Below are 54,272 nucleotides of genomic sequence, written 5' to 3' on the forward strand. Positions count from 1 at the left end.
ACAAGCAGCAGTTACTGGCAGCCGTCGAGGCACTGCGCAGCCACAACGTCGGGGTAGTGCTGGACGTGGTGCTTAACCATAAAATGGGTGCCGATGAAAAAGAACAGATCAGCATCAACCGCGTCAATCCGGACAATCGCGACGAAATTTATGACGACGTGGTCGAATGCGAAGCCTGGACTAAATTCACCTTTCCGGTGCGCAACGGAAAATATTCAAAATTCGTCTGGGACCACAAATGCTTTAGCGGCGTAGACCATATTGAAAACCCGGATGAAAACGGCGTCTTCAAAATCATTAACGATTACACCGCCGAAGGCTGGAACGATCAGGTCGATAATGAGCTGGGCAACTTCGACTATCTGATGGGTGCGAACATCGATTTCCGCAACAAGGCGGTGAGCGAAGAGCTGAAGTACTGGGCGCGTTGGGTGATGGAACAGGTGCCATGCACCGGCTTCCGGCTTGATGCGGTGAAACACATTCCGGCCTGGTTCTATAAAGACTGGATCGATCACATTCAGGAAGTGGCTGAAGAGCCGATGTTTATCGTCGCTGAATACTGGTCGTTCGAAACCGATAAGCTGCAGGAGTATGTGCATCAGGTGGAAGGCAAAACCATGCTGTTTGATGCCCCACTGCACATGAACTTCCATCAGGCCTCCACCGCCGGCAGCGCTTACGATCTGAGCCAGATCTTTGCTAATTCGCTGGTGGTCGCCGATCCGTGGCATGCGGTAACGATCGTCGCCAACCACGACACGCAACCGCTGCAGTCGCTGGAAGCGCCGGTAGAAGCCTGGTTTAAACCGCTGGCCTACGCGCTGATTCTGCTGCGTGAACAAGGCGTGCCAACCATTTTCTATCCCGATCTGTTCGGTGCCAGTTATGAAGATACCGGCGGCGACGGCGAGAAACATAAGATTGAGATGCCGGTGATCCCGGAGCTGGAAGGGTTGATCCGCGCGCGCCAGCAGTATGGCTGGGGCGCACAGACCGACTATTTCGACCATCCCAACTGTGTCGCCTTTAGCCGCAGCGGCACCGAAACCCAGCCGGGCTGTGTGGTTATCATGTCGAATGGCGATGCAGGCGAGAAAAGCGTGGCGATGGGCGAAGGCTATGCCGGTAAGGTGTGGCGTGATTATCTGGCGAACCGCGAAGAAACCATTACCGCCGATGATCAGGGTAATGCGGTGTTTGTCTGTAACGCGGGCAGCGTCAGCGTCTGGGTGGTCGCAGAGTAAGAGTAACAGAAGCTCTGGCAGGGCCAATGCCCTGCCAGCATCATTTATTGCGCTACTGCCGCCGCATTGTTTTCTGTGATGCGGGTGTGCAACAGCTGGGGCTCAATATTCTGTATCACACTGGCCTTCGGTTGCTTCGCCACTTCGTCCAGCGCCTGCTGGCACTCTACGGTTGGACGTGCCACTTTACGCAGCGTCAGCCCGTCATAGTTCAGTTCACCGTTATCAACCACCAGCGGCATTACCCGAACCTGACGCGTGACGTTGACATAATCGCCGCTCAGCAAGGTCAGTTTGCCCGGTTTGGCGATAACCCGCTGCCATTGACGGCAATCCAGTGTGCTGCCATCCGCATTGATAATCAGGCTGCCTATCGCCTGACCGCTAATCAGGCCACGCTGCGGACCGACCGTTTGCCAGTTGCCCTGCAGATTAGCCGGTGCCGGCGTTTGTACCGCACTGTCATAGTCGTTGATTTGTGCACATCCGCTCAGCGCCAGCGCGGCAATCAGCATCCACTTTTTCATGTTTAATCCCTAAGATCGCATCAATGGCGGCTACGTTATAATTTTTCCCCTGAGGTGCGCAAGGTATCTGGCTGATCCAACCGCGCCCGGCGCGGTTTTTTTAGCGCTGCCGCGCAACTCAGGCAAACTCAGCCGATGCTAAGCGACATTTATCCGCTAACGCGCCAGTCTGCTTGCGCGCGTCCTGACAAGTCAGGCACAACCCGCTACACTGACGCGCTGCAACTGACTTTCAGGAACCTGGCTATGAAAACTCCAGAAGCGTATTACGCGCAGGCGCGCGAAATGTTCTTTACCGCCCATCCCGATTTCCAGGCGGCGCTTGATGAGCTGACCGAAAGCGATGCCCGCGCTGCCAATCTTTCCCTGCGCCAGCTGCGTGAATGGCACGCTGAACGCATCTATGCGGCCTTTTTACGTCAGAAGAATCTGGATGGAATGATTTTTTCGATTCAACTGGCTGAACCAGACAAAGCCGTGGCGGCTGAGGCAATCGAGACCTATCTCAAATCACATGCTGAATCGCTGGGGATGAGCTGGGAAGAGTTTTGCATCAAAAACGAACTCTGATCGGGCGGGACGGGAAGGTGTATTTTTTATACACCTCCAACCAGTGGTTTAACCACCGATAAAGTTGTACAAGTACGAGGAAAGTGTATAACTTCATCGTACGACTTCGGTCGTGATTGTCCTTGAACGAATAGTGCTTTTGCACTGCCTCTGGAGGTGTTGCTGGATTTCCACCTCCAGAGGCGAATTTTTTTCCCGTCGCTACTCTTCTTCTGCCATCTTTCCTTTAACTTCCACATACTGTGCCACCGCCAGCAGACGATTAATGTGCGTCAGCAGCAGGTCAACGTCGGACTGCAAAAACTCGGTCGATGAACGTGAAGCCGTGACAATCGCATCATGTACCGTCTCGGTGATGGTCAGCGTATTGTCCTGTTTTGCCTGCACCAGCAACGCAGCAACCAGCAGCGATTGCGCTTCGAGCTGAGCGGTCAGCTCTTTCGCGTCGACGTCCATTTTTGCCAGTTTTAGCAGAATATCAATGACCAGTTGTCGCATCGCACTTCTCCTGATGTATGGAGTGCCATTATGTCGCGATGATGCCGCAATAAGCCAGACCAGGATGCAGTCCGGCATAACATAAAAAAAATTAGCCGTAATCGGGCGCATCGCCTTGCCACTGTTTTTATTTACAGTATTATATCTCTGCGATTTTGCCCTGAATGGATTGCCATCATGTTTGTTGAGTTGATTTATGACAAGCGAAACGTAGCCGGTTTGCCGGGTGCTCGCGAGATGATTCTCGAAGAGCTGGAAAAACGGGTGCATCGGGTGTTTCCTGACATTGAAGTTAAGGTCAAGCCGATGGAACGTAACGCGATTGATACTGATTTGAGTAAGAACGATAAAGCGACGATTGCGCGGATAGTTGAAGAGATGTTCGACGAAGCGGAAATGTGGCTGGTGGCCGATTAATCCTTTAACGGCCACCGCATCAGTTAGCGGGAGGTCAATTAACTCTCCTGCTCACTGTGATTAATTTCGATCTCGATGTCCTGAATGGCGGCATCCAGATCTTCCAGCATCTTACCCTGCTTGTTGAGTAGTGCATCGATACGATCGGCGTTCACCTTATCTTTGTATTCACCCGCATCGAAGGCTAACCAATGAGTTGAAAGGGTCTCGGTGTTGGTTTGCGCGTAGTGTCGCATCTCTTTTAGCTGAGAGGTCACGTCACGCAGATAATCGTTTTTGGTCTTGGTTTCTGTTGAATCGCTCATGCTAAATGTCCTTCTGGTCAGTTATCCAAAGTGATTTGGCGTAGCGGTTCATCAACCGGCCAACCTGCGGGCGCCTTTCCTGCGAAAATCTCGAAAGAAAATGTCGCCCGGAGATTTAAATCTAGTCGATAATAGCGAAGCCGCTCTAAGAATAATCGGAAGTTACGGTTTACGGCCGGAATGTGTTGCAGGCCCCTCACTTTCAATCACCACTTCCTTCACCTTATCGACCGTTTTGATCGCGGTGCGGTCCGGTATCGCATCGAGCTTATGCTGTAGCGCACTCACCTGATTGGTTAGCAAATCCACCCGCGCATCTCGTTTTGCGGCGACATTGCGGTAATCCTTGCGAATCTCCTCCACCCGCTTGTTGGCGGCATTATTGACGTAAAGAAACAGAATGGTCATCAGCACGCAGATCATCGAACAGCCGAGCATCACGCCGCCGAGAATAACCTTGCGTTTGAGGAGCATGGGTGTAACCGGACTATTTATCGTAACCATCGCTGCGATCCTCCAGAGTTGAGATAAGGCGATCGACTTCGTTGCGGAACTTATCGCTATGATCGGTCTCGGTCATGGCCAGCAAAATACCTAATGCATTTTTGATCAGCCGAAGATCGGTCTCGAGCATGGAGATACGCCGCAAATTTTTGTCGTGTCGTTCGCGTAGTTCATCGTTCTCTTCACGTATCAGTACGTTGCTCTCCTTCAGCAACACCACCTGCTCTTTGTAACTGGTTATAATTTCACCGCCGGCCCGATTACTGGTTACGATTGACGCAATGCCCGCCAATAACGGTTTCCAGAACAGTGCCGCCGCGCCCCCACCCAAAACCAACGCACCCATACTGGTAATTAAACTACTTTCCATGCCGCACCCCTCTACCCGGTAAGGTCACTGGAACACCACGGCGTGCTACAACAGGCACGTCCCCTGCCTGAAATTTAAGATTGCTTAAATACCAGGGTTAAGTATACTTAAGTCATTCTTAACCTGAATGTCAAGCAGATGAAAAACGAAACGCTGGGCGACCGTATTCGCCACCGAAGAAAAAACCTGGGGTTAACGCAAAAGCAGTTGGCGGAGCAGGTAAAAGTGTCCCATGTGGCGATCTCACAGTGGGAAAAAGAAGAGACGTTACCGCGCGGTGAGAATCTGTTGCGGCTGGCGGAATCGCTGGGCTGCGCACCGGCCTATCTGATAGATGGCGATGGTCCTGTTTTCAGCGAAAGTGGATTTGCCGGGCTGCATCAGATTCCCTTACTGAATCAGCGCGACGTGGTACCGTGGCTGAAGGATGCCGGTACGGTGAAATGCGATTTTCTGATGCATAACGATATGGCACTTTCTCAGCGCAGTTTTGCCGTGCGGGTTGGGGAGCTGGCGATGGCGCCTGCCATTTTGCGTGATGATGTGGTGATCATTGATCCGGCGGTATCACCGCTGCCAGGTGACAGCGTACTGGCGCTGCAGCAGAACGTTGCGCTGCTGCGCACTTACCGGCTGCGCGAGCCGGAAAACGGCATTACGCAGTTTGAACTGGCACCGGTTAACGTCGATTTTCCTTTGATGCACTCTGGTCGCGATGGCCTCAGGCTGGCCGGCACGCTGGTCGAACTGCGTCGTTACCGTCAGCACTGAATAAAAAAACCCGCTGCGATGCGGGTTAATTACTTCAAATTACACACTTTACTACGGCAAATGACGACAAAGGTCAGGCAACTTACAATGCGTCAGTCAGCTTATCCACCACCACATTACCGTGCAGATCGGTCTGCGTGATGCGATAGCCGACACACCATGAGCGGCGGGTGCTCAGTTTGTCGAACAGGGTCACGCCGCCTTTTTTGACACCGTGCGGGTTAACGATGGTCCATTCGGTCACGTCTTCCTGTCCGCGATTTTTCAGGCTCACGGTGCCGTTTTTAATCAGCTGATCATCAGCTTCAATCTTTAAATAGTCTCGTAACATAATTTCAATCTCCTAGTAACGCTGGTCACTATATGCTTTTTACTAATCCGTTCAATCGAATTTATTAATCGATTAATTTGTGACCTGCCGCACGTGAGATAACAGATTTGTCCATTCACGCGTCTGCCTGGCACGGTTAGCATGGTCCCGCTGCACACAGACACGCAACGAATAATGCCGTGCACCACACGAGAGAAAACTCCGATTCAGCCCGCCTCGCGCGGGCTTTTTTTATTTCAGACCGCTCCGTCCCGTCAGGTTGACGACGGCTGGTCTAGACTTAAGACACTGAACAAAAGGAGTTAGCCATGTTTAAACATAAAACCAATGAAGAACGTAAACACGAAGGTGAAGTGAGCAAGAGCCTGCCGGAAGCGGCACCGCACGTAGGCAATGCGTATGAAGAAGACGATCATCCTGCTACTGACGCGCCGAAAGATCACGGCGAAGTACCACGCAAGAATGATGACAGTCAGGATGATAAAAAAGATCCGTATAAAGCAAGTTGATACGCCGCAACGCGCCCCGTTCAGGGGCGCACCGCTATTGTGACCACGTTAGAGCTTATCGAGATAATTTTCCGGGAATGGCACGCCAGAATGTTCCAGTCGCGACAGCTTCTGCGTGATGTCGTTTCTTATCGTCTCATCGCCGTCCTGCCAGTACGACTTTACTACCGCTAACACCCGTTCAGCGGTTTGCTCAGTGAATCCGGACGGTTCGTCAGCCTGCAGCACCTGATGAATTTTCTCATTCATCTCTCGAAGATTGATCATTTCGCCCTCCTGTCAGAAAAAAGATAAGTATAGTTCAGACCACCCTGAGCGGGATTCGCACAGTGGCGGGCAAAACAATTTTCACGCCGCACGCTGCTTGCGGATCGTCCTGTAAAGGGCAGCGAGATGAAGGCAAAAGTGACGGGATTTGAACCGATGAAGAAAATAATATTGCTGCTCATGTTGAGCATTACTGCTGGCTGCGTCGATACCGGCCGGGTCGGCTTACATCCGCATCTGCAAACCGCCTATTTTAATGCGCATCCTTATCAGGTGCAGTCCTGCCTGTTTTCAGCCGCGATTAATCAGCATCTTTCGCTTGAACGGGATGATCCCCTGCCCGGCGGCGCGCAACGCTATAACCTTGAACAAGGTGATGGAACCGTTATTGCCTGGATCGAAACAGACAAATTTAATCACAGCGAAACCAGCGTGAATTTTTTTTATGACGCCCAGGCGGCAGATATCCGCGCTGCGGTAGCGACGATGATTGCTGAGTGTAAAAGCGCCGATTAAATTCTGTCTGCCCTCATTTCCCTGGCGTGAGGTTCAGGTGGCTGTTTGCAACCTATCATGAAATACCGCTATCCTGGCCGCTTTGACGAGAAAACAATCATCGCTCGCGCCTTACGCACACTGGCCGTTACCGCAGGCGGCAAGACTGAATCTTTGCCGCCCTGTCGCCCCGTTATTTCTTTTCGCAGTCGTAGCTACCGCGGATCCTTATCTGACTCTGACTGGTGCGGACAATCTCTGCATCCAGTAATGATTTCCCCTCACGGGTTACCAGATCCATATCGATCATGCCCGGAGCTTTGGCGTTTTTGACCCGCCAGTGCAACTTCACGTTATCGTAATCGTCTTTAGCCTTGAGAAAAGTGGTGCTGTTAATCTCCGCACTGTTGCCGTTAACTGTAACCGCCCCCTTCTGGTCGGCTTTCAGGTCGAACGGTCCGCATTGCAGTGCAGTAAATGCCGAAGCAGAAAGAGAGGTCAGTGGAAGTAACCAGATGAGCTTTTTTATCATTGTCGCGGCGACCTGCTGATGGCTGATGAAATCTGAACGGTAGGAAGCAGCGGGCAGTGGGTTTGTGCACACTGTCGACGCGATCCTCGTCAGCCAGCAGTATAACTGATGAATGTTATTATGGATGGCGCGGTTACAGATATTACCGCCCTACTATAGGTTCAGATGCCGCTAAGTCCGCCAGCGGTTTGAACGCGGCAATAGCTGTGAGCAGGTCAGCGCGCTTAGCGCCCTGACAGTGGATTTTTTCCGCCAGTCTTCAACAGTGCGTTACGTCGGATTCAATCAGTCCTGCTAATCCTGCATATGTATTGTGCGTTGGTGGGGACTCAAGAGTTGATTAAGGGATAGCTCAGATCGCGTACCACCTGAACATTGCTGCATTTGCTTACTGGTCAGTTGCCGCTGATTAAGGAAGGTTGCGGCACTTGTTTTTCCATAGATGCACCAATGACCGCTTTCAGATTGTCTGAATGTATGGCTAATAAACAGCCAGCACTTCCGTCTTCACCTTCCCGGGCACCACTGTCCCATTAAGCCCCTGACCGTCGATCGTCGCGCCGCCCTGAGTGATGCCGCCGCTCGGGAAAAGTTTCCCAAACTGCGGATAATCCTCAAGCTGATAAGCAACTGTGTCGCCAGGGCTGGGCGTTATAGAACGATCAACAGCACAAATCCTTCCGGCGTTTCGATGCGTATCGTGTTGGCCGGGTTCGGCATCAGAATATCGTTCAGGTTAAGCCGCTGCTCAACATGGTCCTGCGCAGGAGATAGAAAGCCCATAGTTACCTCACATATCCCATGTTAATCAGTGCGTAAGCGCGGTTTTCATCGCCATCAGTTACCAGCTCTTTGAACATGTTCTGTTCGCGCCGTATCCACTAATTGCACTATTACAGCGTCCATATGTGGTTGAACGCCTCAAGTTTTCGCTGGAATGTTCCGGTGGTGGCCACTCGCCGGCCCATGCCGACTCTGATTATGGCCTGAAAAAAGGCACCTTTGATTGCGTAGTCGTGTGGCATGATGCCCCCTGATGAATACTGTATGGATAAACAGTAATATCGATCGGTGCTTTTGATTAAAACGGACCAGCTCAAAGATTTGTAAAGGCCCTGAGTCGAAAGGGGTTTTTATCGGACAGGCGCTGCGATAAGAGACTAACCTCAAATGACCTACACCGCGACCTGCTTAGAAAGGAGCGGTCAGTTCTGCCCCGTCGCCGGTTTTTTTTCACTAAATTTGCTTTGCAAATCCTTGCTATAACACAGACGGAGTGACAAAATCCGGATCTTGCAATTTTAGGATAATACTGATGTTAAAGCTGTTCGCTCGCTACACCTCGATTGGAGCCATAAACACTCTGATTCACTGGATAATCTTTGCGGCGCTTTACTCGATAGGATTTACTCAGTCAATGTCTAACTTTGCGGCTTTCTGCTGCGCAGTCACCTTTTCGTTTTTTGCAAATGCCAAATGGACTTTTGACGCCAAGATCACTAAGTTTCGCTACACTATTTATCTTATCTTTATGGGCGGTATGGCCACAGCCGTTGGCATGTATGCTGATCAATCACATGCCAGCCCTATTATTACGCTCGTCACTTTCTCTACCATCAGCTTGGTATGTGGCTTTATTTATTCAAAGCACATTGTTTTCAAGGATTGAGGATGAAGATATCCCTTGTCGTTCCAGTATTTAACGAAGAAGACGCTATTACGATTTTTTATAGTGAGATCCGATCTTTTCAGCCCTTCCAAGGGCGCGATGTGGAGATTGTTTTTGTTGATGACGGGAGCACTGACTTCACTGCTGTCCTCATGAAGGATATCGCGCAGAAAGATATTCTCGTAAAAAATGTATTCTTCACTCGTAACTTCGGTAAAGAGGCTGCATTATTCGCCGGGTTAGAAAAGGCCAGCGGCGAAGTTGTCATCCCGATCGACGTGGACCTCCAAGACCCGTTAGATATCATTCCGCTTATGCTTGATAAGTGGCACGAAGGTGCTGATGTCGTTCTGGCGAAGCGCATGGATAGATCTTCCGATAGTCATCTGAAGAGAAAAAGCGCCGAATGGTTTTATCATCTTCACAACCTCATCAGTAAACCTCAGATCGAGGAGAATGTAGGTGATTTTCGCCTGATGTCTCGCGAGGTCGTGGAAAACATCAAATTACTGCCAGAAAGAAACCTTTTTATGAAAGGAATACTTTCATGGGTTGGCGGCAAAACGGATGTTGTTGAATATGTAAGGGCAAAACGGGTTGCAGGTCAAAGTAAGTTTAATGGGTGGAAACTCTGGAATCTGGCGCTAGAGGGTATAACCAGTTTTTCAACGTTCCCATTAAGAATATGGACGTATATCGGGCTTTTCGTTGCAGGATGCTCCTTTTTCTATGGCACTTATATGTGTATTGACACTCTTTTCTTCGGGAACCCCGTTAAGGGGTATACCTCAATAATGGTATCGATGCTATTCCTTGGCGGCGTTCAGCTGATAGGAATTGGAGTGCTAGGTGAGTACATTGGCCGAATTTATATCGAAACAAAGAACAGACCAAGATATCTTACAAAATCAAAGGAATGATATCAAAATGATTTCACTTTTCAAAAATCAACCACGAACATTTTCCTGTGTTTTATTTTCTTTTTTTATAGTGCTTTATGTGCTGCCTATAATACTAACAGGAAGGCTCTACATTGATGATTTAGGGAGAACATTGTATGGTTATTCTGGTTGGGGATTGAACGGCAGACCACTAAGTGATGCGATAATGCAGACGATGAGCTTAGGCGGTGAGTTGCTCGACCTGTCACCTCTCAATCAGATACTGAGTGTTTTACTACTGTGTATTACACTATATTATTATACCGAAAAAGTTTTTAGTGGAATTAACTTTTCTGGCTTACTGATTTTATGTTTCCTGTTCATCTCGAATCCCTTCTACATTGAGAACCTGTCTTATAGGTTTGATTCTCTGACAATGGCTCTAAGTATGGTATTGCTTATACTCCCATACACAATTTCTGGCAGAAGATACATAATCGACCTGTTTTCGGTTTTGCTGATTATAGCTTCACTTTCTCTTTATCAGGCATCTATAGGTTTATTTGCTATCTTAGCAGTGATAGAAGTTGTCACAAATTGTACAGACAAAAGCAACAAAGATGTTGCATTAATTATCATAAAAAGAGTACTACAATTAATCATATCATTTGCAATATACAAGACATTTATATCTGCTCACTTCGTTAAGGACTATTATAACATTACTCACTCAGAGGTTATTAAGCTAAACTCTGACTCATTACCGGTGCTGATTGACAATATCAAAAATTTTTCCTGGTTTTTAAAGAGCTACTTTCAAAGCATACCTTTAATCATTAGAGTTATGATTGTTCTTGCAATTATATACTCAGTTCTTAAAATCTCGCATGAGCTTTGTAGGGATGGATTAAAAAATAACTTCATTTCTATTTTAGTCCTGCTAACTTCTCCTTTGCTTGTATTGGCTTTTTCAATAATTCCAATGGCGATGCTCAAAAGCCCTGTCTTCGCACCAAGAGTCCTGCTATCATTATCTGGTGCAATCATGTTTTACGGTTTTTTGATACTAAGAAACATCAAAAGCCCAGTTATTTTGACTGTCATTTTTGTTCCATTAATTTGGCTTAGCTTTGCATATAGCTATTCCTTCTCTACAGCGTCCAAAAGTCAAGCCGAAATTGACGAAATAATCGCAACATCCGTATTCCAAGATGTTTCACATTCTGGAGTTGCCCCCAGATATGTAAGTGTATCGGGACAAATGCCTAAATCAAGACAATTGCTTATCGCAGAAAATAAACTCCCACTTATGTCGAAGCTGATTCCTATTTATTTAAATTATGACTGGGTATGGGGGGCAGAACTTCTTAATCACCATGGTATGAATTTAGAATTCAAAAACTTAGGGCATGAAAAAGCTGGCCTGATATGCAAAGGGAATTTAATCTCTAAAGGTAGTCTTTATTCACTTTATTCATTTAATGATATTGTGATTATCGACTTTCTCAAAACTAAGTGCTGATAATGCCCCGGCGAACGCCAGGGTGAAGGTCATACATCTGACCCGTCAATGTAAGGTGCTTTTGATGGATTTACCCTGCTCAAAAGCACGCAATTTTTCTTCCATGCTGTTAGCTCGGTTTCTTCATCTTCCGTGCCATGTCCAGATCCACTGCGTCTTGATGTATAGAAATCGTCTGGCTAGCCTCTGAAATTAGGCTGGCTTTTTTCTTCTCAGCCTGAACTACACTGAGCTATAAGGATATCTTTGGGCACTTCTGGTGCAGAAGGCGGTGTAAAAACTCCATCTTGGTAATTACCTCCGATGCTACATAAAATGGCTCAACATTTAACTGCCTTAACGTCTTGAGCATGAGTTCATCCTGTAATGCCATCCCATGCGACAATGCTGCTAATTGTTCCGTCAGATTCAACAATCGCATAGTTTTCGTGAGTCATTATGCATACTCCATAATCATGATTGCACCATCGTTACCTGGAAGACAATCCTGAGCGGCCTTCTTTAGATCATAAAGTTTTGCCGGTTGCTGCTGAAAAATCATGGCACTAAGCGCAGTGCTTTCCAATACGAAAACGTGCTACGTGCTGGTTAGTCCGCGTCAGCGGGCTTGTTTTAAGGCGATGCTGCTCACAGCTTCAAGTTTAAATCCTTAGTTATACAATTTCATCTCGACACCCTGACATAACTTTGGCTAAGATGTTAAGTAAAACTTAAGGGGCTTATGAAATGATCAGCCATATCGACCGCTTTGAGAACTTAGGCGACAATTGTGAGTTTGCCTTCTACTTAAGATCATCTGGGGTAGATGAGGGGAGTCTTTTCCGCTGGACTCTAGTAAAAAATTACTGGTCTCTTTTGAATCTGCTTCAGTCTGATTTCCAAGGTCTATTCGAATTAGAAAACTTGAAACCTTCATGGCATGATATGGTATTAGATACAAAGTACGATATGTGTTTCCACACTAAAATGTATAGTGAGAATCAAGATGGGAAATGGTCATGGAATCAGGACGCAAAATCGTTAAAAGATATATACCTCAAAGAAAAAAACAAAATATCTTACTTAGTGTCAAAATTTAAGACAAGCCTTGCTAATAAAGACAGGATTTTTGTAATAAAGAACAATGCAAATAACCTTGATAACTTGACCATCGATCTCGCCAAAGAAATAAGCAAGCATGGCGATGCGAAAATATTGTACATTAAGAGCGATGAGTTTGAATATTGTAATAATAAAGAAAAAATAGAAAAAATAATGAATAATTTGTATGTAACTTATATAGACAAATTTGCGGAATATAATAAAGCCGATAACTTATCAAAATATGGCTGGGATAATGTTGTCCGTAATGCACTCCTTACAATGTAAAACTAAGCAGCGCTAAGCGCTGCTTGATTTTTTTAATTTTTAATAAAAACTGTCTTAGGATAATGATTTAGCAATGAATAATTATAGACAGCTTCATTTTTATAATAAGAGTTAGGATGGAAAACCACCTCTTTTCCAAGTAGCGATGCTAGAATTGCAACATGTAATCTATCTGTATTGACTATATTATATTCTTCCAAAAAGTTTATCATGCACCTAGTAGAGTTCCTGGCAAGATAAACATTGTCCCAATAATCACCATTCCATGTCAGCGAGATATCATGATTGTTATCTCTCCATTCACCTGTTAAAGACTCTGAGTCTGTTCTAAAACAACTTGCGATATTTTTTGTAGGCTCGACGAACGACATGTAACTGCTTAGATTTAGATAGAATGCCATGTCATCAGTTAGTAAAACATTTCTTCCTTTTTCATAGCCGAGCGATTGAATGTATTCAAAACTGATAACCTCTCGGCATAATATAATTAGTTTATCTATATTCTTCCTGAAAAAGTCTTCATACCCTTTAATTGTCGAGGGCATTATAATAATTCGATGAAAATTATTGACATTTCTTTCAATAAACTCCTTGCCTTCACTATAGAGCCCCTCAATCAGATTACCTCCCCCGCCAAAGACAAGCAGATGAGCTTGAGATGAATATTCATTATCATTTCTATATTGAGAGTATGGCAATTCATTCCTTTCGAAAAAATCATAGGTAGCTGATGCAATCACACCATCCCCCGCATTTCCGGGGTTAGCTTTATAGACAATCTTACATTTTGAATGGTAAAATTCTAGTAAAGATTTTATATTTGTATCGTTATCGCTCATGCCATCCACCTAGCCTAGTGAAGTAAATTTGCCATTATCTTTATAACCACTATGTTATATTCTATGTTACTAAGGAAGAATTATAATGAAGAAAGTTCTCATAATCACTCCGGACGTTGAAGGTCCAGTTAGGAATGGCGGGATAGGAACGGCATTCACAGCTCTTGCAACATCTTTGGCCACTAAAAATATTGAAGTGGATATACTTTATACTAGTGGGAATTACTCTGAATCGTCAGAGTCTTTCTCTGACTGGTGTCAACTCTACAGTACATTTGGCGTTAACTTATTAAAGTTAGATCTAAATCTTGAATTTAGCATTGATGCACCTTATTTCAGAAGAAAAAGTTACGCGCTATTCACATGGCTACTTGAGAATCAAGTATATGATACTGTTATTGCTTGCGAATGGCAGGCGGATTTGTATTACTCTTTGCTGAGTAAAAATAACGGAACTAACTTTGAGAAAATAAAGTTTATCGTAAACACTCATGGCTCAACGTTGTGGGCTGATGAGGGTAATTATCAGCTCCCAGAAGATCAAAACCACTTAGAATTATATTATATGGAGAAGTCTGTTATTGAGATGGCTGATGAAGTAGTTAGTCCATCCCAATATCTTCTAAATTGGATGGAGGGCAAAGGGTGGCAACTACCTGACAATAATAAAGTAATTTTAAACTGCGCTCCCTTCAATGGTTTCAAAGCTAAAACACCTCAAGCTTTTACAATTAAAAGTGAATTTCCAAATGGCATCGAGCTTGTTTTTTTTGGTCGGCTGGAGACAAGAAAAGGATTAGATATTTTCCTTAGAGCAATAAATAATCTTGACGAGACAGACTTAAGAAAATTAAGTGGAATAACTTTCCTAGGTAAAGATGTAAATTTGTCAGGTGTTAATTCTAACAGCCTAATTAAAAGCAGAACAAGTTCCATCAACCTGCCTGTAAATATTATAAATGATCTTGATAGAACAAGCGCGAACGCTTATTTAAAAAGAGACAATGTATTAGCAGTAATACCATCTTTAGTTGAAAATTCTCCTTACACTGTTTATGAGTGCCTCATAAATAACATTAATTTCATTTCTGCCAATATTGGCGGCATCCCTGAGTTGATCCCAAAAGAAAAACATATTGATATACTCTTCACACCTAACCCTGTTGATTTACATGGAAAAATCCATCATCGCCTTAACAATATTAATTGTCGGCCTGGCTTGGTTTCCGGCCAAGACCCGATCATTACGTCATGGGTAAATTCTGTAGAAGCTCATCCTACCTATAATTTTAAGAAATTTAAAGACATTGAACAACCTTTAGTCAGTGTTTGTCTAGTTCATCATGACAGACATCATTTATTACAACAAGCCATTGCATCCTTGAAAACTCAGAGTTATAAAAACTTTGAAGTGATCCTTGTGGATGATGGTAGTTCTAAAGAAGATTCCCAACGTTATCTTGATTTAATTGAGCATGATTTTTCAGTAAGAAACTGGAAAGTAATTAAAAGCTCTAACAACTATCTTGGGGCAGCAAGGAATCTGGCTGCAAGACATGCTAATGGCGAATATCTAATTTTCATGGACGATGACAATGTAGCAAAACCTTTTGAAATCGAGACATTTGTCACTGCTGCTTTAAACTCAGGTTCTGATATACTCACAACGCCAAGTGATCTTATTTTTGGTGATGAATTCCCTTCCCCATTCAGAAAAATGACTAACTGCTGGCTTCCGTTAGGTGCAGATTTAAATATTGCTGGCTTTAATAATTGTTTTGGCGATGCTAATGCAATGGTCAAAAAAGAAGTTTTTGATAAAATTGGCGGATTCACTGAAGACTACGGACTTGGCCATGAAGACTGGGAGTTTTTCTTAAAGGCATCATTAGCCGGGTATAAATTGCAAGTAGTTCCAGAATCACTCTTCTGGTATAGAGTCGCTAATACCGGAATGCTTTTGAGTGGTAACAAGAAAAAAAATAATTATAGAAGCTTGCGTCCGTTCTTAGCTGAACACGTCAAATATAATTACAGCATAAGTTTAATACCTTCATTTATTGATAAAATTCAATCACTTGAACAAGAAAACCAGCATTTAAGAAGTGCTAACGGCATTGGTTCAGTTAGCTATCAACTAAACAGCGTTAACAGTAAGATAGATTTGTTGATTTCTCAGCAAAAGGACGGTTGGGCTCATGATAGGTTTAATGCTCTATCAAGCCAGATGCAGCACTTAACTTCACAGCAAAGAGATGGTTGGGCACATGATCGGTTCCAAGCTCTTTATAACAAAATAGATAGTTTGCATGAAGAAAAAGGAAATAGATATTTAAGACGCATAATTAATAAAATAAAAAAAATTATTTAACTTATTTTAAATTGCGGGCTATTAAAAGGCCCGCCTCTTATATTATAACTTATTTTTCACATTTCAATCTCAACCTGCCCCACCTAAAAAGTGTGACGCAAATTCTGTCCAGGATCGTGATATCGTGCCGTCGCCAGTAGAAAGCGTCATATTAATGAATAATGCATCATCTGCCAGCACGCTTACATCAGTGTTCCGGCCGTCAGCAAGAAGTGTTGTGGTGTACGGAGGGATAATCTGGTAACAGACATCTTAATTGGCAACACCAGCCCTCACCCTGACCAAGCTCAGGCTAGCAGTAGCTCCTGCAGTCATTCCTTTAATATGTATTTTCGCTCTGACACCGACCCGACCAGCGATCCTACATGACCTGCCCCAGTCTTAGATACAACGATTAGTTAGTAATGTCGGTTTGATTAACTTCTAATTTTCTATTTCTCCTGCCCGCTGCAAATTCAGATGGTGTCTGGTAATTCAGCGACGAATGTGGACGGCACTCGTTATAATCCAGCCGCCAGTCATTAATGATTTTCCTGGCGTGAACAATATCGCTGAACCAGTGCTCATTCAGGCATTCATCACGAAAGCGTCCGTTAAAAATCTCAATAAATCCGTTCTGTGTCGGCCTGCCCGGCTGGATAAGCCGCAGCTCTACGCCATGTTCAAAGGCCCATTGATCGAGCGCGCGGCAGGTAATTCCGTGCCCTGATCAGTTCTTATCGTCCCCGGATAGCCGCGAAACAGCGCAATGTTGTCCAGAATATGCGTGACCTGCACGCCTGAAATCCCAAAGGCAACAGTGACCGTCAGGCATTCCTTCGTGATGTCGTCCACACAGGTAAGGCAGTTAATCCTGCGGCCGGTGGCCAGTGCGTCCCTGACAAAATCCATCGACCAGGTCAGATTGGGCGCCATCGGGCGGAGCAGCGGCAGACGTTCTGTTGCCAGCCCTTTACGACTTCGTCTACGTTTTACACTCAGGCCATTAAGTTGACAGATGCGGTAAACCCGCTTGTGGTTAACGCAAAGACCTTCACGTCGCAGAAGCTGCCAGATACGCCGGTAACCAAAACGGCGGCGTTCAAGTGCCAGCTCTGTGATGCGTAGAGACAGCTACGCGTCAGCAGCCGGACGCTGAGCCGAATAACGGCAGGTTGATAGGGACACACCTGCCAGCCTGCAGGCACGACGTTGCGACAGACCTTTAGTCCCGCACATGACTTCCACGGCTTCCCGCTTCTGGTCTGTTGTCAGTACTTTCGCCCAGGAGCTACCTGAAGCGCCTCCTTATCCAGCATGGCTTCAGCAGGCAGCTTCCTGAGTCTGATGTTCTCTTCCTCAAGCGACTTCAGGCGCTTAATATCAGGCACCTCCATACCGCCATACTTCTTACACCATGTGTAAAATGTGGCATCTGAAATGGCGTGTTTACGGCAGAGCTCACGGGCAGAAACGCCAGCTTCGGCCTCGCGGAGAATACGGATGATCTGTGCGTCGGAAAAACGCTTCTTCACGGGGATGTCCTCATGTGGCTTATGAAGACATTACTAACATCGCGGTGTGTTAATCAACGGGGAGCAGTTCAGACCCGAATGTACCCTCAGACCCCTTCACTTTTCATACCAGGGAATATGGTGAGCGAATTGAGGAGCCGAAGACGTTCGTGTTCAATCCCAGCGTGAACGCAAATCAACGGCCGATCGGGAGCATATTACTCAACAGAGTCACTCGGACAGAAATGGACCGGCGCACAGAGGCGGGCAGGACTTCATTACCGGAAAGCCTATCAGTCCCGTCATACGTTCGCATGCTGGGCACTCTCAGCAGGCGCAAACCCGAACTACGTCGCTTCGCAAATGGGTCACTCCGATGCGCAGATGGTGTACCGGGTTTATGGCGCCTGGATGTCAGAGAACAACACGGACCAGCTATCACTCATCAACACGAAAATGAGCGATCTTGTGCTACATACGTGCTCCACCAAAGTGGCAGTATGATAAACCTCAACAGCTTCAGACAGTTACCAGCCTAAACCTGCATATTCATAATATCGCTATACGCCGACACCAGCTTGTTCCTGACCTGAATCCCCATCTGCATAGAAATAGACGATTTCTGCAGATCGACCATCACATCGTTCAGCGCGATACCGGGTTTCCCCATCTCAAAATCCTGCGCCTGGCTACGGGCGGTGGTTTGCGTCTCGCTGATCTTATCCAGCGCAGCTTTCATGGTGGCGCCAAAATCGATCTGGTTAGGGGCTTCGCTGCTGCGGTTGCTCGCCTGCAGCGAGGTGACCTGAAGCTGTTGCAGTACGCCGTCGATTGCCTGAATGGACATTAACGATACCTCATATAAAAGAGTGGGGTTTTTCTGTGTTCAAAAATCTAACACGTTGTCAATGAGACAAAGGCGCTAAATGACAGCAAAAAACCCGGCTTATCCAGCCATCGAATTTTTGGTTTCAACAAATAATGCCTGGCATTGAAGTGGAAATTTTATCTACGCAGGTCAGGGAGTCTGTTTTGCCATCTCAACTAACCCGGTCAATTACGTCAGGCAGGAATCGGTCATGAATGCGAGTGCAGCCGCCACACAAGATCAAGAAAAGAAAGGCTTCGGTGACCTTCTCGCTCGCCTGCGCGCAAATCCGCGTATTCCTTTAGTCGTCGCCGCCGCCGCCGTTATCGCTATCGTGATTGCGATGGTGCTGTGGGCCAAAGCGCCCAGCTACAGCGTTCTCTATAACAATCTGTCGAATGAAGATGGCGGTGAAATCGTCACGCAGCTGACGCAGATGAATATCCCCTATCGCTTCGCCGAAAATGGTGGTGCGCTGATGGTGCCGGATGAGAAGGTGCATGAGCTGCGTCTGCGTCTGGCACAGCAGGGTCTGCCGAAAGGCGGCTCAGTTGGTTTCGAACTGCTGGATAAAGAGAAGTTCGGTATCAGCCAGTTCAGCGAGCAGGTCAACTATCAGCGCGCGCTGGAAGGCGAGCTGGCTCGCACCATCGAATCGCTGGGTCCGGTAAAAACCGCCCGCGTCCATCTGGCGATGCCTAAACCCACCTTATTTGTCCGTGAGCAGAAAGCACCGTCGGCATCAGTCACCTTAACCCTGCAGCCTGGCCGTGCACTGGATGAAGGTCAGATTCAGGCCATCGCCCACATGGTTTCCAGCAGCGTGGCGGGTTTACCGCCGGGTAACGTTACCGTGGTCGATCAGACCGGTCGCCTGCTGACCCGTTCCGATAGCGTCGGCCGCGATCTGAATGATGCTCAGCTGAAGTATGCCTCTGATGTTGAAACGCGTTATCAGCAACGTATCGAAGCGATCCTGAATCCGATTCTGGGCCAGGGCAACGTGCATGCGCAGGTTACCGCGCAGATCAACTTCGACACCAGCGAGCAGACGGATGAGAAATATCAGCCTAATGCGAATCCATCTGCTACCGCGATTCGCTCGCGTCAGACCAGCACCAGCGATCAATCAGGCAGCCCTTATCCGGGCGGCGTACCGGGCGCATTGTCCAACCAGCCTGCGCCAGCCAACACCGCGCCGGTCAATGCACCCGCAGCTAACGGCCAGAATGCCAACGGTCAGAACGCCAATGGTCAGAATGCTAACGGACAGAATAATGCCGGCCAGACCACCAGCACCGCCGCGGCCAGCAGCACGCCGACCAACTCACGCCGGGATGACACGGTTAACTATGAGCTGGACCGCACTATTCGTCATACCAAGCTTAACGTCGGCGATGTCCAGCGTCTGTCGGTGGCGGTGGTGGTCAACTATCGCGAAGACGATAAAGGGAAAGCGGTTGCGCTGAACGAACAGCAACTGAAGCAGATTGAAGACCTGACCCGTGAAGCGATGGGCTACTCCCAGACCCGCGGCGACAGCGTGAACGTGGTGAACTCGCAGTTCAATACCACCGAACCGACGACCGGTGATCTGCCCTTCTGGCAGCAGCAAGCGTTCTTTGATCAGCTGATGAATGCCGGTAAATGGCTGTTGGTTGCTCTGGTTGCCTTCATTCTGTATCGCAAGCTGGTCCGTCCGCATCTGGTGCGTAAGCAGGCTGCGGAGAAAGCCGCTGCAGAAGCTGCTGCTGCCCGTGCCGCTGAACCGGCAGAAGAAGAAGCCTATAGCGTTCAGCTCAGCAAAGATGAGCTGGATCAGGAACGTAAGTCTAACAACCGCATGAGCGCAGAGGTGATGAGTCAACGCATCCGCGACATGTCTGAAAACGATCCGCGCGTTGTTGCGCTGGTGATTCGCGAATGGATGAGTAAAGAGCTATGAGTCTGACCGGAACCGAAAAAAGCGCCATCCTGATGATGACTATCGGCGAAGAGCGCGCAGCGGAAGTTTTCAAACACCTGAACCAGCGTGAAGTGCAGCACCTGAGCGCCGCGATGGCCAATATGCGTCAGGTCTCGCACAAGCAGCTGACGGAAGTGTTACGCGAGTTTGAAGCCGATGCCGAGCAGTTTGCGGCGCTGAGCCTTAACTCCAACGATTATCTGCGTTCGGTGCTGATCAAAGCACTGGGCGAAGAGCGCGCCTCCAGCCTGCTGGAAGATATTCTCGAAACCCGCGAAACCACCAGCGGGATGGAGACGCTCAACTTTATGGAGCCGCAGGCGGCTGCCGACCTGATCCGCGACGAGCATCCACAGATCATCGCCACCATCCTGGTCCACCTCAAGCGTGGTCAGGCGGCGGATATTCTGGCGCTGTTCGACGAGCGTCTGCGTCACGATGTGATGCTGCGTATCGCCACCTTCGGCGGTGTCCAGCCAGCGGCGCTGGCCGAACTGACCGAAGTGCTCAACGGTCTGCTGGACGGTACCAACCTCAAGCGCGCGAAGATGGGCGGCGTGAGAACCGCAGCCGAGATCATCAACCTGATGAAGACGCAGCAGGAAGAAGCGGTTATCGAAGCAGTACGCGACTTCGACGGCGAACTGGCTCAGAAAATTATCGACGAGATGTTCCTGTTCGAAAACCTGGTGGAAGTGGACGACCGCAGTATCCAGCGCCTGTTGCAGGAAGTGGAGTCCGAGCAGCTGCTGGTTGCACTGAAAGGTGCCGAACAGCCGCTGCGCGAAAAATTCCTCAAAAACATGTCAGCCCGTGCGGCCGATATCCTGCGCGACGATCTGGCCAACCGGGGCCCGGTGCGGATGTCGGCGGTGGAAAACGAGCAGAAAGCAATCCTGCTGGTGGTGCGCCGCTTAGCCGAATCGGGCGAGATGGTGATTGGTGGTGGCGAGGAAACCTATGTCTGATGCATTTTCTGCCCGCCCATGGCAACTGTGGCAGCCGGCCGATCTAGGCCGCTTCGACCAGCCTGAACCGGAGCCGCTGCCCGAGATCACCGAATTTGATTCCGGGGTTGATGAGCAGCAGCAGCTGCTCGAACGCCAGCAACAGCAGATGCGTAAAGAGGCGCAGGCTCAGGGCTACAACGAAGGTCAGCAGCAGGGTTTTGCCGAAGGTCAGAAAAGCGGTTATGAAGCCGGTTTTCAGCAGGGTCTGGCAGATGCTCAGCAGCAGCACGCGCCGTTACAGGCGCGGATGCAGCAGCTGGTCACCGAGTTCCAGAACACGCTGGAGTCGCTGGACAGCGTCATCGCCTCGCGCCTGATGCAGCTGGCACTTGAAGCCGCCCGCTCGGTAATTGGCCAGGCGACTGCGGTCGATGGCAGCGCCCTGCTGCGTCAGATTCAGGGATTACTGCAGCAGGAACCGATGTTCAACGGCAAGCCGCAGTTGCGGGTGCACCCGGACGATCTGCAACGTATCGAGCAGACGCTCGGCCCGACGCTCGACCTGCACGGCTGGCGTTTACTGGCGGACAGTACCCTGCATCCAGGCGGCTGTAAACTCAGCGCCGAAGATGGCGATCTGGATGCCAGCGTGGCGACGCGCTGGCAGGAACTGTGCCGCCTTGCCGCGCCAGGAGAAGTGTAATGACCACTCGGCTCAATCGCTGGCTGGGCGCGCTCGACGCGTTCGAAAAGCGAATTGCTCAGGTTCAGCCGGTTCGCCGTTACGGGCGACTGACCCGTGCCACCGGCCTGGTGCTGGAAGCGACTGGCCTGCAGTTACCGCTCGGCGCGACCTGCATCATTGAACGTAATGATGGCAAAACCATCAGCGAGATCGAAAGCGAAGTGGTGGGATTCAACGGACAAAAACTGTTGATGATGCCGCTGGAAGAAGTGGATGGCATTTTACCGGGTGCGCGGGTGTACGCACTGCAGAACGGTGAAAACCCGCAGGCCGGTAAGCAAATGCTGCTGGGTCCGCAGCTGCTGGGCCGGGTGCTGGACGGCAGCGGACGCCCGCTGGATGGCCTGCCGTCACCGGATACCGGTTACCGCGCGCCGCTGATCACCCCGCCGTTCAACCCGCTGCAGCGTACCCCGATTACCGATGTGCTGGACACCGGCGTTCGCGCCATTAACGCCCTGCTGACGGTAGGACGCGGCCAGCGTATGGGCCTGTTCGCCGGTTCGGGCGTCGGTAAAAGCGTACTGCTCGGCATGATGGCGCGCTACACCGAAGCCGACGTGATTGTGGTCGGGCTAATCGGCGAACGTGGCCGCGAAGTAAAAGATTTTATCGAGAATATTCTCGGTGCCGAAGGCCGCGCGCGTTCGGTGGTGATCGCCGCGCCGGCTGACGTTTCGCCGCTGCTGCGTATGCAGGGTGCCGCCTACGCCACCCGCATCGCCGAAGATTTTCGCGATCGCGGCAAACATGTGCTGCTGATCATGGATTCCCTGACCCGCTACGCCATGGCGCAGCGTGAGATCGCGCTGGCGATCGGTGAACCTCCGGCCACCAAAGGCTATCCACCGTCGGTGTTCGCCAAGCTGCCGGCGCTGGTGGAACGCGCCGGTAACGGCATCGACGGCGGCGGCTCGATTACCGCCTTCTATACCGTGCTGACCGAAGGCGACGATCAGCAGGACCCGATTGCTGACTCGGCGCGCGCTATCCTCGACGGTCACATCGTACTGTCGCGGCGGCTGGCAGAAGCCGGTCACTATCCGGCGATCGATATTGAAGCCTCAATCAGCCGTGCGATGACCTCGCTGATTGATGAAAACCACTATGCGCGCGTACGCCAGTTCAAGCAGTTGCTGTCCAGTTTCCAGCGTAACCGCGATCTGGTCAGCGTGGGCGCCTATGCCGCAGGCAGCGACCCGATGCTGGATAAAGCGATCAAACTCTATCCGCAGATGGAAGCCTTTTTGCAACAGGGCATTTTCGAACGCAGCGATTATGACGACGCCTGCCTGCATCTGCATGCGCTGTTCGGCTAATCGACGCGATTAACGCGAGGTAACGGCAATGAAAACTGCAAATGCCATCGACACGCTACGCGATTTAGCGGAACAGGATCTGGAACGCGCCGCCATCTATCTCGGCGATATTCGTCGCGGTCAGCAGGCTGCCAATGAGCAGCTGACCATGCTGCTCGACTACCAGGACGAATATCGCAACAAGCTGAATGACGATATGTCGACCGGGATTGCCAGCACCCGCTGGACCAACTACCACCAGTTTATTCAGACGCTGGAAAAAGCGATCGATCAGCACCGCAACCAGCTCAATAACTGGAACCAGCGTCTTGAGCAGGCGCTGATCAACTGGCGTGAGAAACAGCAGCGGCTGAACGCCTATCAGACGCTGATCACCCGGGCAGCGGAAAATGCATTACGACAGGAAAACCGTCTCGACCAGAAACGGATGGATGAATTTGCCCAACGGGCCGCTTTGAGGAGAGGCGAATGATTACGCTGCCAAACATTGCCATGAAAGCGGCGGTGAAAACCGACGCGGATACATCAGTTTCAACCGATGCAGCTGCCGGCACCGATGCCCTGCCGCACGACTTTCTGACCGCGCTGGGAAACCAGTTGCTGAGCCTGGCGAAACAGCAGGGAAAAGCGGCGCAATCGGCTGATCTCAAAACAGAAAGCGACACCGATGCGCAGCCTGGCGCACCACTGAATGCCCTGATCGCCGCACTGGATAATCCGGCGGCGCTAAGCGCACTGTTTAAGCCGGAAAATATTAAAGCCGGCACAAAATCAGCCGATGATAAAGACAAGTCAGAAGCCGCGCCCTTAAGTGCCAGCGATATGCAAAATGTGCAGGCGCTGTTCGCCATGTTACCGACCACGCCGGCCGCCACCAGCGCAGCCGTCAGCCCGGTCAGTGAGGCGCAGGGTGAACTGGCTGTCCAGAACGACAGCGCGCGCAAAAGCCTGACGTCATTGGCACAGATGCTCACCGGCAGCGATCAGGCGAGCAAAGAACCCGGCGCGGAGAGTTCGCCTGGGGTTAAAACCGCCGCGCTGAATGCGCCCGCGGTGAGTAGCACAGCCAGCCAGAGCAGCACGGCTGCGGTGAACAGTAACAGCCTCAGCCCCGCGCAGACGCTGGATAGCAGTTTTCAGCAGGTGCTGAGCAATTTAACCCGACAGGACGATCAGGCCGCCATCAAAGCCAGTGCCAGCGATAATTCGCTGATCGCCAGCACGCCGATCTCCAGCGCCAGCAGCCTGGCGCCGCCGGTAATGGCGTCGTCGACCACCAGCACGCCCTCGACCCCGATGCTGAATGCGCAGCTGGGCAGCGATGAGTGGCAGCAGGCGTTAAGCCAGCAAATTGTAATGTTCAGCCGCAACGGTCAGCAAAACGCCGAATTGCGCTTACATCCGGCAGACCTGGGCGCCATCCAGATCAGCCTGAAACTGGATAACGACCAGGCACAAATTAATCTGGTTTCCGGCCATAGCCACGTCAGAGCGGCGCTGGAAGCCGCGATTCCGCAGCTGCGCAGTGCGCTGGCAGAGAGCGGAATCCACCTGGGTGAGAGTCAGGTCAGCAGTGACAGTTCCGCGCAAGGCCAGAACTTCCAGCAACAGCAGGAGGCGCGCCGCGATGGACAGCATGGCCGCTTCTCTCTCGCTCAGGATAGTGACACCGACATCACGCCGATTGCCGTTCCCGCCGCTCTTCAGGCACGGGTAAACGGTAATGGCGCGGTCGACACTTTTGCCTGATAGCGACAAACGCTGAAGGTAAGCGTAAAACCCGCGTCTTTTCTTCCCATTGTTTGACTTAAGACGCGGGATAATCTGTCCAGGTGAGCCGAGAGGCTTGCCCATAATTCACAGGAAGTAACTGCAAACATGTCTGATAACGCGAAAGCTAAAGGCCGCAAACGTAAACTCTTAATTCCGGTGTTGCTCATTGTGACGCTGGCCGCTTGCAGCGTGGCAGGCTATGCAGTCTGGCGAATGATGAATAAACATGAGGGCGATAAGCCGGAGGTGGCGAAAGTCGAACCGCCTCCCGCCCCGGTCTTTTTTGCACTTGATACATTTACGGTTAACCTGGTCAATCCCGACAACGATCCTGACCGCGTGCTGTACGTAGGCTTTACCCTGCGTCTGGCCGATGAGGATACACGGCGTCGGTTAAATGACTATCTGCCTGAGGTGCGCAGTCGTCTGCTGCTGCTGCTCTCGCGTCAGAGCGCTGCGGCGCTGGCGACGGAGCAAGGAAAGCAAGCGCTTGTTGAACAAATCAAACAGGCGCTGGCACCACCACTGGTAAAAGGTCAACCTCCGCAGGCCGTGAACGATGTGCTGTTTACTGCCTTCATTTTGAGGTGAATCAATGGGCGATAGCATTCTCTCCCAGGCTGAAATTGACGCCCTATTAAACGGCGACAGTGGCAGCGCGGAAGAAGAAAAGAAACAAAACGGGCCGGAAGGCGATATTCGTCCTTACGACCCGAATACCCAGCGCCGCGTGGTGCGCGAGCGTTTACAGGCGCTGGAGATTATTAACGAGCGTTTTGCCCGTAGTTTCCGTATGGCGCTGTTTAACCTGCTGCGTCGTAGCCCGGATATCAGCGTCGGCGCGATCAAGATTCAGCCGTATCACGAGTTTGCCCGCAACCTGCCGGTGCCGACCAACCTGAACCTGATCCACCTGAAGCCGCTGCGCGGTACGGCGCTGGTAGTGTTTTCACCCAGTCTGGTGTTTATCGCGGTTGATAACCTGTTCGGTGGCGATGGTCGCTTCCCGACCAAAGTAGAAGGTCGCGAGTTTACCCATACTGAGCAGCGCGTTATTCGTCGCATGCTGAAGCTGGCGCTGGACGGTTACAGCGACGCATGGAAAGCCATTTATCCACTGGACGTCGAGTATGTGCGTTCAGAGATGCAGGTGAAATTCACCAACATCACCACTTCACCGAACGACATCGTGGTTAACACGCCGTTCCAGGTGGAGATTGGTAACCTGGTGGGTGAATTTAATATCTGCATTCCGTTTTCAATGATTGAGCCGCTGCGCGAGCTGCTGGTGAATCCGCCGCTCGAGAACTCCCGCCAGGAAGATAACCACTGGCGTGACAACCTGGTAAAACAGGTGCAGCACTCAGAGCTGGAACTGATTGCACACTTTGCCGAAACCTCGCTGCGTCTGTCACGGATTTTGCAGCTGAAACCCGGCGACGTGCTGCCGATTGAGAAACCGGAACGCATTATCGCCCATGTCGATGGCGTGCCGGTCTTAACCAGCCAATATGGCACGATGAATGGCCAGTATGCCCTGCGTGTCGAACACCTGATTAACCCGATTTTGAATTCGCTGAACGAGGAACAGCCCCATGAGTGACAGTAATAAGCCGTCTGACGATATCTCTGCGGACGATCTGTGGGCTGAGGCAATGAATGAGCAGGTCGGCAGCAGCAGCGCCCCGCAAACCGATGACGTGTTTAAGTCATTCGAGAGCGGTAACGTTTCTGGCTCACTGCAGGATATCGATCTGATCATGGATATCCCGGTCAAACTGACCGTGGAACTGGGCCGTACCAAGATGACCATCAAAGAGCTGCTGCGTCTGGCGCAGGGTTCAGTGGTGTCGCTCGACGGCCTGGCAGGCGAACCGCTGGATATTCTGATCAACGGTTACCTGATTGCTCAGGGTGAAGTGGTGGTGGTCAACGACAAATATGGCGTGCGCATCACTGACATTATTACTCCGTCCGAACGTATGCGTCGTCTGAGTCGCTGAGAATGACTAGCCAGAATCAAAGTCTGCAACCTGCTGCGCCACACGCTCAGCCGATTTCCACCGGCTCAATGGTGGTGCAGGTCAGCAGCATGTTAGCGGTGATTATTTTATTGATTCTGGCCTGCGCCTGGCTGGCACGCCGCTTTGGCTTCGCGCCGAAGAAGGTGAGCGGCCAGGAGCTTAAACTGACCGCCAGCGTGCAGGTCGGCCAGCGTGAGCGGGTGGTGATTGTCAATACCGCCGATGCCCGTCTGGTGCTTGGCGTGACCGCACAGCAGATTACCCATCTGCATACGCTACCGCCGGGTGCGCCGCTGGAGAATACGCCAGCGCAGGCTGCCCCACAGGATTTTCGTCAGCTGTTACAGAATCTGGTTAAACGTCCCGGAAAACCCCAATGATGCGTCGACTGCTTCCTTTATTGCCACTGCTGTTGCTGGCACCGGTTGCCCATGCCCAGCTTCCGGGCCTGGTGAGTCATGCGCTGCCAAACGGCGGCCAGAGCTGGTCGCTGCCGGTGCAGACGCTGGTGTTTATCACCGCCCTGACCTTTATTCCGGCGGTGCTGCTGATGATGACCAGCTTTACCCGCATCATCATTGTGTTTGGTTTGCTGCGTAACGCATTGGGTACGCCCTCTGCACCGCCGAACCAGGTTCTGCTGGGGCTGTCGCTGTTTCTGACCTTCTTTATTATGGCGCCGACCTTCGACAAGATTTATCAGGACGCCTACCTGCCGTTCAGCCAGGACAAAATCAGCATGGATGTGGCGATCGAGAAAGGCGCCCAGCCGCTGCGTGAGTTTATGCTGCGTCAGACCCGTGAAGCGGATCTGGCCCTGTTCGCTCGCCTGGCGAATACCGCGCCGATTGCCGGCCCGGAAGCGGTGCCGATGCGCATCCTGCTGCCCGCTTACGTGACCAGCGAGCTGAAGACCGCTTTCCAGATTGGTTTTACCGTGTTTATCCCGTTTCTGATTATTGACCTGGTGGTGGCCAGCGTGCTGATGGCGCTGGGGATGATGATGGTGCCACCGGCGACAATCTCACTGCCGTTTAAGCTGATGCTGTTTGTGCTGGTCGATGGCTGGCAACTGCTGGTCGGCTCACTGGCGCAAAGCTTCTACTCCTGATCCCCCTATTCCCGGAGCACAACATGACACCCGAATCAGTAATGGTAATGGGCCAGGAAGCGATGCGCGTCGCGCTGATGCTGGCCGCCCCGATGCTGCTGGCCGCGCTGGTCAGTGGATTGCTTATCAGCCTGTTGCAGGCCGCCACTCAGGTCAATGAACAGACCCTGTCGTTCATTCCGAAAATTCTGGCGGTGGCGACCACCGGCATTATTGCCGGCCCGTGGATGCTGAATCTGCTGCTCGACTATATCCGCACCGTCTTTTCCAACCTGCCTTACATCATCGGCTGATGATTACTCTCGACAGCAGCCAGCTGGTACATTGGGTGAGCCAGTTTTTCTGGCCACTGGTGCGTATTCTGGCGCTGCTGGCCTCTGCGCCGCTGCTTAATGAACGATCTATCAGTCACCGGGTCAAAATTGGTCTGGCAGTGATGATCACCTGGCTGTTAATGCCGCTGCTGCCGCCGGTTAACGTGACGCTGTTTTCGCCGGCCGGCTTCTGGCTGCTGATCCAGCAGATGCTGATTGGCATTGCGCTCGGCTTTACCATGCAGTTTGCTTTTGCTGCGGTGCGGACCGCCGGGGAAGTGATTGGCTTACAGATGGGCCTGTCGTTCGCCACCTTTTTTGATCCCGGCAGCCGCCTCAACATGCCGGTACTGGCGCGTTTTTTAGACATGCTGGCGATGTTACTGTTCCTGACCTTCAACGGACACCTGTGGCTGATCTCGTTGCTGGCGGACAGTTTTCATACGTTGCCGATTGGCGGACATCCACTGAATGCCAATGCGTTTATGGCGCTGGTGAAGTCGGGCGGATTAATTTTCCTTAATGGCATGATGTTAGCGCTACCCTTAATCGTTTTGCTCCTCATGCTAAATCTGGTACTAGGTTTGTTAAACCGTGTTTCACCACAGTTATCAATCTTCGCAATTGGCTTCCCGATCACCTTATCAGTAGGCATTTTGACTATCAGTATGCTGATGCCACTGCTCGCCCCGTTCTGTGAGCATTTGTTCGGTGAAGTGTTTGATTTACTCGCCCTGTTCCTGACAGAACTATCCCGTCCCTGAACATTAAGTTTCTAACTATCTTTGCTTACTGATACTTAAGTAACGCAAAACCATCCGTGCATTTTTCAAACCATATTTTCCAGAATGCAACTAAGGAAATTCTGATAAATGTGCTGAGAGTCTGAAAATAATTCTTATTAAACCGGGCTTCGCGTATTTTAGTTGGGCGGTTCACAGCAGCGGTTAGACTGTGAATTTGTTGATAAAAACGGCAATTCATTGAATTTGAACAAAAAAAATTCTTTAGTGATTTTTCTTGTTAAAAAATGTTTTTTCCGGCATTGTCAACACACGCTGAGACATCACACTTTCGTAAAACAAATGTTTTTAAGATTTGTCCTATCAGAAAACTCCGGGTTTTCAGCGATAGTGACAGCGCTCCCAAAAACAGAGTCTTACTTAACCTCCGGTTTTTCACTGGCATTCCCCGCCATAACCGGAGAATGTGTGACGTCAAAGCAGCACAATATTTTTGCAGAACGGGTCAGGGATGAAGACTTTTACAGGCGTTTGCCTGTTACCACACTGCACGAGCAGAATAAAAAAGTGCCTTAGAAATCTCTCTCGTACCGCAACGCGTAATTCATCGTTGATTTAAACGGATAACAAATTGGTGAGGGTCGCTATTATGCCAACGATTATTATGGATTCCTGCAACTACACACGCCTGGGATTATCGGACTACATGTCTTTTAAAGGAGTTAAGAAGAAAAATATCACTTCTGCCTCCGATATTGAGCAACTACAGCAAAAATGTGAACAATTAAAACCTGGTGTCGTCTTTATTAATGAAGACTGCTTTATTCATGAACCCGACTCCAGCGAACGTATCCGCAGCATTATTACGCAGCACCCTGATACGCTGTTCTTTATATTCATGGCGATAAGCAATATCCATTTTGAGGAATACCTCTACGTTCGTAAGAACCTGATTATTACGTCAAAATCGATAAAGACATCGACTCTGGATTCGTTACTTAGCACCTATTTGCAGAAAAAACTCAATCAGTCTGCGCGTATCTCTTCAGGAATGGATGTTCATCCATTAACGCTGAGCCAGACCGAGTCAAATATGCTGAAGATGTGGATGTCAGGTCATGACACCATTCAGATCTCAGATAAAATGCAAATAAAGGCGAAAACTGTTTCGTCACATAAAGGTAATATTAAACGCAAAATCAAAACCCATAATAAGCAGGTTATTTATCATGTGGTGCGTTTAACTGATAACGTCACGTCGGGTATCTACGTTAACGTAAGATAACGACCCGCAATGAAAACCGGCCAGGATGGCCGGTTTTTTTTTGCCTCAAACTGGGAGCCAGATCTCACTCCTGCCGCTAAGCCTTTCCGCTCTTTTGCCGATGTTAAGCCTTATAACAACAGCCTCAAGAGAGCAAGGATATGAACACTGCATTGGTTAATGATGGACAGAACACCTCGGGTATATGGCAGAACCTCCGCCTTGTCCCGCTGTTTAGCCTGATCTTCGGCGGCATTCTGCTGCTGTTCGCACTCTGTATTGGTGTCGCCAGTTACTTTCTTATTTCAGGTAATCACTCGCTCAGTGACGCCACTGACGAAATTCAGGTGCGGATGGGTATCTCGAACAGTTCAAACCACTTACGTACTGCCCGTCTGACGGTTATTCAGGCCGGCGCCGCGGCGCGTATCGGTGAGATGGATGAGTTTCGCGCTAATCTCGCGTCGGCAGAGAAACGTATTCAGCAGGCTAAAGACGGGTTTAAAGTCTACGCCGACCGCAAGGTGAAGTCGCCCGAGGATGTCGCGCTGGATGCCACGCTGCAGGCACGCTTTAACGACTATATTGAGAAAGGCCTGATACCGATGATTAACGCCGGTAAGCAAGGCAGCTTCGAAGGCATTATCGCGCAGGAAACCGACGTTACCCGCAAACTGGACGCCGACTACAATGCGGTGCTGCTGAAGGCGATCAAAATCCGTACCGACCGCGCCAATGCGATCACCGCCGAAGCCAACCATCAGTCGCGTATTGGCTTTATTGCGATGGCGGTGGCCTTTGGCGCTGCGCTGCTGCTGGTGCTGCTGACCTTTGTCTTCCTGCGTCGGGTGGTGATTAATCCGCTGCGTCAGTCGGTGTCACGCATTGAGCGTATCGCACAGGGCGACCTGACGGCACCACCGCTGCCACATGGTCGCAGCGAAATAGGCACCCTGATCCACAATCTGCAGTTAATGCAGCAGTCGCTGGTGAAAACCGTCGGCACGGTGCGTGAAGGTGCCGTCGCCATTTATCAGGGCTCCAGCGAAATCTCTGCTGGCAATACCGACCTCTCCTCGCGTACTGAACAGCAGGCGGCAGCACTGGAACAGACGGCCGCCAGCATGGAACAGCTCACCGCCACGGTGAAGCAGAACGCCGAAAATGCCCATCACGCCAGCCAGCTGGCCGCCGATGCCTCCGGTAAAGCCCGCAGTGGCGGCGACCTGGTCAGCGGCGTTGTAAAAACCATGACCAACATTTCCGGTAGCTCGAAAAAGATTGCCGAGATCACCAACGTCATCAACAGCATCGCCTTTCAGACCAACATTCTGGCACTGAACGCGGCGGTCGAAGCCGCTCGTGCCGGTGAACAGGGTCGGGGATTTGCGGTGGTCGCGAGTGAGGTCCGTAATCTGGCACAGCGCAGTGCGCAGGCAGCAAAAGAGATTGAGTCGCTGATTGCCGAGTCGGTCACGCTGATTAAAGATGGTTCGCAGCAGGTCGGCGCTGCCGGTAACACTATGGGCGAGATTGTCGAAGCGGTACGTCGGGTCACCGATATCATGGCAGAGATTGCCGCCGCCTCTGACGAACAGAGCCGTGGGATTCAGCAGGTCAGCCAGGCCGTTACCGAAATGGATAATGTCACCCAGCAGAACGCCTCGCTGGTCGAAGAAGCCTCTGCGGCGGCTGCATCGCTGGAAGATCAGGCCGGTAAACTGACTCAGGCGGTATCGGCTTTCCGCCTGCAGGATACGCCGGTGCTGGCTGGCACCGCCAGCCGCGCCACCGCGCCGGTGAAAACCCCTGCCCTTGCGCCTCGTCCGGCACTGGCAAGCGGTAATGATAACTGGGAAACGTTTTAAGCGCAGTTGGAGTGCCGACAGGGAAGTGCAGAATTAATAGAGCAGTGATGCCGTCGGGTCAGTGACGGCGGTCTGGCTTTGCCTCCTCCCCGCCACGGGGAGGAGGATCGCATCAGCAGTGGCGCGACGTGCCGGCCGGTTTATTCTGTGCTGTAAGGCTCAACAAAAATCCCCTCCGGATGACCATCCTCGTTAAAAAACCAGATGCCTAACGGGTAATCTTCCAGCGCCACCAGAAACATGGTGCCTTCATTAAACGGCTCCATGGCCAGAATAGTTCCGACGCGGCGCGGGCCACCATCGGTTTTAACGCTGACGCGGTCATTCACCTTCATTTCGGTTCTCCTGATTATTTCCTGTTGCACAGTCTAAACGAAGAACCGCAGTGATGCCGAGCGTTAGCGACGGGCAATCACCCATACAGCGTGCACGATACCCGGAATGTAGCCACACAGCGTCAGCAGGATGTTCAGCCAGAAGGCACCACCGAAACCAACCTGCATAAAGACGCCAAGTGGCGGTAACAGGATCGCGATAATAATTCTTAAGATGTCCATAACCATTCCTTTAGGTATTGATAAAAATCAACTTTATCACGAACTATAGCCGATTCTGCTCTCAATGAGCGAAAAGTCAGGTAAATCTGAGTAAGCCTGCGTTTTTTCAATTCCTTAACACTTCGCCGCAAGACTTCTGACGCGCGCCCGCCTTACACTCTCCCTACTGCGCCAACCCCATAGGGGCAGTCAACCTAAAAGTAACAAGGATTTTGCCCGCGCAGCGCGGGCTTTTTTTTGCTGTGATCGCCCCCTCACCTCTTTCTGCACCAGCCACTATACTGATCATTCTGTCCGCGCGCGGGAGTCAGAAAATGACAGGCGAAAAACAGCATACCGAACCGTCTCAGTCAGCGATGAATGTTGATGTTGATCGTTTGCTGGAGGCGTTACAGGCCGGGAATGCCGCTGAGATGCACGAATCTATGGCGCAGCCGCCAGTGGCTGATGAGCGACCAGCACCGCAGCTGTTGCAGCGCGGAACTGAACTGGCCGACGCCTTTGAAATGGATATCTGTGACTGTCGTTCCTGTGAGGCAAACCGCTGAAAACGATTTCAAAAAAATACCCGGCGGGATGGCCGGGTAAAAATTTCAATTCGTTACACCAGGGAATTCTTAACACCCTTGCAGACTACGCCTTCCCTTTTTTAAGACAAGTCTCTGCTATGCACATTTCTGCAACGAAACGGTGAATAAGGCGGCATATGTTACCGAAAACACCGCAGCAGACAGCGACTTAGCCGCTGCACACTTCATGCATCCCGCCGATCCACAACGTTTCGATTTAAGATTATTCCTGGATTTATCCGGCGGGCGCTTAAGAAAAAAGTGTGAGCCATATTCAACTATAATATTGAAAAATCGCCGCTTTAGCCGTGCTGACAGGAGCTGACCGATGCCCGATCTTCAACAGCCGTTAATGATTATTACCGATCTCGATGGTTCGCTGCTCGACCACCACAGCTATCGCTGGGATGCCGCCACGCCGTGGCTGACCACCCTGAAACAACATAACGTCCCGCTGGTGATCTGTTCCAGCAAAACGGCAGCCGAAATTATCCCGCTACAGAAGAGGCTCGGCATTGCCGGTGCGCCGTTTATTGCGGAAAACGGCGCAGTGGTCCAGAGCGGGGAGCAGCGAACTCATCTGCCCGACAATAGCCTGACCTATGAGGCGATCTGTAGCCGGCTGGCGGCGCTGCAGACGCAGTATCGGTTTACCGGCTTTCATGACTTTACCGATCAGGCGGTCTCATCGATGACCGGCCTGAGTGAAGCGGATGCCGCCCTGTCACGCCAGCGCGATGCTTCTGAAGTGGTGGTCTGGCGCGACAGTGACGAGGCTTTTGACCGTTTCCGCGCCGCGCTGACCGCTGAAGGACTGGCGCTGGCCCAGGGCGGCCGGTTCTGGCACGTCATGCCAGCCGGCAGCGGCAAAGGCGAGGCGGTGCGCTGGCTACTGGCACAACAGTCTGGTTCCGCCTTTACCACTATCGGACTGGGCGACGGGCCTAACGACGCGCCGATGCTGGACGCGGTCGACTACGCCGTCGTGATTAAAGGCTACAGTAAAACACCGGTCACCCTCAGCCGGACCGATCAGCAGCAGGTCTACCATACGGCGCACTATGGCCCTGAAGGCTGGCGTGAAGGGCTGGACTACTTTTTGACTCAACCTCTGTAAGCTGCCCACGGGCATTAAAAGGATGGTGCGATGAGTGATTTTTTTCAGAACGGCGTTATTACCAATTTTCATAATCTCACCCACCGCAGCGTGGAATCACTGGAAAAGGAGATGGTGCGCTTTGCCCGCAAACGCAAGATGGGGCTGATCCTGCCCTCGCTGTTTTCTGAACTGGAAGGACCGGCGCTGACTAAGATTGTCGATGAGCTGGCGAAGGTGCCGTACCTTGATGAGATCGTGATTGGCCTCGATCGCGCTGACCGCGATCAGTTTCTGTTTGCCCGCGAGTTTTTCTCACGCCTGCCGCAGCGGCACCGCATTCTGTGGAATGACGGCCCACGTCTCAAGGCGATTGATGCCGAGCTGGATAAAGAAGGCTTATCGCCTACTAATCCAGGCAAGGGACGCAACGTCTGGTTCTGCACCGGCTATACGCTGGCTTCTGACCGCACCAGCTGCGTCGCGCTGCATGACTGCGATATCGTCACCTATGAGCGCGGCATGCTGGCTCGCCTGCTCTATCCGGTGGCTAATCCGGCGTTTCAGTATGAATTCTGCAAGGGCTTCTATGCCCGCGTCGCCGACGGGAAGCTGAACGGCCGCGTCGGGCGTCTGCTGGTCGGTCCGCTGCTGCGTTCGCTGCAAAAAGTCTATGGCCATTCGGAATACCTCGATTATCTCTCCAGCTTCCGTTATCCACTGTCGGGTGAGTTTGCGATGCGCACGCACGTGCTGAACGGCATCAAAATTCCGGGCGACTGGGGTCTGGAAATTGGCGTGCTTTCAGAGATCTATCGCAACTACACCACCCGTCAGTCCTGTCAGGTGGAAATTGCCGATAACTATGACCACAAGCATCAGCCGCTGGCGGAGGAGGATGGTACCGGCGGCCTGAAACGCATGAGTAGCGACATCGTGCAGTCGCTGCTGCGCAAGCTGGCCACCATGGGCGTGCCGCTGACCAGCGACTCGTTCCGGGTGCTGAAAGCCACCTACTACCGTAATGCGCTGGATATGATGGAGATCTACAACCACGAGGCGGCGATGAACGGGCTGAAGTTTGATCAGCACGTCGAGGAAGCCGCGGTGGAAATGTTTACCCAGTCGATTCTGGAAGCCGGTCAGGCATTTATTGAACGACCAAACGATAAGCCGTTTATTCCGAGCTGGAGTCGGGTGCAGTCAGCTTTCCCGGATATTCTGCAGCGCATTTATCAGGCGGTAGAAGAGGATAACGACGGCAACGTCTGAGGAGAACCAGGCACAGGGAGTGTGCCGGAAAAGGTAAAGGGAATGCGGTAAAGCGGGGCCTGTCAGATCTCGCGACCTACAGGCCTGATCGCAGGCCGCTTAACTGGCAAGCTGTCGGGCGGGATTTGAGGCGCTAAGCTCTTCGCTGCGAAATGCTTCACGACGTACCGCGTAGCCATCATACCAGCGACACTCGACCATTCCGCTGGCGTAGCCGGTCACCACCATCGTCTGTCCGTCTTTCTTGTGCTGAACTTCTTCACTGATTGCAAAAACCATGTTGCGCCCTCCTCATTGACCCTGTGGTTTGATTATTTTCTTTATAGCAGTCAAAAAAGGTTTCTGCCTGTTAAGGCACGCAAATAAGCGGCAAATTCAGAATTAAGCAGTTGGATATGTTGAAAATAAAAAAAGCGGATAATAATTATTATCCGCTTTGAATGGGGTTCAGGCTGGAATCAGATTTTGCAGCCTTCGCAATCCGCTTCGTCGCTCAGATCGTCCGGCACTTCGCTGGCCTTTTTCTCTGCTTTCGCTTCAGCCTGCTCAAGTTGCGCGTCGATATCAAATTCAAACATGTCGTCGTTCATCGTCATTCTCCTGACCGTAATTACAGTGCGCTTTATACCGATTTCCCGCGCAGTTTGGCAATAAGGTTCACCACCAACAGCACGATCGACCCAATGATAAAACCGAGCACCAGATTGGCGCCGTTGCTCAGCAGCATGGCGATCCAGCCGCTGAAACCGCTGCTGACTTCTTCAATCAGATGATGCAGCGGCGCAATGCCATGTACCACAATGCCGCCGCCGACCAGGAACATCGCAATGGTGCCAACCACGGACAGAATCTTCATCAGCCACGGTGCCGCTGCCAGCAACACGCTGCCGATGCCCTGAGCGATAGGTGAGGACTTCTCGCGCAGCCAGAAGCCGAGGTCGTCGATTTTAACAATCGCCGCCACAATGCCGTAAACGCCAATGGTGACCAGAATGGCGATGCCCGCCAGAATAATCACCTGATTGAGCAGCGGCGATTCCGACACGATCCCCAGGGTGATGGCCACAATCTCTGCTGACAGAATAAAGTCGGTGCGCACCGCGCCTTTAATCTTCTTCTTTTCAAACTCCGCCGCATCCTGCTTTGCCAGCGACTCGAGGCGCTGCTGACGCGCTTCCGGCGATTTATGCTGCTTGTCGTGTTGCAGACTGTGCATCACTTTTTCCACGCCTTCGTAGCAGAGATAAGCGCCGCCGATCATCAGCAGCGGCGTAATCAGCCACGGTGCGAAAGCGGAAATAATCAGCGCCAGCGGCACCAGGATCAGTTTGTTCAGAAACGATCCTTTGGCGACGCCCCACACCACCGGCAGTTCGCGGTTGGCTTTTACGCCGGTCACCTGCTGGGCATTCAGCGACAGATCGTCACCCAGTACACCAGCGGTTTTTTTCGCCGCCACTTTCCCCATGACGGAAATATCGTCCAGAAGTGTTGCAATATCATCAAGTAAAGTCAGTAAGCTGGTTCCCGCCAAAATCGTATCCTTAGTCTGGTTCGTTATGTTGACAACATGGGCAGCGCTCGATTTCCGTCACCGTCATCTCGGCGATGCCCTCACAATCCCACTCTACCCGCACCGCTTCACCCGCCGCGCCTTCAGCATGTAAATACTTACTGACCGGGCTTTCTGTCATGCCGGTGATCTCTTCCGTGGCGATCAGCCTGTCGCCGAGGTAAACGCGCGCGGTCGCTTTGGTGTTCACCATGCGCTCGTCGCGCAGCTGGTAGAGGCGTTTAACCGTCAGTTTAATGCTGCTCATGTCAGGCTCCTGGCCACGGAGAAAGCGCAGATCTAACCAATTATGTTGCTGATTAGCAAGGCTCACTCTTCGCGATAATGATGAATACCCTGATGGTCAATCTCGGCACTCTGCGTCATTGCCAGCAGCCACTCTTCCAGCCGCTCCAGCAGATCGCCATCCGCCAGCCGCAGTTTGCCGCGCAGGGCGCACTCCCAGATGATCAGGACCTTCCAGCCGCTCTCCTGTAGCTGACGCACATAACGCCGGTCACGTTCGACATTGCTGTTGATCTTGCCGGTCCAGAATTCGGTACGGGTGGCCGGCAGTTTGAAAAGATAGCAGTGATGCCGATGCCAGAAGCAGCCGTGCACAAAAATAATTGCCTGCTGCTCCAGCAGTACAAAATCGGGTCGGCCCGGTAGATTTTTATCCTGTACCCGATAGCTGAATCCGCGATCCTTCAGCAACAGCGCCACACGCTGCTCAATAGCAGTATCCTGCGCGCGAACAGCACGCATATTTTTGCTGCGTGTTTCGCTGGAGTGAACGTCAGCCATAAATTCTCCTTTTTTGCTGGTCCTTCAACTTTAGCCTGCGCCACGAAAAGCGAAAGCAGCAGAGGCTCGCTATCAGATTGCTGCCGTAAAAAATGTCCCTCCGGCCAATCGGTCCGGTGGCACACGCCGCCAATTTCCTCGCTGCGTCAGGAGTGATAGCATAGGCGGCTCACTGTTAAGGAAAAACGCATGCACCCCGCCGCCATTGCTGAACCACTCTCTGCTGCTCTTTCACCGTCTGATGCGTCTCAACTGTTACAGCAAGTGCTCGACATCTATTCGGTCCGGGATGTGACCACCCGACTGCACCAGGCCGGCTTTCTCAACTGGACGCCTGCGTTGCTCAACCGGGTGCGCCAGGGCAAAAGCGCGCTGCCGCCGCTGTGTGACGCTGAACTGGCGCTGCTGCAGGACCTGCTGCCAAGCCGGCCGGCTCATTATGACGCGCCTGAGTTTCGCTTTATCGATCTGTTCGCCGGTATTGGCGGCATTCGTAAAGGCTTTGAGGCCATCGGCGGCAAATGCGTATTCACCAGCGAGTGGAATAAAGAAGCGGTCCGCACCTATAAGGCCAATCACTATAGCGATCCGCTCGAACATCACTTCAACACCGATATCCGCCAGGTAACGCAGCCAGAAGGCCTCAGCGATGACGCCGACATTTACCGCGCGATTGATGCGGCGATCCCCGATCATCAGGTGCTGCTGGCCGGTTTCCCCTGCCAGCCATTTTCGCTGGCCGGCGTCAGCAAGAAAAATGCGCTGGGCCGCGCGCACGGCTTTGAGTGCCAGGTTCAGGGCACGCTCTTTTTCGATGTCGCCCGCATTCTGGCGGCGAAAAAGCCACCGTTCTTCGTGCTGGAAAATGTGAAAAACCTCAAGAGCCACGATAAGGGCCGGACCTTCGCCATTATCATGGAGACGCTGGATGAGCTGGGCTATGAAGTGGCCGATGCCGCCGCCAGCGGCCCGGATGCGAAGGTCATTGATGCGCGCCATTTTCTGCCGCAGCACCGCGAACGCATCGTGCTGGTTGGCATCCGCCGCGATATCAAAGGCTGTCAGGATTTCACCCTGCGCGATATCAAAAAGTTCTTCCCGCCGCAGGTGCCGAGCCTGCAAAGCCTGCTGGAACCGCAGCCAGATGAGAAATATATTCTGTCACCGGTGCTGTGGCGCTATCTCTACCAGTACGCCAAAAAGCACAAGGCTAAAGGCAACGGCTTCGGCTTCGGGCTTAACGATCCGCGTAATCCCGACTGCTGCGTGCGTACTCTGTCGGCACGTTACTACAAGGATGGTTCGGAAATTCTGATCGATCGCGGCTGGGATAGCGCACTGGGCGAAGCAGAGTTTCATCATCCGGCCAATATGGCGCGCCGTCCGCGCCGACTCTCACCGCGCGAGTGCGCCCGCCTGATGGGCTTCGACGTACCGGGCAGTGAACCGTTCCGTATCCCGGTGTCGGACACCCAGGCTTATAAGCAATTTGGTAACTCGGTGGTGGTGCCGGTATTTGCGGCGGTCGCTCAGCTTTTGCTGCCCCATATTCGTCAGTTACGCGCTGATTAAGGTGCGCGGTTTCCGTTAAGAAAACCGATTCTGCTGTTCTGCCGTCATCCGACCGGATTGTCACAAAGATGTCACGTAACCCCTTAATACTGCGCTTTTTCTTATTTCGGGTTGCGTGATGTCACTGCTTACTTTATTGCCGCTGCGCGGTCGTAATCGCCGGTTTTCCCTTACGCTGCCGGGCTGGCTGACCAGCCTGCGTGGCCATTTCATTCTGTTCGTGGTGCTGTTCTGCCTGCTGCAATCGGCCGGTATTGTGCTGCTGACCGCCCAGGTTAGCCAGGCGCAGCGCAGCCTGGCGCAGACCCATGATCTGCGCGAGCGGCTGGCTCTGCTCGATCGCGCCCGCATCGAACTGCTGACCGCCAGTGATAACAGTCATCGGGCGGGAATTTATCTGATGCAGGACCAGCAGAGCGGATCGGTCGACAGCTGGAAAAGCCTGGCGGAGAGTGCGAACGCCTCGCTGAGCGAGGCCGAACGGCTGTTCAGCCGCTACCAGGCTGCGCCTGACAGTGCGCTGCAACAGAGCTTTATTCTGCTGAGCCAGGGACTAACCGAGCAGCTTAAGGGGCTGGCCGCCAGCAGCACCGACGCCTTTTTTATGGTGCCAATGCAAGCCTACCAGCAGCAGTTTAACGATGCCTGGTTCGGCGAGATCAGCCAGGCGAATCGCCAGCTGGCCGCCGTCAATCGCAGTTCGCTGGCGAGCTTAACCGGCACCCGCAATGTGTCGCTGCTGGTGACCGGGCTGCTGTCCGGACTGCTGGTGGCGGGCGGCGTGCTGCTGCTGCGCGGGGTGATTACGCCATTGCAGCAGGCCAGTCGCCAGCTACAGGCTATCGCCACCGGCGATCTGCTGGCGCCTGCCGCCCCACTCCGCAGGCAGTCGCGTGAGACGTTACAGCTGTTCAATGCGATGGATGAGATGCGCCAGGGCCTGCGCCACATCATTCATGAGATTGACGTAGTGGCCGTCAGCGTGACCGCCGCTGCGGGCGAGATGCAGCACGCTAACCAGCAGGCGCGCAAGCAACATCAGGCGCAGAATGCCAGCTTCAGTCATCTGTCACAGCGTCTGCATCGGGTCTCTGAAGAGGTGGAGAACAGCACCCGCTTCTCGCTGCAGGCCACCGATCAGGCGCAATCCGCCGACCGCTTAATGCAGCAGTGCGCCGGTCAGGTCGATCAGATGGAAAGTCAGATGCGGCACATCGTGCAGGCTTCGGGTGACATTGCCGGCATAGTCGATTTGCTGGATAGCCTGTCGCTGCAGACCCGCCTGCTGGCCCTGAACGCCGCCATTGAATCGGCGCACGCTGGCATCTATGGCCGCAGCTTCTCGGTGGTGGCAAAAGAGATTGGCTTACTTTCGACCAAAAGCGGTCACTCGACGCGCCAGATTGATCAGCTAATCCAGCATACCCGACACCATGTTGATAGTGGCTTCAGCAAAGTGAAGTCGCTGGAAACGCTGTTCGGGCAGATCGGGCAGGCGGTCAGCGCAGTAGTGACGCGACTGAATGAGCTGCAACACAACGCCAGCGCGCAAAGCGCCCGGGTGTCGCACATTGCCGCCGAGGTGGAGGCGCTCAATCAGCAGTTACAGGCCAGTGAAGGATTAAGTGTGCAGCAGAGCAACGCGGCAGATGCGCTGCACCAGCAGGCCAGCCGGCTGGCGCAGACGGTGCAGCAGTTTCGCCACGGCGGTGAGGCGGGATAAAATAAAAAACCCGTCAGGCGACGGGTTTGCATTTACTTCTTCTTCTTGCCCTGCTTCTTCAGCAGCAGGCGAATCTGTTTCACTTCCGCACTGGTCAGCCCGTCGGGGGACGCTTCGGTCAGATCCTGATTATCAATCGCCGGATGCGGATGCGTTTCCAGACTGGCCTGCAAACGCTGCACAATTTCCTGGCTCATCGAAATCTGGTTCTCCAGCGCCAACTGTTTAATATTTTCTTTCAGTGCGGGATCAATTTTAATCGTCAAATTAACGGTTTCGGTCATCGTGCTGCTCCTTTTTGTTATTGCTTCCACGCTACCGGATGACCGTTTCGATTAACATACTGTCACAAAAATTTAATATTCGGTCCGTAATGGCGTAAAGTCCCGCAGCACGCCTTCGTCCATCCCGGTCAGATTGCCCTGCAACTCCGCATACAGCTTGGCCATATAGCGCACCAGGAAGTCAGCATTATGTTCCGCCAGCATCCGCCCGGTCTCGGTGTGCATGGTTTCCGGCAGCCGCAGCAGCTTCTTCTGGAAGTGATCCAGCGTCCATTTCACATCATTCAGCTCGCGATCTTTTCCCAGCGGATCGGCACTGTCGAACAGCGGACGATTCAATGCCCCGGCGGTATAGAATACCCGCGCCAGACCAATGGCGCCGAGCGACTCCAGCCGGTCGGCATCCTGAACGATTTTGGCTTCCAGCGTCTGCGGCGGGATGCCGGCGCTGAAACTGTGGGTTTTAACGGCGTGCATCACCGCCTCAATCAGCTCTGCCGGGAAGTCGGTAAAATCCTGTTGCAGAATACGCTGCGTTTCCGTGGCGGCGTAGGTCGAAGCCAGATGGCGTTCAGGGTGATTTTTCGGCAGGTTGACCACATCGTGAAAATAGCAGGCGGTTAACACCACCAGCGGATTGGCGGCGCTGCCTGCCATGATCCGTTGTGCGCTCATCCATACGCGGCGTAAGAGCGCAATATCATGGGCGCCGTCATCGTGGATCCAGTTGGCCTGAAACCAGCTTTCATAGCGAGATTGCCAGAGTGTGAGTGACATAAATTATCTCCCTGTAGTATTCAATCGCAAAACTGCGTCGCGATCGGTGCGCAAACGGCAAGCCATCATAGCGACTGGCTAATGACACTTTTCTTTCAGTGCTGAGGAAAAGAGCGGCGCTGCCAGGGTTTTCCGGCAGGAAAATGAGATCTGGATCATTTTTATAGCATCTCTTATACAAAATAACCGCAATTTCAGCGCTTTTCGGGCTTTCCTTAACTGATCGTCGCTAAGCGAATTAGTTTAATGGGTGTAATGTTTGTTCCAGCAGAAAAAAATCTGGCTGGCCGCATTGCGCGCGATCAAATTCCTTAAATAACGGAAAAACTGTCAATAATCACAGGTGAACAATTCCGAAAAGGTTCCTATTTTTACCGTTATAACGTACTGTATCCGGGCTATTCAGCGCTTTATGGACGTTGCATGATAAGCTTTGGTGCGGTTTTTGCATTTTGAGGTTTTTTAACACCAAAAGCGGCCATTGTCGCCTGAAGACCCATCGACAAATTATTAAGCAAAATGATTTATACCCTTTATGATAATCCTCTGAAGTGCAGCAAGGGGATGTTTACAGCAGTAACCGGGTTCTACTAATAAAAAGAGGTAATCCATGAAAGAACGGCCGATTCTTTTTTCCGAACAGCGTGTTCGTGCCCTGTTGGTTGGCCAGCAAACGCAAACCCGGCGCATTATGAAAACTCAGGCTTTCGGCCCGGGACAGGATCATCACGAAGGTGTGCATGCTTTCGATGTGAGTGCTAACCATCTGCATGGCTACAAAATGATGTCGATGACGGATATCAGTTATCACTGTCCGTATGGCAAACCCGGCGATGTGCTGTGGGTGCGTGAAACCTGGCGTGGTCCGCTGGTGCCCGAAGATGCGCTGGCAGAGTATGAGCGCGATCCGACGCCATTCCGCCAGCCGGCTTATTGCCAGTATCGCGCGGACAGTAACGAGCTGGGACAGCATATAATGAGCAGTCCGGAAGCCGAGCAGTTTGGCTGGCAGACCGCCATCCACATGCCGCGCTGGGCCAGCCGCATTAACCTGGAAATTACCGGGGTGCGGGCCGAGAAGATTCAGGACATCAGTGAAGATGACATTATGGCCGAAGGGGTGCAGACCGATTCGCACTTCCTCAACAATTTCTTCACTATGAACGTTAATTCGGAATCGCCTAAAGAGGCGTACCGTAAAGCCTGGCAAAAGCAGTACGGTGCCACCAGCTGGGAAGTAAACCCGTGGGTCTGGGTGATTGAGTTCCAGCGCATTGAGCGTAAGTAACACCTCAGGCCTGCGCTTTGCGGGCTGAATCACAGACAACGGCTGCGCTAACGGGTTGAATAGACAGCCTTATGCCCTGCAGCCAGATCGATGGTGCCAGCATGCTGTTTTCGATGCTGGCATTTTTATATCTGGCGCGCCAGGATAGCGAGATAGTCCGGTTCTGTGCGGGAGTGACGATGTTTAAATGGCCGTGGAAAACGCATAACGACCCTGCACTGGCCGCGCTGCCGTGGCAGCCTGGTCTGGCGCAGCCGATTTTTACGCTGCTCAGTGAAGAGGAGCAGCAGGCGCTGGTGCACCTGGCGCAACGTTTCCTGCAACAGAAAAAGCTGGTGCCGCTCGGAGGGGTTCAGCTGGATGAGTTGCGCAGCGTGCGCATCGCCCTGCTGTTCTGTCTGCCGGTGCTGAAACTGGGGCTGGAGTGGCTGGACGGCTTTCACGATGTGCTGATCTATCCGGAGCCGTTTGAAGTTGACGATCTCTGGCAGGACGAAGCGGGTCTGGTGCACAGCGCGCCCGCGGTGCATGCCGGTCAGAGCTGGACCCAGGGTCCGGTGGTACTGAACTGGCTCGATATTCAGGACTCGTTTGATCTTTCCGGCTACAACCTGGTGATCCACGAAGTGGCGCATAAACTGGATGCCCGCGGCGGCGGTTATACCAGCGGGATTCCGGTGATACCGCTGCGTGAGGTGGCGCTGTGGGAGAAAGATCTGCGGGCGGCGATGGCGGCGATTGAAAGCGAAGTTGATCTGGTGGGCGAACAGGCGGCGAGCATCGATCCCTATGCCGCCAGCGACCCGGCCGAGTGCTTTGCCGTGTTGTCGGAATATTTCTTTACCGCGCCGGATCTGCTGGCCGAGCGCTTCCCGGCGATGTACCAGCATCTGCGCCACTTTTATCAGCAGGACCCGCTGACGAGAATCGTCGCCTTGTCAGCGCAAACTGCTTAAATCACGATCGCTTTGCGCTAAAGCTAGCCAGTTGAATGATAATGTATTTTTTGCTGTTGACACCTTCGGGCGACGCCGTTAATATTCGCCTCGTTCAAACGATTCCTCTGTAGTTCAGTCGGTAGAACGGCGGACTGTTAATCCGTATGTCACTGGTTCGAGTCCAGTCAGAGGAGCCAAATTTAGAGAAGCCCGCTCAGAGAAATCTGAGCGGGCTTTTTGCATTTTATCTGGCGGTTCTTTTTTCTCAGACGTCCACTCTCCTGCAACAAACGCTCTTCGGGACCATCGCCTTCTGCTGACAAAAGGCGGGTCATGCCATTTCAATGGAACTTTATTGCTCCACGGGAGATGCCGTTATCCAGCTACTGATACCAGGAAAATGCCAATCCCCTTGATAAGCAATACAAGCTGACCGATGGCTACGATAAACAGCACCGCCCTTTGCCGACCAGTCACAGTAATACCGTCATACTCTGATCTCAGCCGTTCATGGCATCATACAGGCATTGAGTATTGATCGGCTGCTGTTAGCTGCCGCGACGTTAAGAATAAGACTGACACAAAATAGGCGCTGATTTTTGAAAAAGGATATTCAGATAGACGGGATGATAAAGATCGAGGTTACTAACAAATTAAGGCTCCCATGAAGCGCGCAGCCGCGACTACCGGAATGACGTGCCGCCTGCCGGCAGCACGTCTCATCTGCATCCTCAGAAGAAACCCAGTGGCTCAATGCTGTAACTGATCAGCAGGTTTTTGGTTTGCTGATAGTGATCGAGCATCATCTTGTGGGTTTCACGTCCGATACCCGATTTTTTATAGCCGCCAAAAGCGGCATGCGCCGGATAGAGGTGATAGCAGTTGGTCCAGACTCGCCCGGCTTTGATCGCCCGGCCCACGCGGTAAGCGCGGTTGATATCGCGCGTCCAGACGCCAGCACCCAGGCCGTAAATCGAATCATTGGCGATGCTGACCGCTTCGGCTTCATCTTTGAAGGTGGTAATGCCAATCACCGGGCCAAAAATCTCTTCCTGGAACACCCGCATGCTGTTGTTACCTTTCAGTAAGGTCGGCTGGATGTAGTAACCACTGGCGAGCGCGTCGTCCAGCTTCTCAACCCCCCCGCCCACCAGCACCTCTGCGCCTTCCTGCTGGGCAATCTCCAGATAAGAGAGAATCTTATCGAACTGCTGCTGTGATGCCTGCGCCCCGACCATCGTCTCGGTATCGAGCGGATCGCCCCGCTTGATGGTTTTGACGCGTTTCATCACCGCCGCCATGAACGGCTCGTAAATGGACTCCTGCACCAGCGCCCGCGAGGGGCAGGTACAGACTTCGCCCTGGTTAAGGAAGCCCAGCACCACGCCTTCAGCCGCTTTCTCAATAAAACTCTCTTCCGCCTGCATGATGTCTTCAAAGAAGATGTTGGGGGATTTGCCGCCCAGTTCGACCGTTGAAGGGATCAGGCTTTTCGCTGCCAGCTCCAGAATATGGCCGCCGGTGGCGGTTGATCCGGTAAAGGCGACCTTGGCGATGCCCGGATGGGACGCCAGCGCTTCGCCCGCCTCTTTGCCGAAACCGTGCACCACATTCAGTACACCGGGCGGCAGTAAATCTTTAATCAGATCGACAAACAGGGTGATCGACAACGGCGTCTGCTCCGCCGGTTTCAGCACCACGCAGTTTCCGGCACCTAACGCCGGTGCCAGCTTCCATGCGGCCATCAGCAGCGGGAAGTTCCACGGAATGATTTGCGCCACCACCCCCAGCGGCTCATGGAAATGGTAGGCCGCGGTAAATTCATCAATCTCTGCTGCGCTGCCCTCCTGCGCCCGCACGCAGCCGGCAAAATAACGGAAATGATCGACCGCCAGCGGCATATCGGCGGCCAGGGTTTCCCGCACCGGCTTGCCGTTATCCCAGGTCTCGTTTACCGCCATGTATTCCAGATTCTGCTCCAGCCGGTCAGCGATTTTCAGTAGCAGCAATGAACGCTGTTGCGGTGACGTTTTACCCCAGGCATCGGCCGCTGCCGCTGCGGCGGCGACCGCATTATCCACATCCGCGCGGTCAGAACGCGGAAACTCACCTGCCGCTGAACCGTTTACCGGTGAAGTGTTGGTGAAGTAGTTGCCATTCACCGGCGCGACGAATTCACCATTAATAAAGTTGCCATAATTCTTTTGTAGCGTGATCAGAGAACCCTGTTCTCCGGGGGCGGCGTAACGCATGGTCATTCTCCTTACAGGTGACGAGATGCAACAATGATGAAACTTATTATTAACATGAAGGATCATTGCCAGCCTGTCAGATCTGTTGCCCGGAAACTGTGACCGCCCCGAAGGAAAAGCCGCATCGGCTGCCGCTACAGATAATTCCGACTTTTCCCGGTTGCGCTTATAAATAAGAAACTTGTCAGCAGGATGGGGTCAATATGAGGAAGAATTCATACTGGAGGTAAGCATGCTGGCTTCGGCTTTCACCTTAATGCGCGCCAAGGCAAACTTCGTGCATCAGTTCATCCGCAATCCGCGCAAGATGGGCAGTATTACGCCCTCATCCGATGCGCTGTGCCGCACCATGATCGAGTCGGTGGAATGGAATAATCAGCTGCGTATCGCCGAGCTTGGCGCAGGAGACGGTGTGTTGACCCGTCGGTTACTGGAACGAATGGCACCGGAAGCCACGCTGGATGTGTTCGAAATCAGCAGTATGCTGGCGGAGAAGCTTAATGCGTTAGACGATCACCGTATGACGGTACGCACCTGCTCCGCGGAGTATCTCAACGGCCAATATGATGCGATCTTCTCCGGCCTGCCGTTGTTGTCGCTGCCGCCTGCACTGCGTGAGGCGATTCTGCGCGCGGTCTACGCTGCGCTGGGCCCGAACGGAGTGTTTGTGCAATTTCAGTACACTTCGCTGACCCAGCCTGACCTGTCACGCTATTTTACCTGGGAGCGGCAACGGGTACTGAAAAACGTGCCGCCCGCCTGGGTTTATCGCTGTACCCGCCACTACGCTCCCTGAGCCTGCTCAATTGACGGGCGCGTCTGTTGCCAGAAGGTGGTTAACAGTTCACGCGCCCAGTCTTTTCCTTCCATCACACCAGCCACCTCACCACTGCCGTCCGGCAGACAGGCGCGCATGATGGTTGACGAGAATTCGGGATGAAACTGCACTGACAGCGCCTGCGGTGAATAACGAATAATCTGGCAACCATCGCGCTCAGAGGCGGCTAATACCTGTGCCTGCGACGGCGGCATCAGCACCGACTGTCGGTGCGACAGCCAGGCGCTGAAGGTCGGCGGCAGTTTCCGTAACAGCGGGTCGCGCTGCGCCTGGGCACCGCAGGTGACCGGCAGCAGACCGCGTTCCCAGCCATTCGGGTTATCTGCCACCTCGCCACCCAGCGCATACGCCATCAGCTGATGGCCGTAGCAGACGCCCAGTAACGGCAACGACGCGTCGATGGCCGCTCTGATCCACGCGGCGCTGCGTTCGCTCCAGTCGGCATGGTCAGTGACCATCGCCCACGATCCGCTGAGGATCGCCGCAGAAATCTGGTCGAAGGCCGGCAACGCCTCGCCCAGATGCGGACGGACGATCAGATACTCATCAGGTTGTAACTCTAACGCGTCAATGAACCAGCGTGGTTGTTCACCAATCTGCGCGACGACGTTAGCGGGCGGGACTTCAAGCTGAATCAATGCAATGGGCAAGGCGGGCGTGTGGGTCATACCGAATCGGGTCCTGTTCAAGAGGCGTTTCGGAAAATCAGTCTGACAGCAACGCGCAAAAAAGTCTTATGATTTTATTTTTCTCAGCGCGACAGAAAATTTCTAACCGCTGCTGCCTGAAATGCCCTGGTTCGTGCCATCATTAGCCAGCTAAGCAAAAAAAGTTAAGGATATTATTGTGGCGGTGCGGCATTTTTTTCTGGTTCTGATGGTGGTGTGTATCTGGGCCTTCAACAACGTGGCGGTGAAATGGGGCTTACTTGAGCTTCCGCCGCTGTTTCTGACTTTTATGCGTTTTGTGGTGGTCGCCATTGTGCTGGTGCCGTTCTGCCGCATCACCCGACAGCAGCTACCCTGGCTGTTGCTGCTGGCCTTTACCTTCGGCTTTATGCACTTCTCGCTGCTGTTTGCCGGTATGCGGTACACCGATGCCGGGACCGGCGCAATCGTGGTTCAGCTCGGTACGCCGATTGCCATGCTGCTGGCGATGGTGGTGTTAAAAGAAAAGCTGAAGCTGGTGCAACTGGCCGGCATTATGATCTCGCTGAGCGGCGTGGTAGTGCTCTCCGGCAGCCCGACCATTCCTACGTGGTGGGTGCTGTGCCTGCTGTTGTGCAGCGCAACCGGCTGGGCGGTCAGCAACCTGATTGTCAAAAAATCACCGTCAATTAAACCGCTGACCATGACCGGCTGGATCGCCTTCCTCGCCATCCCGATTGTCGGTGTTGCCAGCCTGGTGATGGAGTCGCATCAGCTCTACGCCCTGCGTCATGCGGGCTGGCACGGCTGGTTTGCCATCCTCTACAGTGCCATCGCCTCATCGATTGTCGCCTATACGCTGTGGTATATGCTGCTGAAGAAATACAACGTTAACCTGATCATGCCCTACTCGCTGCTGACGCCGGTGCTGTCAGTGCTGATGGGGATTGTGGTGCTGGGTGACAGCCTTAACAGCTTCAAAATTATTGGTGCCTCGCTGGTGATCCTCGGCACGGCGATTGCGGTGATCAATCTGCGTAATCTGCGAATGCATGCCCGCTTCCCGCGTCTGCGGCGACGTTAATCACGCGTGCTATGCTTGAGTGATTGTCACTCGTCAGGAGCACAGCACATGGACCATCAGCTCGCCACGTCCCTCTGGCAGCAGATGTGGCAGGGATTGCGTGGCAACGCCGCAGCGCATCCGTTACCCACCTTTGTCGATAACGCCAGTTTCCCCGCCGCCTTTGCCGTCAGTGAACTGGCGGCCACCAGCATCGGCCTCGCCACGCAGGCCACAGCCGCCCTGATCAATACCAGTCGCCCGGTTGAGGTGAATGTCCGGCTGGCGTCGCGCTGGTTTCAGCACAGTTTTATGCCGCTTAATCGCCCTGCACCCGCGATGTGGGATGCCTTTGCCGGCGATTACGCCAGCCGCGATGGCTGGATCCGCCTGCATACCAACGCCGCCCATCATCGGCAGGCGATGGAGCGGGTGCTGGGCCAGCACGCTGACCGTCGCTCGCTGGCGCGTGAGGTGCAGCGCTGGTCCGCCGGTGAGCTGGAGCAGGCGATCGTTGATGCGGGCGGCTGCGCCGCGGAGATGCGCAGCACTGCCGCCTGGCAGCAGCATCCGCAGGGCCAGGCCGTGGCTCAGGAGCCGCTGTTCGCCTGGCAGACCACCGGTCAGGCCGCCGCGCCGCAGTGGCAACTGCCCGAGGCACGTCCACTGCTCGGCATTCGGGTGCTGGATCTGACGCGAATTATTGCCGGCCCGGTCGCCACCCGCTTTCTGGCCAGCCTCGGTGCCGATGTGTTGCGTATCGATCCGCCAGGCTGGCAGGAACCGTCGCTGGATGAGGAGATCACCTGTGGCAAGCGCCGGGCGGTGCTCGATCTGACGCGCCCTGCCGATCGCGAGCAGTTTAGCCACCTGCTGCGTGAGGCCGATGTGCTGGTACACGGTTATCGGGCGGATGCGCTGGAACGGCTCGACTTTGATGCCGCTACCCGACAGGCGCTGGCACCAGGGCTGGTTGACGTCAGCCTGAATGCCTGGGGCTGGCAGGGTCCGTGGCGCAACCGGCGCGGCTTTGACAGCCTGGTGCAGATGGGCTGTGGCATTGCCGAACAGGGAATGCAGTGGCAGCAGAGTGATAAGCCGACGCCCTTGCCGGTGCAGGCGCTGGATCATGCCACCGGTTATCTGCTGGCAGCGGCAGTACTGGAGGGATTACGTCAGCGGCTGGCTAACGGATATGGCAGCCAGGTGCGGCTATCGCTGGCGCGCACCGCCTGGCTGTTGCAGCAGCATCCTGCGGCACCGGGCAGCGATCAATCAGCTATCCTGGCGAAGACAGAGGATAATCTGCCATTTTATGAGTTAACGCAGTGGGGGCTGGGCGTGAGGTTGCGGGCGCCATCCTGGCTGCCCGGTACCGCACAACTCTGCGCGACGCCGGGCTGTCTGCCGGGTACGCACCCGGCATCATGGTAAATCAGGCATCCTGCTGGGAGTCGGTGCTGTCGAGCAGTTCATTGTACATCGCCTGAATCGCCTCACGGCTGAGGGCGGCCAGCGTGCGGTAAAACGCGGTGGTAGCGTGCGCTTCAACCTTACCGAGGAAAGTGCCGCACCACGGCAGCAGATACTCTTCAAACAGCGCCAGCTGGGCGCTGCTCTCATCTTCCGCTGACTGATCTTCCAGCCATGACGCCGCCAGCAGCAGTACGCCAAAATGATCGGCAGGCGCATCGCTCAGCGGCATGCCGCGTGAGGTCAGAAAGGCGCGCACCTCCGGTTCGGTTTTTCCTTCCGGCCACTGTGACGCATACGGTGACACCTTACAGTCGCTGCCGACAAACAGCGCATTGTAATCGGCGGCCAGCGCCTGCGGATCGCTGTTCTGTTGCAGACGGGTCAGCAGTTCGTCCTGCTCCAGCGGCCACTGCGCCTGCAGTTTTGCCTCACGCAGCAGGGTAAACAGCGGCACCAGCAGCGGGTCCTGCGGCTGACGATTGAACAGTGAGCCGATCACGCGGCACAGAATGGAAAACTCATTCATGAGTCAGTTTCCTTGAGGCAAAGTAAATTAAAAGTCAGCCAGTTCAGCAATATGTTTGCCGGTACGCTGTTCGAGAAAGTCGAGCAGACGCCGCGGCGTGACATTTAACACCCGATCCTCTGGAAAATCCACTTCGCGGGTGATGCGCAGGCAGTGTTCAAAATGGCCGAGCGTAAAGGCGGTGTGTGAATCTGAGCCAAACGCCAGCCGCCCGCCTGCGTCACGCACCGCTTCAGCGATTGCACGGCAGTTAGGTTCACTGCCCGGACGCGAATGGGTAAAGGAAGAATTATTGATCTCCAGCGCCACATCGTAGTGGGCTGCAGCCTCGGCGATTGCCGGAATATCCACCGGGAATTTCGGGTTACCCGGATGGCTGATGATATGCACCAGTCCCCCCGCCATCGCCGCAATCATCGCGTCAGTATGGTGTTTTCGGTCACGCGGTGCGTAGACCGGCTCATGAAAGCCCGCCACGATCAGGTCCAGCGCATCCAGCATCGGACCGGAGCAGTCAATCTCGCCCTGCTGGTTTTTAATATTGGCTTCAATACCGCGCAGAATCCCGACGCCATCAATCACCCGCGGCCAGATGCGCATATTGATGAAGTGCCAGTAATGCGGTGCATCGGCCATATCAGGCCCGTGATCGGTAATGGCAAACAGTTTCAGTCCCGTTTGTCTGGCCTGAGTGACGTAATCGTGCAGCGTACTGTAGGCGTGCGTACTGGCGATGGTGTGCATATGCAGATCTACCGGATACATCATCTTCTCCTGCTGATAGCCCTGATTGGGCAGGGTAATTAGTAGCCACGCTGACGATCGACCCGCCCCTGCGGTGTTTCTCCCGCCTGATGCTGGTGAATCGCCCGGGCGATATAGTCAATAGCTTCGTCGATTAAGGTTACCGCAGCATTATGCGGTGTCAGCGTAACGCGCGGGTGAGACCAGAGCGGATGCGATTCCGGCAACGGCTCGACCTGGAACACATCCAGCGCGGCGGCTTTCAGCTGGCCGCTGTTGAGCGCCGCCAGTAAATCCGCTTCCACCACCTGCGCACCGCGTGCGATGTTGAGGAAGAAAGCGCCGTGCGGCAGCTGCTGGAAAAAGTCGTGATTGATTAGGTTGATGGTTTCCGCAGTGCTGGGCAGCAGGTTGATTAATACCCGGGTCTCTTGCAGAAAATCGTGCAGCGCCTCACGGCCGGCAAAGCTGGTTACGCCCGCGATCTGCTTCGGCGACCGGCTCCAGACCCGCACCGGGAATCCCCAGGGTTTAAGCGCTTCCGCCACGCTCTGCCCCAATACCCCGGCACCGAGAATACCGATGGTGAAGCTGTCGCGCGGGTAAGCGGGCAGCGGCTGCCAGCAGCGCTGCTGTTGCTGTAACCGGTAATCGTCAAAGCGACGGAACCAGCTCAGCACGCTGTGGACCGCATACTCCTGCATCTGCCGCGCCATACCGGTATCTTCCAGCCGGAACAGCGGCACCGTCTCCGGCAACATATCCGGATACTGCTGTAGCTGGCGGAGAATTTCATCAACCCCGGCACCCAGCGCAAACACCCCGCGCAGCCCGGCGCGCCCTCGCAGCATCTCTGCTGGCGGAGAACGCACCAGCGCATAATCGGCCGGCCTCTCATCGCCCGGTTGCCAGGCGCGTACCCGCGCCTGCGGCAGACGCTGTTGTAAACCGTTAATCCATGTCGCGGCGGGTTGCGACGGGTGATACCAGATGATCTCCATCCTGCTCTCCTTTTTTTCTTTCAGCGTCAGGGAAAACCGGCATCAGGGCAAGCAAAAACCGGCTGGAAAAAACGCTTTTTTCAGTAAAAATTATTCACGTGGCTTCACATTTCCGGTTGGCTTCAGGGTGAAGCGGGCAGATAAGGTCTAAAGTTGGTCGTGTGGTCAATGCGTTACACGCGGCCGCGTTTCGGACAAGGAGAAAAACCGATGACAAAAATTGAGGTAAACGCCACTGAACGGCGTCAGCGTTATGCACCCCTTCTGCTCACGCTGCTGCTGAGCGTACCTGCCTTCACCGTTCACGCCGACGACACGTCGCGTATGCTGAATAATCAGCCGCAGCCGCCGGATGTCCGTTTAGGGCCACTGTTTAATGCCGTACAGCAAGCAAAGTTCTTCCCCGATCAAAAAACCTTTGCTGATGCAGTGCCAAAATACGATCCGGCATCGATTCTGGCCGACTGGCAGATGCAGAAGAAACAGCGCAACTTTGATCTGAAACGCTTTGTTGCCGCCAACTTCACGCTGCCCACTCAGGGCGATAAATATGTGCCGCCTGCCGGGCAGAATCTGCGTGACCATATCGACGGCTTATGGCCGGTGCTGACCCGCACCGCCAGCAGTGCCGGTCAGTATGACTCGCTGCTGCCGTTGCCGAAACCGTATGTGGTGCCGGGCGGCCGTTTCCGCGAAGTCTATTACTGGGACAGCTACTTTACGATGCTCGGCCTGGCGGAAAGTGGCCACTGGGACCGGGTGCAGGATATGGTGGATAACTTCGCCTCGCTGCTTGACCGTTACGGCCACATTCCGAACGGCAACCGCAGCTACTACCTGAGCCGTTCGCAACCGCCTT

63 protein-coding genes, 1 tRNA gene and 2 pseudogenes (2 of these 66 running past the window's edge) are annotated in these 54,272 nt (G+C 52.8%); 39 read left to right on the forward strand and 27 right to left on the reverse strand.

What is annotated here, in order from left to right; translation table 11 throughout:
- Window positions 1–1,247, forward strand: partial view of an alpha-amylase gene (gene amyA / locus ACLIBF_RS12735; protein ID WP_089562462.1) — the 3' portion only. The gene continues 235 nt to the left of window position 1, outside the view; the window shows 1,247 of its 1,482 coding nt (coding positions 236–1,482); its start codon lies beyond the left edge, outside the window; its stop codon occupies window positions 1,245–1,247.
- Window positions 1,248–1,291: 44 nt separating this feature from the next.
- On the opposite strand, the gene yedD is transcribed toward amyA, so the two are convergent.
- The gene (gene yedD / locus ACLIBF_RS12740) at window positions 1,292–1,774 is read right to left on the reverse strand and encodes a lipoprotein YedD (RefSeq protein ID WP_069729202.1); all 483 of its coding nucleotides are present in this window, start codon (window positions 1,772–1,774) and stop codon (window positions 1,292–1,294) included.
- Between the two features lie 246 nt (window positions 1,775–2,020).
- Here yedD and ACLIBF_RS12745 point away from each other — a divergent pair, with 246 nt between their 5' ends.
- Entirely contained in the window at window positions 2,021–2,344 is a 324-nt protein-coding gene (locus tag ACLIBF_RS12745) for a DUF6388 family protein (RefSeq protein ID WP_031375088.1), read from the forward strand.
- Window positions 2,345–2,545: 201 nt separating this feature from the next.
- On the opposite strand, the gene iraP is transcribed toward ACLIBF_RS12745, so the two are convergent.
- Window positions 2,546–2,842, reverse strand: a complete 297-nt coding sequence (gene iraP / locus ACLIBF_RS12750; RefSeq protein ID WP_448309915.1) for an anti-adapter protein IraP — start codon at window positions 2,840–2,842, stop codon at window positions 2,546–2,548.
- A 177-nt stretch (window positions 2,843–3,019) separates the two neighbouring features.
- Between iraP and ACLIBF_RS12755 the strand changes: the two genes are divergently transcribed.
- A complete protein-coding gene (locus tag ACLIBF_RS12755) occupies window positions 3,020–3,259 on the forward strand; it encodes a DinI-like family protein (RefSeq protein ID WP_031375086.1) in 240 nt (79 codons plus the stop codon).
- A gap of 38 nt (window positions 3,260–3,297) precedes the next feature.
- Here the strand turns inward: ACLIBF_RS12755 and ACLIBF_RS12760 are convergent, their stop codons facing one another.
- The 3 genes from ACLIBF_RS12760 to ACLIBF_RS12770 form a co-directional block, all read right to left on the reverse strand.
- Entirely contained in the window at window positions 3,298–3,564 is a 267-nt protein-coding gene (locus tag ACLIBF_RS12760; protein ID WP_031375085.1) for a hypothetical protein, read from the reverse strand.
- 162 nt (window positions 3,565–3,726) lie between these two features.
- Complete coding sequence (locus ACLIBF_RS12765; RefSeq protein WP_306456931.1) at window positions 3,727–4,038, reverse strand: hypothetical protein; 312 nt, start codon at window positions 4,036–4,038, stop codon at window positions 3,727–3,729.
- Between the two features lie 13 nt (window positions 4,039–4,051).
- A complete protein-coding gene (locus tag ACLIBF_RS12770) occupies window positions 4,052–4,438 on the reverse strand; it encodes a hypothetical protein (RefSeq protein WP_031375083.1) in 387 nt (128 codons plus the stop codon).
- 138 nt (window positions 4,439–4,576) lie between these two features.
- On the opposite strand from ACLIBF_RS12770, the gene ACLIBF_RS12775 reads away from it, so the two are divergent.
- A complete protein-coding gene (locus ACLIBF_RS12775; RefSeq protein ID WP_279811140.1) occupies window positions 4,577–5,209 on the forward strand; it encodes a helix-turn-helix domain-containing protein in 633 nt (210 codons plus the stop codon).
- Between the two features lie 82 nt (window positions 5,210–5,291).
- Here ACLIBF_RS12775 and ACLIBF_RS12780 read toward each other — a convergent pair whose 3' ends face one another.
- On the reverse strand, window positions 5,292–5,540 hold the full coding sequence (locus tag ACLIBF_RS12780; RefSeq protein ID WP_031375081.1) for a hypothetical protein: 249 nt from the start codon (window positions 5,538–5,540) through the stop codon (window positions 5,292–5,294).
- Between the two features lie 308 nt (window positions 5,541–5,848).
- Between ACLIBF_RS12780 and ACLIBF_RS12785 the strand changes: the two genes are divergently transcribed.
- On the forward strand, window positions 5,849–6,049 hold the full coding sequence (locus tag ACLIBF_RS12785) for a hypothetical protein (RefSeq protein WP_031375080.1): 201 nt from the start codon (window positions 5,849–5,851) through the stop codon (window positions 6,047–6,049).
- Window positions 6,050–6,097: 48 nt separating this feature from the next.
- Here the strand turns inward: ACLIBF_RS12785 and ACLIBF_RS12790 are convergent, their stop codons facing one another.
- On the reverse strand, window positions 6,098–6,316 hold the full coding sequence (locus ACLIBF_RS12790; RefSeq protein ID WP_031375079.1) for a hypothetical protein: 219 nt from the start codon (window positions 6,314–6,316) through the stop codon (window positions 6,098–6,100).
- 156 nt (window positions 6,317–6,472) lie between these two features.
- Between ACLIBF_RS12790 and ACLIBF_RS12795 the strand changes: the two genes are divergently transcribed.
- Window positions 6,473–6,832 carry a hypothetical protein gene (locus tag ACLIBF_RS12795; protein WP_279811135.1) on the forward strand — a complete coding sequence of 120 codons (360 nt, stop codon included), beginning with the start codon at window positions 6,473–6,475 and terminating at the stop codon, window positions 6,830–6,832.
- Window positions 6,833–7,004: 172 nt separating this feature from the next.
- Here the strand turns inward: ACLIBF_RS12795 and ACLIBF_RS12800 are convergent, their stop codons facing one another.
- On the reverse strand, window positions 7,005–7,343 hold the full coding sequence (locus ACLIBF_RS12800; protein ID WP_279811132.1) for a hypothetical protein: 339 nt from the start codon (window positions 7,341–7,343) through the stop codon (window positions 7,005–7,007).
- A gap of 651 nt (window positions 7,344–7,994) precedes the next feature.
- On the reverse strand, window positions 7,995–8,126 hold the full coding sequence (locus tag ACLIBF_RS12805) for a hypothetical protein (RefSeq protein ID WP_279811450.1): 132 nt from the start codon (window positions 8,124–8,126) through the stop codon (window positions 7,995–7,997).
- 532 nt (window positions 8,127–8,658) lie between these two features.
- Between ACLIBF_RS12805 and ACLIBF_RS12810 the strand changes: the two genes are divergently transcribed.
- The 3 genes from ACLIBF_RS12810 to ACLIBF_RS12820 are packed head-to-tail and all read left to right on the forward strand — an operon-like array spanning window position 8,659 to window position 11,415.
- A complete protein-coding gene (locus tag ACLIBF_RS12810) occupies window positions 8,659–9,012 on the forward strand; it encodes a GtrA family protein (protein WP_279811453.1) in 354 nt (117 codons plus the stop codon).
- 2 nt (window positions 9,013–9,014) lie between these two features.
- A complete protein-coding gene (locus ACLIBF_RS12815) occupies window positions 9,015–9,932 on the forward strand; it encodes a glycosyltransferase family 2 protein (RefSeq protein ID WP_279811456.1) in 918 nt (305 codons plus the stop codon).
- A complete protein-coding gene (locus ACLIBF_RS12820) occupies window positions 9,862–11,415 on the forward strand; it encodes a glucosyltransferase domain-containing protein (RefSeq protein ID WP_448309921.1) in 1,554 nt (517 codons plus the stop codon). The genes ACLIBF_RS12815 and ACLIBF_RS12820 overlap by 71 nt, the downstream gene beginning before the upstream one ends.
- A gap of 29 nt (window positions 11,416–11,444) precedes the next feature.
- On the opposite strand, the pseudogene ACLIBF_RS12825 reads toward ACLIBF_RS12820, so the two are convergent.
- Window positions 11,445–11,608: pseudogene (locus ACLIBF_RS12825) on the reverse strand (tail fiber assembly protein).
- Between the two features lie 533 nt (window positions 11,609–12,141).
- Here ACLIBF_RS12825 and ACLIBF_RS12830 point away from each other — a divergent pair.
- Window positions 12,142–12,783: a hypothetical protein gene (locus tag ACLIBF_RS12830; RefSeq protein ID WP_279810299.1), complete on the forward strand. Its 642-nt coding sequence runs from the start codon at window positions 12,142–12,144 to the stop codon at window positions 12,781–12,783.
- A gap of 32 nt (window positions 12,784–12,815) precedes the next feature.
- On the opposite strand, the gene ACLIBF_RS12835 is transcribed toward ACLIBF_RS12830, so the two are convergent.
- Entirely contained in the window at window positions 12,816–13,622 is an 807-nt protein-coding gene (locus ACLIBF_RS12835; protein ID WP_279810300.1) for a polysaccharide pyruvyl transferase family protein, read from the reverse strand.
- A gap of 85 nt (window positions 13,623–13,707) precedes the next feature.
- On the opposite strand from ACLIBF_RS12835, the gene ACLIBF_RS12840 reads away from it, so the two are divergent.
- The gene (locus ACLIBF_RS12840; RefSeq protein WP_448309922.1) at window positions 13,708–15,993 is read left to right on the forward strand and encodes a glycosyltransferase; all 2,286 of its coding nucleotides are present in this window, start codon (window positions 13,708–13,710) and stop codon (window positions 15,991–15,993) included.
- Window positions 15,994–16,387: 394 nt separating this feature from the next.
- On the opposite strand, the pseudogene ACLIBF_RS12845 reads toward ACLIBF_RS12840, so the two are convergent.
- Window positions 16,388–17,507 (reverse strand): annotated as a pseudogene (locus ACLIBF_RS12845) (IS3 family transposase).
- A 514-nt stretch (window positions 17,508–18,021) separates the two neighbouring features.
- Window positions 18,022–18,333: a flagellar hook-basal body complex protein FliE gene (gene fliE / locus ACLIBF_RS12850; RefSeq protein ID WP_069729200.1), complete on the reverse strand. Its 312-nt coding sequence runs from the start codon at window positions 18,331–18,333 to the stop codon at window positions 18,022–18,024.
- A gap of 232 nt (window positions 18,334–18,565) precedes the next feature.
- Between fliE and fliF the strand changes: the two genes are divergently transcribed.
- From fliF to ACLIBF_RS12925, 15 genes are all read left to right on the forward strand, one after another.
- Window positions 18,566–20,299, forward strand: coding sequence for a flagellar basal-body MS-ring/collar protein FliF (fliF, locus tag ACLIBF_RS12855; RefSeq protein ID WP_069729199.1), 1,734 nt, complete (start codon window positions 18,566–18,568; stop codon window positions 20,297–20,299).
- Window positions 20,296–21,288: a flagellar motor switch protein FliG gene (fliG, locus tag ACLIBF_RS12860; RefSeq protein ID WP_031377087.1), complete on the forward strand. Its 993-nt coding sequence runs from the start codon at window positions 20,296–20,298 to the stop codon at window positions 21,286–21,288. Before fliF ends, fliG begins: the two co-directional genes overlap by 4 nt.
- Window positions 21,281–21,973: a flagellar assembly protein FliH gene (gene fliH, locus ACLIBF_RS12865; RefSeq protein ID WP_031377088.1), complete on the forward strand. Its 693-nt coding sequence runs from the start codon at window positions 21,281–21,283 to the stop codon at window positions 21,971–21,973. The genes fliG and fliH overlap by 8 nt, the downstream gene beginning before the upstream one ends.
- Window positions 21,973–23,334 (forward strand): flagellar protein export ATPase FliI, encoded by a 1,362-nt coding sequence (gene fliI, locus ACLIBF_RS12870; protein ID WP_046288251.1) that lies wholly within the window; start codon window positions 21,973–21,975, stop codon window positions 23,332–23,334. The genes fliH and fliI overlap by 1 nt, the downstream gene beginning before the upstream one ends.
- Before the next feature lie 28 nt (window positions 23,335–23,362).
- Window positions 23,363–23,806, forward strand: coding sequence for a flagellar export protein FliJ (fliJ, locus tag ACLIBF_RS12875; RefSeq protein ID WP_448309924.1), 444 nt, complete (start codon window positions 23,363–23,365; stop codon window positions 23,804–23,806).
- The gene (locus ACLIBF_RS12880) at window positions 23,803–25,083 is read left to right on the forward strand and encodes a flagellar hook-length control protein FliK (protein WP_279810302.1); all 1,281 of its coding nucleotides are present in this window, start codon (window positions 23,803–23,805) and stop codon (window positions 25,081–25,083) included. The genes fliJ and ACLIBF_RS12880 overlap by 4 nt, the downstream gene beginning before the upstream one ends.
- A gap of 129 nt (window positions 25,084–25,212) precedes the next feature.
- Complete coding sequence (gene fliL / locus ACLIBF_RS12885) at window positions 25,213–25,698, forward strand: flagellar basal body-associated protein FliL (RefSeq protein WP_031377091.1); 486 nt, start codon at window positions 25,213–25,215, stop codon at window positions 25,696–25,698.
- Between the two features lie 4 nt (window positions 25,699–25,702).
- Window positions 25,703–26,710 carry a flagellar motor switch protein FliM gene (gene fliM / locus ACLIBF_RS12890; protein WP_031377092.1) on the forward strand — a complete coding sequence of 336 codons (1,008 nt, stop codon included), beginning with the start codon at window positions 25,703–25,705 and terminating at the stop codon, window positions 26,708–26,710.
- Window positions 26,703–27,110, forward strand: coding sequence for a flagellar motor switch protein FliN (fliN, locus tag ACLIBF_RS12895; protein ID WP_279810303.1), 408 nt, complete (start codon window positions 26,703–26,705; stop codon window positions 27,108–27,110). Before fliM ends, fliN begins: the two co-directional genes overlap by 8 nt.
- Window positions 27,111–27,112: 2 nt before the next feature.
- The gene (gene fliO, locus ACLIBF_RS12900; protein WP_279810304.1) at window positions 27,113–27,511 is read left to right on the forward strand and encodes a flagellar biosynthetic protein FliO; all 399 of its coding nucleotides are present in this window, start codon (window positions 27,113–27,115) and stop codon (window positions 27,509–27,511) included.
- The gene (fliP, locus tag ACLIBF_RS12905; RefSeq protein ID WP_046288520.1) at window positions 27,511–28,242 is read left to right on the forward strand and encodes a flagellar type III secretion system pore protein FliP; all 732 of its coding nucleotides are present in this window, start codon (window positions 27,511–27,513) and stop codon (window positions 28,240–28,242) included. Before fliO ends, fliP begins: the two co-directional genes overlap by 1 nt.
- A gap of 23 nt (window positions 28,243–28,265) precedes the next feature.
- The gene (fliQ, locus tag ACLIBF_RS12910) at window positions 28,266–28,535 is read left to right on the forward strand and encodes a flagellar biosynthesis protein FliQ (protein WP_031377095.1); all 270 of its coding nucleotides are present in this window, start codon (window positions 28,266–28,268) and stop codon (window positions 28,533–28,535) included.
- Complete coding sequence (gene fliR, locus ACLIBF_RS12915) at window positions 28,535–29,320, forward strand: flagellar biosynthetic protein FliR (RefSeq protein ID WP_031377096.1); 786 nt, start codon at window positions 28,535–28,537, stop codon at window positions 29,318–29,320. Before fliQ ends, fliR begins: the two co-directional genes overlap by 1 nt.
- 628 nt (window positions 29,321–29,948) lie before the next feature.
- A complete protein-coding gene (rcsA, locus tag ACLIBF_RS12920) occupies window positions 29,949–30,584 on the forward strand; it encodes a transcriptional regulator RcsA (RefSeq protein WP_031377097.1) in 636 nt (211 codons plus the stop codon).
- A gap of 140 nt (window positions 30,585–30,724) precedes the next feature.
- Complete coding sequence (locus ACLIBF_RS12925; protein WP_031377098.1) at window positions 30,725–32,431, forward strand: methyl-accepting chemotaxis protein; 1,707 nt, start codon at window positions 30,725–30,727, stop codon at window positions 32,429–32,431.
- A 140-nt stretch (window positions 32,432–32,571) separates the two neighbouring features.
- Here the strand turns inward: ACLIBF_RS12925 and dsrB are convergent, their stop codons facing one another.
- Together dsrB and ACLIBF_RS12935 are read right to left on the reverse strand one after the other, a co-directional pair.
- A complete protein-coding gene (dsrB, locus tag ACLIBF_RS12930) occupies window positions 32,572–32,766 on the reverse strand; it encodes a protein DsrB (RefSeq protein WP_031377099.1) in 195 nt (64 codons plus the stop codon).
- Window positions 32,767–32,829: 63 nt separating this feature from the next.
- On the reverse strand, window positions 32,830–32,988 hold the full coding sequence (locus tag ACLIBF_RS12935) for a YqaE/Pmp3 family membrane protein (RefSeq protein WP_046288250.1): 159 nt from the start codon (window positions 32,986–32,988) through the stop codon (window positions 32,830–32,832).
- A 314-nt stretch (window positions 32,989–33,302) separates the two neighbouring features.
- On the opposite strand from ACLIBF_RS12935, the gene ACLIBF_RS12940 reads away from it, so the two are divergent.
- The 3 genes from ACLIBF_RS12940 (at window position 33,303) to ACLIBF_RS12950 (ending at window position 35,925) form a co-directional block, all read left to right on the forward strand.
- Window positions 33,303–33,536: a DUF2525 domain-containing protein gene (locus tag ACLIBF_RS12940; protein ID WP_031377100.1), complete on the forward strand. Its 234-nt coding sequence runs from the start codon at window positions 33,303–33,305 to the stop codon at window positions 33,534–33,536.
- A gap of 349 nt (window positions 33,537–33,885) precedes the next feature.
- On the forward strand, window positions 33,886–34,674 hold the full coding sequence (locus ACLIBF_RS12945) for a mannosyl-3-phosphoglycerate phosphatase-related protein (RefSeq protein WP_448309927.1): 789 nt from the start codon (window positions 33,886–33,888) through the stop codon (window positions 34,672–34,674).
- A 30-nt stretch (window positions 34,675–34,704) separates the two neighbouring features.
- Entirely contained in the window at window positions 34,705–35,925 is a 1,221-nt protein-coding gene (locus ACLIBF_RS12950) for a glycosyl transferase (protein ID WP_031377102.1), read from the forward strand.
- A gap of 99 nt (window positions 35,926–36,024) precedes the next feature.
- Here ACLIBF_RS12950 and ACLIBF_RS12955 read toward each other — a convergent pair whose 3' ends face one another.
- The 5 genes from ACLIBF_RS12955 to ACLIBF_RS12975 all read right to left on the reverse strand — a co-directional run bounded on the left by ACLIBF_RS12955 (window position 36,025) and on the right by ACLIBF_RS12975 (window position 38,284).
- The gene (locus ACLIBF_RS12955) at window positions 36,025–36,204 is read right to left on the reverse strand and encodes a YodC family protein (protein WP_031377103.1); all 180 of its coding nucleotides are present in this window, start codon (window positions 36,202–36,204) and stop codon (window positions 36,025–36,027) included.
- A gap of 179 nt (window positions 36,205–36,383) precedes the next feature.
- On the reverse strand, window positions 36,384–36,515 hold the full coding sequence (locus ACLIBF_RS12960) for a hypothetical protein (protein WP_255352405.1): 132 nt from the start codon (window positions 36,513–36,515) through the stop codon (window positions 36,384–36,386).
- Window positions 36,516–36,547: 32 nt separating this feature from the next.
- The gene (locus ACLIBF_RS12965) at window positions 36,548–37,459 is read right to left on the reverse strand and encodes a DUF808 domain-containing protein (RefSeq protein WP_031377104.1); all 912 of its coding nucleotides are present in this window, start codon (window positions 37,457–37,459) and stop codon (window positions 36,548–36,550) included.
- Between the two features lie 10 nt (window positions 37,460–37,469).
- Window positions 37,470–37,745 carry a hypothetical protein gene (locus tag ACLIBF_RS12970; protein WP_031377105.1) on the reverse strand — a complete coding sequence of 92 codons (276 nt, stop codon included), beginning with the start codon at window positions 37,743–37,745 and terminating at the stop codon, window positions 37,470–37,472.
- A 62-nt stretch (window positions 37,746–37,807) separates the two neighbouring features.
- Window positions 37,808–38,284, reverse strand: coding sequence for a very short patch repair endonuclease (locus ACLIBF_RS12975; RefSeq protein WP_448309930.1), 477 nt, complete (start codon window positions 38,282–38,284; stop codon window positions 37,808–37,810).
- A 189-nt stretch (window positions 38,285–38,473) separates the two neighbouring features.
- Between ACLIBF_RS12975 and dcm the strand changes: the two genes are divergently transcribed.
- Window positions 38,474–39,856, forward strand: coding sequence for a DNA (cytosine-5-)-methyltransferase (gene dcm, locus ACLIBF_RS12980; protein ID WP_031377107.1), 1,383 nt, complete (start codon window positions 38,474–38,476; stop codon window positions 39,854–39,856).
- Window positions 39,857–39,974: 118 nt separating this feature from the next.
- Complete coding sequence (locus ACLIBF_RS12985; RefSeq protein WP_448309931.1) at window positions 39,975–41,579, forward strand: methyl-accepting chemotaxis protein; 1,605 nt, start codon at window positions 39,975–39,977, stop codon at window positions 41,577–41,579.
- Window positions 41,580–41,611: 32 nt separating this feature from the next.
- Here ACLIBF_RS12985 and ACLIBF_RS12990 read toward each other — a convergent pair whose 3' ends face one another.
- The gene (locus ACLIBF_RS12990) at window positions 41,612–41,863 is read right to left on the reverse strand and encodes a hypothetical protein (protein WP_031377109.1); all 252 of its coding nucleotides are present in this window, start codon (window positions 41,861–41,863) and stop codon (window positions 41,612–41,614) included.
- 72 nt (window positions 41,864–41,935) lie between these two features.
- Window positions 41,936–42,640 (reverse strand): phosphohydrolase, encoded by a 705-nt coding sequence (locus ACLIBF_RS12995; protein WP_448309932.1) that lies wholly within the window; start codon window positions 42,638–42,640, stop codon window positions 41,936–41,938.
- 610 nt (window positions 42,641–43,250) lie between these two features.
- Between ACLIBF_RS12995 and ACLIBF_RS13000 the strand changes: the two genes are divergently transcribed.
- The 3 genes from ACLIBF_RS13000 to ACLIBF_RS13010 all read left to right on the forward strand — a co-directional run bounded on the left by ACLIBF_RS13000 (window position 43,251) and on the right by ACLIBF_RS13010 (window position 45,063).
- Window positions 43,251–43,928 carry a hypothetical protein gene (locus ACLIBF_RS13000; RefSeq protein WP_031377111.1) on the forward strand — a complete coding sequence of 226 codons (678 nt, stop codon included), beginning with the start codon at window positions 43,251–43,253 and terminating at the stop codon, window positions 43,926–43,928.
- 179 nt (window positions 43,929–44,107) lie between these two features.
- Window positions 44,108–44,884, forward strand: a complete 777-nt coding sequence (mtfA, locus tag ACLIBF_RS13005; protein WP_240493211.1) for a DgsA anti-repressor MtfA — start codon at window positions 44,108–44,110, stop codon at window positions 44,882–44,884.
- 103 nt (window positions 44,885–44,987) lie between these two features.
- Window positions 44,988–45,063: transfer RNA gene (locus tag ACLIBF_RS13010), tRNA-Asn, on the forward strand.
- Window positions 45,064–45,597: 534 nt separating this feature from the next.
- On the opposite strand, the gene exaC is transcribed toward ACLIBF_RS13010, so the two are convergent.
- Entirely contained in the window at window positions 45,598–47,118 is a 1,521-nt protein-coding gene (gene exaC, locus ACLIBF_RS13015; protein ID WP_031377113.1) for an acetaldehyde dehydrogenase ExaC, read from the reverse strand.
- Window positions 47,119–47,350: 232 nt separating this feature from the next.
- Here exaC and ACLIBF_RS13020 point away from each other — a divergent pair, with 232 nt between their 5' ends.
- Entirely contained in the window at window positions 47,351–47,914 is a 564-nt protein-coding gene (locus tag ACLIBF_RS13020) for a class I SAM-dependent methyltransferase (RefSeq protein WP_031377114.1), read from the forward strand.
- Here ACLIBF_RS13020 and ACLIBF_RS13025 read toward each other — a convergent pair.
- Window positions 47,902–48,624, reverse strand: a complete 723-nt coding sequence (locus tag ACLIBF_RS13025; RefSeq protein WP_031377115.1) for a glutamine amidotransferase — start codon at window positions 48,622–48,624, stop codon at window positions 47,902–47,904. The genes ACLIBF_RS13020 and ACLIBF_RS13025 overlap by 13 nt on opposite strands.
- 178 nt (window positions 48,625–48,802) lie before the next feature.
- Between ACLIBF_RS13025 and ACLIBF_RS13030 the strand changes: the two genes are divergently transcribed.
- The gene (locus ACLIBF_RS13030; protein ID WP_279810308.1) at window positions 48,803–49,687 is read left to right on the forward strand and encodes a DMT family transporter; all 885 of its coding nucleotides are present in this window, start codon (window positions 48,803–48,805) and stop codon (window positions 49,685–49,687) included.
- A 48-nt stretch (window positions 49,688–49,735) separates the two neighbouring features.
- Complete coding sequence (locus ACLIBF_RS13035; protein ID WP_448309934.1) at window positions 49,736–51,100, forward strand: CoA transferase; 1,365 nt, start codon at window positions 49,736–49,738, stop codon at window positions 51,098–51,100.
- Between the two features lies 1 nt (window position 51,101).
- Here ACLIBF_RS13035 and ACLIBF_RS13040 read toward each other — a convergent pair whose 3' ends face one another.
- Genes ACLIBF_RS13040 through ghrA form a run of 3 tightly spaced genes read right to left on the reverse strand, consistent with a single transcriptional unit; the run spans window position 51,102 to window position 53,413 of the window.
- Entirely contained in the window at window positions 51,102–51,668 is a 567-nt protein-coding gene (locus ACLIBF_RS13040) for a TorD/DmsD family molecular chaperone (protein WP_279810309.1), read from the reverse strand.
- A 27-nt stretch (window positions 51,669–51,695) separates the two neighbouring features.
- Window positions 51,696–52,433, reverse strand: a complete 738-nt coding sequence (locus ACLIBF_RS13045; RefSeq protein WP_069729187.1) for a phosphatase — start codon at window positions 52,431–52,433, stop codon at window positions 51,696–51,698.
- Between the two features lie 38 nt (window positions 52,434–52,471).
- Complete coding sequence (ghrA, locus tag ACLIBF_RS13050) at window positions 52,472–53,413, reverse strand: glyoxylate/hydroxypyruvate reductase GhrA (RefSeq protein WP_279810310.1); 942 nt, start codon at window positions 53,411–53,413, stop codon at window positions 52,472–52,474.
- Here ghrA and ACLIBF_RS13055 point away from each other — a divergent pair.
- Complete coding sequence (locus ACLIBF_RS13055; protein WP_158087056.1) at window positions 53,403–53,564, forward strand: hypothetical protein; 162 nt, start codon at window positions 53,403–53,405, stop codon at window positions 53,562–53,564. The genes ghrA and ACLIBF_RS13055 overlap by 11 nt on opposite strands.
- Before the next feature lie 59 nt (window positions 53,565–53,623).
- Window positions 53,624–54,272, forward strand: partial view of an alpha,alpha-trehalase TreA gene (gene treA, locus ACLIBF_RS13060; RefSeq protein ID WP_031377878.1) — the start only. 1,037 nt of this gene lie beyond the right edge of the window; 649 of the gene's 1,686 nt are visible here — the first part of the coding sequence; the start codon lies at window positions 53,624–53,626; its stop codon lies off the right edge, out of view.

This window comes from Pantoea sp. PGP6, from assembly GCF_053474785.1.

Bases quoted from the DNA above. Each gene is read 5' to 3' on its own strand.
- yedD (WP_069729202.1), bottom strand. From the start codon at position 1,774: ATGAAAAAGTGGATGCTGATTGCCGCGCTGGCGCTGAGCGGATGTGCA.
- ACLIBF_RS12745 (WP_031375088.1), top strand. From the start codon at position 2,021: ATGAAAACTCCAGAAGCGTATTACGCGCAGGCGCGCGAAATGTTCTTT.
- iraP (WP_448309915.1), bottom strand. From the start codon at position 2,842: ATGCGACAACTGGTCATTGATATTCTGCTAAAACTGGCAAAAATGGAC.
- ACLIBF_RS12755 (WP_031375086.1), top strand. From the start codon at position 3,020: ATGTTTGTTGAGTTGATTTATGACAAGCGAAACGTAGCCGGTTTGCCG.
- ACLIBF_RS12760 (WP_031375085.1), bottom strand. From the start codon at position 3,564: ATGAGCGATTCAACAGAAACCAAGACCAAAAACGATTATCTGCGTGAC.
- ACLIBF_RS12765 (WP_306456931.1), bottom strand. From the start codon at position 4,038: ATGCTCCTCAAACGCAAGGTTATTCTCGGCGGCGTGATGCTCGGCTGT.
- ACLIBF_RS12770 (WP_031375083.1), bottom strand. From the start codon at position 4,438: ATGGAAAGTAGTTTAATTACCAGTATGGGTGCGTTGGTTTTGGGTGGG.
- ACLIBF_RS12775 (WP_279811140.1), top strand. From the start codon at position 4,577: ATGAAAAACGAAACGCTGGGCGACCGTATTCGCCACCGAAGAAAAAAC.
- ACLIBF_RS12780 (WP_031375081.1), bottom strand. From the start codon at position 5,540: ATGTTACGAGACTATTTAAAGATTGAAGCTGATGATCAGCTGATTAAA.
- ACLIBF_RS12785 (WP_031375080.1), top strand. From the start codon at position 5,849: ATGTTTAAACATAAAACCAATGAAGAACGTAAACACGAAGGTGAAGTG.
- ACLIBF_RS12790 (WP_031375079.1), bottom strand. From the start codon at position 6,316: ATGATCAATCTTCGAGAGATGAATGAGAAAATTCATCAGGTGCTGCAG.
- ACLIBF_RS12795 (WP_279811135.1), top strand. From the start codon at position 6,473: ATGAAGAAAATAATATTGCTGCTCATGTTGAGCATTACTGCTGGCTGC.
- ACLIBF_RS12800 (WP_279811132.1), bottom strand. From the start codon at position 7,343: ATGATAAAAAAGCTCATCTGGTTACTTCCACTGACCTCTCTTTCTGCT.
- ACLIBF_RS12805 (WP_279811450.1), bottom strand. From the start codon at position 8,126: ATGGGCTTTCTATCTCCTGCGCAGGACCATGTTGAGCAGCGGCTTAAC.
- ACLIBF_RS12810 (WP_279811453.1), top strand. From the start codon at position 8,659: ATGTTAAAGCTGTTCGCTCGCTACACCTCGATTGGAGCCATAAACACT.
- ACLIBF_RS12815 (WP_279811456.1), top strand. From the start codon at position 9,015: ATGAAGATATCCCTTGTCGTTCCAGTATTTAACGAAGAAGACGCTATT.
- ACLIBF_RS12830 (WP_279810299.1), top strand. From the start codon at position 12,142: ATGATCAGCCATATCGACCGCTTTGAGAACTTAGGCGACAATTGTGAG.
- ACLIBF_RS12835 (WP_279810300.1), bottom strand. From the start codon at position 13,622: ATGAGCGATAACGATACAAATATAAAATCTTTACTAGAATTTTACCAT.
- ACLIBF_RS12840 (WP_448309922.1), top strand. From the start codon at position 13,708: ATGAAGAAAGTTCTCATAATCACTCCGGACGTTGAAGGTCCAGTTAGG.
- fliE (WP_069729200.1), bottom strand. From the start codon at position 18,333: ATGTCCATTCAGGCAATCGACGGCGTACTGCAACAGCTTCAGGTCACC.
- fliF (WP_069729199.1), top strand. From the start codon at position 18,566: ATGAATGCGAGTGCAGCCGCCACACAAGATCAAGAAAAGAAAGGCTTC.
- fliG (WP_031377087.1), top strand. From the start codon at position 20,296: ATGAGTCTGACCGGAACCGAAAAAAGCGCCATCCTGATGATGACTATC.
- fliH (WP_031377088.1), top strand. From the start codon at position 21,281: ATGTCTGATGCATTTTCTGCCCGCCCATGGCAACTGTGGCAGCCGGCC.
- fliI (WP_046288251.1), top strand. From the start codon at position 21,973: ATGACCACTCGGCTCAATCGCTGGCTGGGCGCGCTCGACGCGTTCGAA.
- fliJ (WP_448309924.1), top strand. From the start codon at position 23,363: ATGAAAACTGCAAATGCCATCGACACGCTACGCGATTTAGCGGAACAG.
- ACLIBF_RS12880 (WP_279810302.1), top strand. From the start codon at position 23,803: ATGATTACGCTGCCAAACATTGCCATGAAAGCGGCGGTGAAAACCGAC.
- fliL (WP_031377091.1), top strand. From the start codon at position 25,213: ATGTCTGATAACGCGAAAGCTAAAGGCCGCAAACGTAAACTCTTAATT.
- fliM (WP_031377092.1), top strand. From the start codon at position 25,703: ATGGGCGATAGCATTCTCTCCCAGGCTGAAATTGACGCCCTATTAAAC.
- fliN (WP_279810303.1), top strand. From the start codon at position 26,703: ATGAGTGACAGTAATAAGCCGTCTGACGATATCTCTGCGGACGATCTG.
- fliO (WP_279810304.1), top strand. From the start codon at position 27,113: ATGACTAGCCAGAATCAAAGTCTGCAACCTGCTGCGCCACACGCTCAG.
- fliP (WP_046288520.1), top strand. From the start codon at position 27,511: ATGCGTCGACTGCTTCCTTTATTGCCACTGCTGTTGCTGGCACCGGTT.
- fliQ (WP_031377095.1), top strand. From the start codon at position 28,266: ATGACACCCGAATCAGTAATGGTAATGGGCCAGGAAGCGATGCGCGTC.
- fliR (WP_031377096.1), top strand. From the start codon at position 28,535: ATGATTACTCTCGACAGCAGCCAGCTGGTACATTGGGTGAGCCAGTTT.
- rcsA (WP_031377097.1), top strand. From the start codon at position 29,949: ATGCCAACGATTATTATGGATTCCTGCAACTACACACGCCTGGGATTA.
- ACLIBF_RS12925 (WP_031377098.1), top strand. From the start codon at position 30,725: ATGAACACTGCATTGGTTAATGATGGACAGAACACCTCGGGTATATGG.
- dsrB (WP_031377099.1), bottom strand. From the start codon at position 32,766: ATGAAGGTGAATGACCGCGTCAGCGTTAAAACCGATGGTGGCCCGCGC.
- ACLIBF_RS12935 (WP_046288250.1), bottom strand. From the start codon at position 32,988: ATGGACATCTTAAGAATTATTATCGCGATCCTGTTACCGCCACTTGGC.
- ACLIBF_RS12940 (WP_031377100.1), top strand. From the start codon at position 33,303: ATGACAGGCGAAAAACAGCATACCGAACCGTCTCAGTCAGCGATGAAT.
- ACLIBF_RS12945 (WP_448309927.1), top strand. From the start codon at position 33,886: ATGCCCGATCTTCAACAGCCGTTAATGATTATTACCGATCTCGATGGT.
- ACLIBF_RS12950 (WP_031377102.1), top strand. From the start codon at position 34,705: ATGAGTGATTTTTTTCAGAACGGCGTTATTACCAATTTTCATAATCTC.
- ACLIBF_RS12955 (WP_031377103.1), bottom strand. From the start codon at position 36,204: ATGGTTTTTGCAATCAGTGAAGAAGTTCAGCACAAGAAAGACGGACAG.
- ACLIBF_RS12960 (WP_255352405.1), bottom strand. From the start codon at position 36,515: ATGAACGACGACATGTTTGAATTTGATATCGACGCGCAACTTGAGCAG.
- ACLIBF_RS12970 (WP_031377105.1), bottom strand. From the start codon at position 37,745: ATGAGCAGCATTAAACTGACGGTTAAACGCCTCTACCAGCTGCGCGAC.
- ACLIBF_RS12975 (WP_448309930.1), bottom strand. From the start codon at position 38,284: ATGGCTGACGTTCACTCCAGCGAAACACGCAGCAAAAATATGCGTGCT.
- dcm (WP_031377107.1), top strand. From the start codon at position 38,474: ATGCACCCCGCCGCCATTGCTGAACCACTCTCTGCTGCTCTTTCACCG.
- ACLIBF_RS12985 (WP_448309931.1), top strand. From the start codon at position 39,975: ATGTCACTGCTTACTTTATTGCCGCTGCGCGGTCGTAATCGCCGGTTT.
- ACLIBF_RS12990 (WP_031377109.1), bottom strand. From the start codon at position 41,863: ATGACCGAAACCGTTAATTTGACGATTAAAATTGATCCCGCACTGAAA.
- ACLIBF_RS12995 (WP_448309932.1), bottom strand. From the start codon at position 42,640: ATGTCACTCACACTCTGGCAATCTCGCTATGAAAGCTGGTTTCAGGCC.
- ACLIBF_RS13000 (WP_031377111.1), top strand. From the start codon at position 43,251: ATGAAAGAACGGCCGATTCTTTTTTCCGAACAGCGTGTTCGTGCCCTG.
- mtfA (WP_240493211.1), top strand. From the start codon at position 44,108: ATGTTTAAATGGCCGTGGAAAACGCATAACGACCCTGCACTGGCCGCG.
- exaC (WP_031377113.1), bottom strand. From the start codon at position 47,118: ATGCGTTACGCCGCCCCCGGAGAACAGGGTTCTCTGATCACGCTACAA.
- ACLIBF_RS13020 (WP_031377114.1), top strand. From the start codon at position 47,351: ATGCTGGCTTCGGCTTTCACCTTAATGCGCGCCAAGGCAAACTTCGTG.
- ACLIBF_RS13025 (WP_031377115.1), bottom strand. From the start codon at position 48,624: ATGACCCACACGCCCGCCTTGCCCATTGCATTGATTCAGCTTGAAGTC.
- ACLIBF_RS13035 (WP_448309934.1), top strand. From the start codon at position 49,736: ATGGACCATCAGCTCGCCACGTCCCTCTGGCAGCAGATGTGGCAGGGA.
- ACLIBF_RS13040 (WP_279810309.1), bottom strand. From the start codon at position 51,668: ATGAATGAGTTTTCCATTCTGTGCCGCGTGATCGGCTCACTGTTCAAT.
- ACLIBF_RS13045 (WP_069729187.1), bottom strand. From the start codon at position 52,433: ATGTATCCGGTAGATCTGCATATGCACACCATCGCCAGTACGCACGCC.
- ACLIBF_RS13055 (WP_158087056.1), top strand. From the start codon at position 53,403: ATGATCTCCATCCTGCTCTCCTTTTTTTCTTTCAGCGTCAGGGAAAAC.
- ghrA (WP_279810310.1), bottom strand. From the start codon at position 53,413: ATGGAGATCATCTGGTATCACCCGTCGCAACCCGCCGCGACATGGATT.